The organism is Streptomyces colonosanans, from assembly GCF_001866645.1.
GTDB lineage: Bacteria > Actinomycetota > Actinomycetes > Streptomycetales > Streptomycetaceae > Streptomyces > Streptomyces colonosanans.
Window position 1 is genome coordinate 113992 of the sequence record NZ_MLYP01000042.1, and the last position, 56695, is coordinate 170686.

Annotated in this window: 53 protein-coding genes and 1 pseudogene (2 of these 54 running past the window's edge); 23 read left to right on the forward strand and 31 right to left on the reverse strand. The window is 70.4% G+C overall.

Features of this window, described 5'->3' with window-relative positions; all coding sequences use genetic code 11:
* A protein-coding gene (locus BIV24_RS16615; RefSeq protein ID WP_071367083.1) for an AEC family transporter crosses the window boundary here: on the forward strand, positions 1-362 show its end. Its footprint begins 559 nt before the window's first position; 362 of the gene's 921 nt are visible here — the last part of the coding sequence; the start codon falls outside the window, past its left edge; the stop codon is at positions 360-362.
* A 7-nt stretch (positions 363-369) separates the two neighbouring features.
* Here BIV24_RS16615 and BIV24_RS16620 read toward each other — a convergent pair whose 3' ends face one another.
* From BIV24_RS16620 to BIV24_RS16680, 13 genes are all read right to left on the reverse strand, one after another.
* Complete coding sequence (locus BIV24_RS16620; RefSeq protein WP_071367149.1) at positions 370-954, reverse strand: Uma2 family endonuclease; 585 nt, start codon at positions 952-954, stop codon at positions 370-372.
* Between the two features lie 94 nt (positions 955-1048).
* Positions 1049-2326 carry a thymidine phosphorylase gene (locus BIV24_RS16625; RefSeq protein WP_071367084.1) on the reverse strand — a complete coding sequence of 426 codons (1278 nt, stop codon included), beginning with the start codon at positions 2324-2326 and terminating at the stop codon, positions 1049-1051.
* Positions 2327-2447: 121 nt separating this feature from the next.
* Positions 2448-2855 carry a cytidine deaminase gene (locus tag BIV24_RS16630; protein ID WP_079168313.1) on the reverse strand — a complete coding sequence of 136 codons (408 nt, stop codon included), beginning with the start codon at positions 2853-2855 and terminating at the stop codon, positions 2448-2450.
* The gene (locus BIV24_RS16635; RefSeq protein ID WP_177198741.1) at positions 2852-4144 is read right to left on the reverse strand and encodes an ABC transporter permease; all 1293 of its coding nucleotides are present in this window, start codon (positions 4142-4144) and stop codon (positions 2852-2854) included. The genes BIV24_RS16630 and BIV24_RS16635 overlap by 4 nt, the downstream gene beginning before the upstream one ends.
* Entirely contained in the window at positions 4141-5271 is a 1131-nt protein-coding gene (locus BIV24_RS16640; RefSeq protein ID WP_071367085.1) for an ABC transporter permease, read from the reverse strand. The genes BIV24_RS16635 and BIV24_RS16640 overlap by 4 nt, the downstream gene beginning before the upstream one ends.
* Entirely contained in the window at positions 5268-6812 is a 1545-nt protein-coding gene (locus BIV24_RS16645; protein WP_177198745.1) for an ABC transporter ATP-binding protein, read from the reverse strand. The genes BIV24_RS16640 and BIV24_RS16645 overlap by 4 nt, the downstream gene beginning before the upstream one ends.
* 245 nt (positions 6813-7057) lie before the next feature.
* Positions 7058-8116 carry a BMP family lipoprotein gene (locus tag BIV24_RS16650; protein ID WP_071367087.1) on the reverse strand — a complete coding sequence of 353 codons (1059 nt, stop codon included), beginning with the start codon at positions 8114-8116 and terminating at the stop codon, positions 7058-7060.
* A gap of 146 nt (positions 8117-8262) precedes the next feature.
* Positions 8263-9513 carry a M20 family metallopeptidase gene (locus BIV24_RS16655; RefSeq protein ID WP_071367088.1) on the reverse strand — a complete coding sequence of 417 codons (1251 nt, stop codon included), beginning with the start codon at positions 9511-9513 and terminating at the stop codon, positions 8263-8265.
* Between the two features lie 135 nt (positions 9514-9648).
* Positions 9649-10119, reverse strand: a complete 471-nt coding sequence (locus tag BIV24_RS16660) for a Uma2 family endonuclease (protein ID WP_342745256.1) — start codon at positions 10117-10119, stop codon at positions 9649-9651.
* Between the two features lie 283 nt (positions 10120-10402).
* A complete protein-coding gene (locus BIV24_RS16665; protein ID WP_071367089.1) occupies positions 10403-11539 on the reverse strand; it encodes a hypothetical protein in 1137 nt (378 codons plus the stop codon).
* Positions 11540-11588: 49 nt separating this feature from the next.
* Complete coding sequence (locus BIV24_RS16670; protein WP_071367090.1) at positions 11589-12527, reverse strand: N-acetylneuraminate synthase family protein; 939 nt, start codon at positions 12525-12527, stop codon at positions 11589-11591.
* 14 nt (positions 12528-12541) lie between these two features.
* The gene (locus tag BIV24_RS16675) at positions 12542-13873 is read right to left on the reverse strand and encodes an N-acylneuraminate cytidylyltransferase (RefSeq protein WP_071367091.1); all 1332 of its coding nucleotides are present in this window, start codon (positions 13871-13873) and stop codon (positions 12542-12544) included.
* Positions 13874-13914: 41 nt separating this feature from the next.
* Positions 13915-15270, reverse strand: a complete 1356-nt coding sequence (locus tag BIV24_RS16680) for a DUF6716 putative glycosyltransferase (protein ID WP_071367092.1) — start codon at positions 15268-15270, stop codon at positions 13915-13917.
* 199 nt (positions 15271-15469) lie between these two features.
* Between BIV24_RS16680 and BIV24_RS16685 the strand changes: the two genes are divergently transcribed.
* The 3 genes from BIV24_RS16685 (at position 15470) to BIV24_RS16695 (ending at position 19223) form a co-directional block, all read left to right on the forward strand.
* Complete coding sequence (locus tag BIV24_RS16685) at positions 15470-16447, forward strand: glycosyltransferase family 2 protein (protein ID WP_071367093.1); 978 nt, start codon at positions 15470-15472, stop codon at positions 16445-16447.
* Positions 16444-17832: an alpha-2,8-polysialyltransferase family protein gene (locus tag BIV24_RS16690; RefSeq protein ID WP_071367094.1), complete on the forward strand. Its 1389-nt coding sequence runs from the start codon at positions 16444-16446 to the stop codon at positions 17830-17832. The genes BIV24_RS16685 and BIV24_RS16690 overlap by 4 nt, the downstream gene beginning before the upstream one ends.
* Before the next feature lie 176 nt (positions 17833-18008).
* A complete protein-coding gene (locus BIV24_RS16695; RefSeq protein WP_079168315.1) occupies positions 18009-19223 on the forward strand; it encodes an acyltransferase family protein in 1215 nt (404 codons plus the stop codon).
* Between the two features lie 27 nt (positions 19224-19250).
* Here the strand turns inward: BIV24_RS16695 and leuE are convergent, their stop codons facing one another.
* Entirely contained in the window at positions 19251-19907 is a 657-nt protein-coding gene (gene leuE / locus BIV24_RS16700; RefSeq protein WP_071367095.1) for a leucine efflux protein LeuE, read from the reverse strand.
* Positions 19908-19915: 8 nt separating this feature from the next.
* On the opposite strand from leuE, the gene BIV24_RS16705 reads away from it, so the two are divergent.
* A complete protein-coding gene (locus BIV24_RS16705; RefSeq protein ID WP_071367096.1) occupies positions 19916-20368 on the forward strand; it encodes a DUF4158 domain-containing protein in 453 nt (150 codons plus the stop codon).
* 31 nt (positions 20369-20399) lie between these two features.
* On the opposite strand, the gene BIV24_RS16710 is transcribed toward BIV24_RS16705, so the two are convergent.
* Positions 20400-21071, reverse strand: coding sequence for a response regulator (locus BIV24_RS16710; RefSeq protein WP_071367097.1), 672 nt, complete (start codon positions 21069-21071; stop codon positions 20400-20402).
* The gene (locus tag BIV24_RS16715; RefSeq protein WP_071367098.1) at positions 21068-22261 is read right to left on the reverse strand and encodes a sensor histidine kinase; all 1194 of its coding nucleotides are present in this window, start codon (positions 22259-22261) and stop codon (positions 21068-21070) included. Before BIV24_RS16715 ends, BIV24_RS16710 begins: the two co-directional genes overlap by 4 nt.
* A 132-nt stretch (positions 22262-22393) precedes the next feature.
* Here BIV24_RS16715 and BIV24_RS16720 point away from each other — a divergent pair, with 132 nt between their 5' ends.
* Both BIV24_RS16720 and BIV24_RS16725 read left to right on the forward strand, forming a co-directional pair.
* Positions 22394-23305, forward strand: coding sequence for an ABC transporter ATP-binding protein (locus BIV24_RS16720; RefSeq protein WP_245766839.1), 912 nt, complete (start codon positions 22394-22396; stop codon positions 23303-23305).
* The gene (locus tag BIV24_RS16725) at positions 23302-24183 is read left to right on the forward strand and encodes an ABC transporter permease subunit (protein WP_071367099.1); all 882 of its coding nucleotides are present in this window, start codon (positions 23302-23304) and stop codon (positions 24181-24183) included. Before BIV24_RS16720 ends, BIV24_RS16725 begins: the two co-directional genes overlap by 4 nt.
* Before the next feature lie 298 nt (positions 24184-24481).
* Here BIV24_RS16725 and BIV24_RS16730 read toward each other — a convergent pair whose 3' ends face one another.
* Positions 24482-26062, reverse strand: a complete 1581-nt coding sequence (locus BIV24_RS16730; RefSeq protein ID WP_071367100.1) for an acyl-CoA mutase large subunit family protein — start codon at positions 26060-26062, stop codon at positions 24482-24484.
* A gap of 270 nt (positions 26063-26332) precedes the next feature.
* Here BIV24_RS16730 and BIV24_RS16735 point away from each other — a divergent pair, with 270 nt between their 5' ends.
* A complete protein-coding gene (locus BIV24_RS16735; protein WP_107459517.1) occupies positions 26333-27163 on the forward strand; it encodes a L,D-transpeptidase family protein in 831 nt (276 codons plus the stop codon).
* A gap of 246 nt (positions 27164-27409) precedes the next feature.
* Here BIV24_RS16735 and BIV24_RS16740 read toward each other — a convergent pair whose 3' ends face one another.
* The 3 genes from BIV24_RS16740 to BIV24_RS16750 all read right to left on the reverse strand — a co-directional run bounded on the left by BIV24_RS16740 (position 27410) and on the right by BIV24_RS16750 (position 31255).
* Positions 27410-28627, reverse strand: coding sequence for a hypothetical protein (locus tag BIV24_RS16740; protein ID WP_071367101.1), 1218 nt, complete (start codon positions 28625-28627; stop codon positions 27410-27412).
* Entirely contained in the window at positions 28627-29301 is a 675-nt protein-coding gene (locus BIV24_RS16745; RefSeq protein WP_071367102.1) for an RNA polymerase sigma factor, read from the reverse strand. Before BIV24_RS16745 ends, BIV24_RS16740 begins: the two co-directional genes overlap by 1 nt.
* Positions 29302-29671: 370 nt before the next feature.
* On the reverse strand, positions 29672-31255 hold the full coding sequence (locus BIV24_RS16750; RefSeq protein ID WP_245766840.1) for a beta-N-acetylhexosaminidase: 1584 nt from the start codon (positions 31253-31255) through the stop codon (positions 29672-29674).
* 350 nt (positions 31256-31605) lie between these two features.
* Here BIV24_RS16750 and BIV24_RS16755 point away from each other — a divergent pair, with 350 nt between their 5' ends.
* From BIV24_RS16755 to BIV24_RS16790, 8 genes and pseudogenes are all read left to right on the forward strand, one after another.
* Positions 31606-32187: a 2-oxo-4-hydroxy-4-carboxy-5-ureidoimidazoline decarboxylase gene (locus tag BIV24_RS16755; RefSeq protein WP_079168323.1), complete on the forward strand. Its 582-nt coding sequence runs from the start codon at positions 31606-31608 to the stop codon at positions 32185-32187.
* Positions 32188-32438: 251 nt separating this feature from the next.
* Complete coding sequence (sdhC, locus tag BIV24_RS16760) at positions 32439-32819, forward strand: succinate dehydrogenase, cytochrome b556 subunit (protein WP_079168317.1); 381 nt, start codon at positions 32439-32441, stop codon at positions 32817-32819.
* 5 nt (positions 32820-32824) lie between these two features.
* Positions 32825-33307, forward strand: coding sequence for a succinate dehydrogenase hydrophobic membrane anchor subunit (locus tag BIV24_RS16765; RefSeq protein ID WP_071367104.1), 483 nt, complete (start codon positions 32825-32827; stop codon positions 33305-33307).
* Positions 33308-33326: 19 nt separating this feature from the next.
* The gene (gene sdhA, locus BIV24_RS16770) at positions 33327-35081 is read left to right on the forward strand and encodes a succinate dehydrogenase flavoprotein subunit (protein WP_071367105.1); all 1755 of its coding nucleotides are present in this window, start codon (positions 33327-33329) and stop codon (positions 35079-35081) included.
* Complete coding sequence (locus BIV24_RS16775) at positions 35081-35842, forward strand: succinate dehydrogenase iron-sulfur subunit (RefSeq protein WP_071367106.1); 762 nt, start codon at positions 35081-35083, stop codon at positions 35840-35842. The genes sdhA and BIV24_RS16775 overlap by 1 nt, the downstream gene beginning before the upstream one ends.
* 224 nt (positions 35843-36066) lie before the next feature.
* Positions 36067-36826: pseudogene (locus BIV24_RS16780) on the forward strand (TetR/AcrR family transcriptional regulator).
* 99 nt (positions 36827-36925) lie between these two features.
* Entirely contained in the window at positions 36926-37162 is a 237-nt protein-coding gene (locus BIV24_RS16785; protein WP_071367107.1) for an SCO4848 family membrane protein, read from the forward strand.
* A 200-nt stretch (positions 37163-37362) separates the two neighbouring features.
* Positions 37363-38616, forward strand: a complete 1254-nt coding sequence (locus BIV24_RS16790; protein WP_071367108.1) for a D-alanyl-D-alanine carboxypeptidase family protein — start codon at positions 37363-37365, stop codon at positions 38614-38616.
* Here BIV24_RS16790 and BIV24_RS16795 read toward each other — a convergent pair.
* Positions 38564-39472 (reverse strand): YihY/virulence factor BrkB family protein, encoded by a 909-nt coding sequence (locus tag BIV24_RS16795; protein ID WP_071367109.1) that lies wholly within the window; start codon positions 39470-39472, stop codon positions 38564-38566. The genes BIV24_RS16790 and BIV24_RS16795 overlap by 53 nt on opposite strands.
* A gap of 112 nt (positions 39473-39584) precedes the next feature.
* Between BIV24_RS16795 and dprE2 the strand changes: the two genes are divergently transcribed.
* Entirely contained in the window at positions 39585-40349 is a 765-nt protein-coding gene (dprE2, locus tag BIV24_RS16800) for a decaprenylphospho-beta-D-erythro-pentofuranosid-2-ulose 2-reductase (RefSeq protein ID WP_071367110.1), read from the forward strand.
* A 225-nt stretch (positions 40350-40574) separates the two neighbouring features.
* Here dprE2 and BIV24_RS16805 read toward each other — a convergent pair whose 3' ends face one another.
* Positions 40575-41156: a 2'-5' RNA ligase family protein gene (locus BIV24_RS16805; protein ID WP_071367111.1), complete on the reverse strand. Its 582-nt coding sequence runs from the start codon at positions 41154-41156 to the stop codon at positions 40575-40577.
* A 120-nt stretch (positions 41157-41276) separates the two neighbouring features.
* Positions 41277-42290 (reverse strand): tryptophan--tRNA ligase, encoded by a 1014-nt coding sequence (gene trpS, locus BIV24_RS16810; RefSeq protein ID WP_071367157.1) that lies wholly within the window; start codon positions 42288-42290, stop codon positions 41277-41279.
* A 91-nt stretch (positions 42291-42381) separates the two neighbouring features.
* Here trpS and BIV24_RS16815 point away from each other — a divergent pair, with 91 nt between their 5' ends.
* Entirely contained in the window at positions 42382-43056 is a 675-nt protein-coding gene (locus tag BIV24_RS16815; protein WP_245766841.1) for a hypothetical protein, read from the forward strand.
* 105 nt (positions 43057-43161) lie between these two features.
* Here BIV24_RS16815 and BIV24_RS16820 read toward each other — a convergent pair whose 3' ends face one another.
* Positions 43162-44613 carry a glycine hydroxymethyltransferase gene (locus tag BIV24_RS16820; protein WP_071367112.1) on the reverse strand — a complete coding sequence of 484 codons (1452 nt, stop codon included), beginning with the start codon at positions 44611-44613 and terminating at the stop codon, positions 43162-43164.
* 249 nt (positions 44614-44862) lie between these two features.
* On the opposite strand from BIV24_RS16820, the gene rocD reads away from it, so the two are divergent.
* A complete protein-coding gene (gene rocD / locus BIV24_RS16825; RefSeq protein ID WP_071367113.1) occupies positions 44863-46068 on the forward strand; it encodes an ornithine--oxo-acid transaminase in 1206 nt (401 codons plus the stop codon).
* A gap of 407 nt (positions 46069-46475) precedes the next feature.
* Here rocD and BIV24_RS16830 read toward each other — a convergent pair whose 3' ends face one another.
* Positions 46476-47660: a glutathionylspermidine synthase family protein gene (locus BIV24_RS16830; RefSeq protein WP_071367114.1), complete on the reverse strand. Its 1185-nt coding sequence runs from the start codon at positions 47658-47660 to the stop codon at positions 46476-46478.
* Between the two features lie 7 nt (positions 47661-47667).
* Positions 47668-48012, reverse strand: a complete 345-nt coding sequence (locus BIV24_RS16835; RefSeq protein WP_071367115.1) for a hypothetical protein — start codon at positions 48010-48012, stop codon at positions 47668-47670.
* Between the two features lie 134 nt (positions 48013-48146).
* Here BIV24_RS16835 and BIV24_RS16840 point away from each other — a divergent pair, with 134 nt between their 5' ends.
* On the forward strand, positions 48147-49013 hold the full coding sequence (locus BIV24_RS16840; protein WP_071367116.1) for a hypothetical protein: 867 nt from the start codon (positions 48147-48149) through the stop codon (positions 49011-49013).
* Between the two features lie 16 nt (positions 49014-49029).
* Here the strand turns inward: BIV24_RS16840 and pdxR are convergent, their stop codons facing one another.
* A complete protein-coding gene (gene pdxR / locus BIV24_RS16845) occupies positions 49030-50424 on the reverse strand; it encodes a MocR-like pyridoxine biosynthesis transcription factor PdxR (RefSeq protein WP_071367117.1) in 1395 nt (464 codons plus the stop codon).
* A 46-nt stretch (positions 50425-50470) separates the two neighbouring features.
* On the opposite strand from pdxR, the gene BIV24_RS16850 reads away from it, so the two are divergent.
* From BIV24_RS16850 to BIV24_RS16860, 3 genes are read left to right on the forward strand one after another with little or no spacing between them, the layout of a single operon-like run.
* Positions 50471-50968, forward strand: coding sequence for a carboxymuconolactone decarboxylase family protein (locus tag BIV24_RS16850; protein WP_071367118.1), 498 nt, complete (start codon positions 50471-50473; stop codon positions 50966-50968).
* The gene (locus BIV24_RS16855) at positions 50965-51408 is read left to right on the forward strand and encodes a carboxymuconolactone decarboxylase family protein (protein ID WP_281247751.1); all 444 of its coding nucleotides are present in this window, start codon (positions 50965-50967) and stop codon (positions 51406-51408) included. Before BIV24_RS16850 ends, BIV24_RS16855 begins: the two co-directional genes overlap by 4 nt.
* The gene (locus BIV24_RS16860; RefSeq protein ID WP_071367119.1) at positions 51405-52130 is read left to right on the forward strand and encodes an isocitrate lyase/PEP mutase family protein; all 726 of its coding nucleotides are present in this window, start codon (positions 51405-51407) and stop codon (positions 52128-52130) included. Before BIV24_RS16855 ends, BIV24_RS16860 begins: the two co-directional genes overlap by 4 nt.
* On the opposite strand, the gene BIV24_RS16865 is transcribed toward BIV24_RS16860, so the two are convergent.
* The 4 genes from BIV24_RS16865 to BIV24_RS16880 all read right to left on the reverse strand — a co-directional run.
* Entirely contained in the window at positions 52131-53036 is a 906-nt protein-coding gene (locus BIV24_RS16865) for an ABC transporter substrate-binding protein (protein ID WP_071367160.1), read from the reverse strand.
* A gap of 79 nt (positions 53037-53115) precedes the next feature.
* On the reverse strand, positions 53116-55065 hold the full coding sequence (locus tag BIV24_RS16870; RefSeq protein ID WP_071367120.1) for an ABC transporter permease: 1950 nt from the start codon (positions 55063-55065) through the stop codon (positions 53116-53118).
* Positions 55065-56144: a quaternary amine ABC transporter ATP-binding protein gene (locus BIV24_RS16875; protein ID WP_071367121.1), complete on the reverse strand. Its 1080-nt coding sequence runs from the start codon at positions 56142-56144 to the stop codon at positions 55065-55067. The genes BIV24_RS16870 and BIV24_RS16875 overlap by 1 nt, the downstream gene beginning before the upstream one ends.
* On the reverse strand, positions 56144-56695 hold the 3' end of the coding sequence (locus BIV24_RS16880; RefSeq protein ID WP_071367122.1) for a GMC family oxidoreductase. Its footprint extends 978 nt past the window's final position; only the last 552 of its 1530 coding nucleotides appear in the window; its start codon lies off the right edge, out of view; its stop codon occupies positions 56144-56146. Before BIV24_RS16880 ends, BIV24_RS16875 begins: the two co-directional genes overlap by 1 nt.

Consider the following 56695-nt stretch of genomic DNA (forward strand, 5'->3'; position numbering starts at 1 on the left):
TGGAGCCGCTGACCCTGATCGCCGACATGTCCGTCCCGGCCGTCCTGTTGGCCTTCGGCATCGCGCTGCGCGGCAGCACGGCCCCCGGCCGGGGCCGCGACCGCCACCTGGTGCTGCTCTCGGTCGCTCTGAAGTCGCTGGGCCAGCCGCTCGCCGCCTGGGCTCTGGCGACGGGCGTCTTCGGGCTGCACGGTGCCGAACTGCTCGATGTGGTGGTCACCTCGGCCCTGCCCGCGGCCCAGAACCTGTTCACCTATGCCAGTCGCTACCGGGTGGGCGAGTCCCTGGCCCAGCAGTCGATCCTGTTGTCGACGCTGCTGTCGGTGCCGGTGTTGGTGGGGGTGGCGGCGTTGCTCGGGTGACGAGCGGTCAGTCGACCGGGAACTCTCCGGTGTCGATCACGAGGTCGAAGGGGGCGGGGAGCTTGATGGTGTCGCCGAACTTGACGGCGCTGAGGACCCGGTAGACGTCACCGTTGGGCTCGCCGTACAGCGTTGCCGTGGGACCGCCTGTGGCCCAGCGGTCGACGAGGAGGTAGAAGGGAATACCGGCAGTCGCGTAGGCGGCGGTCTTGCTGACGCGATCGTGACGGACGCTGGAACGGGAGGTCACCTCGACAACGAGTTCAGCGAGGGCTGCCGGGATGTGGGTGTCCGCGTCGGCGCCGTCCGGCAATGGGGTCACCACGAGGTCCGGGATCAGCATGCCCAGACGGGAGGGCACAGCGATCGCGAGAGTTTGGTAGATCCCCCAGTCGTCGGGAATGACGGAGTAGAGCCGACGCTGGATACGTTCTGCGATCACGTTGTGTCGGCACGCGGGGGCAGGTGACACGGTGACGATCCCCTCGATGATCTCCACCTTGCTGCCCTCGGGCCATTCCATCTCCTCCCAGAACCGGACGAGGTCGTCCCAGTTCCGGTCAGGCTCCTGGCTCACGGTGAGTGCGCTCATGGCGGTCTCCAATCGGTCATCACCGATCCCAGCATGCCGAACGGGATCGGCGGCAGTCCACCGATCCCGTTCACCCGAATGGGAAAGCACCTGGTCAGGCGATACGTTCCCGCACCACGGGCGAGGCCGCGTACTCCGTGCCCGGCGCCGCGATGTCGTACGAGCCCTCCACCGCCTGGATCGCGTACTCGAAGCGCTCGGGGGTGTCCGTGTGCAGGGTGAGCAGCGGCTGCCCCTCCTGCACGGTCTCGCCCGGCTTGGCGTGCATCTCGACGCCCGCCGCCGCCTGCACCGGGTCCTCCTTGCGGGCGCGGCCGGCACCGAGGCGCCAGGCGGCGACGCCGATGTCGTAGGCGTCCAGGCGGGTCAGGACACCCGACGACGGCGCGGTGATCACGTGCTGTTCCCTCGACGTGGGCAGCGGCGCGTCCGGGTCCCCGCCCTGGGCCGTGATCATGCGGCGCCAGACGTCCATCGCCGAGCCGTCGGCCAGGGCCTTGGCCGGGTCCACATCCGTCAGCCCGGCCGCGGCCAGCATCTCCCGCGCGAGGGCCAGGGTCAGTTCGACCACGTCCGCCGGGCCGCCGCCCGCCAGGACCTCCACCGACTCGCGGACCTCCAGCGCATTGCCCGCGGTCAGGCCGAGCGGCGCCGACATGTCCGTCAGGAGCGCGACCGTCTTCACGCCGTGGTCCGTGCCCAGGCCGACCATCGTGGAGGCCAGTTCGCGCGCATCCTCGATCGTCTTCATGAAGGCGCCGGAGCCGACCTTCACGTCCAGGACCAGCGAACCCGTCCCCTCCGCGATCTTCTTGGACATGATGGACGAGGCGATCAGGGGGATGGCCTCCACCGTTCCCGTGACATCGCGCAGCGCGTAGAGCTTCTTGTCCGCGGGCGCCAGGCCATCGCCCGCGGCGCAGACCACCGCGCCGGTGGTGTCGAGGACGTGCAGCATCTCCTCGTTCGACAGCAGCGCACGCCAGCCGGGAATCGACTCCAGCTTGTCCAGCGTGCCGCCGGTGTGGCCGAGGCCGCGGCCCGACAGCTGCGGAACGGCCGCGCCGCAGGCGGCGACCAGCGGGGCGAGCGGAAGCGTGATCTTGTCGCCGACGCCACCCGTGGAGTGCTTGTCGGCCGTGGGGCGCGACAGCGACGAGAAGTCCATGCGCTCGCCCGAGGCGATCATAGCGGCGGTCCAGCGGGCGATCTCGCGCCGGTTCATGCCGTTGAGCAGGATCGCCATGGCCAGCGCGGACATCTGCTCGTCGGCGACCTCGCCCCGGGTGTAGGCGTCGATGACCCAGTCGATCTGCTCGTCGCTCAGCTCACCGCGGTCCCGCTTGGTGCGGATGACGGAGATGGCGTCCATGGCATTCCTTCCGGCAGGTTCACATCACTCATGCCCGTACAACTCTGTACGTACGGGACTCTACGCGCATAGAGACAGGCGGCGAAGTGGCCCCTCCACACCAGGTGGAGGGGCCGCGACTCTACTTCAGATGATCGGGGCCGAAGGCCTGCGGAAGCATCTCCGACAAGGGCACGATGCCCGCCGGTGTCTCCAACAGCAGCTCCGGGCCGCCGAATTCGTACAGCAACTGGCGGCAGCGGCCGCACGGCACCAGTACCGCGCCCTGGCCGTCGACGCAGACGAAGTGCGTCAGCCGGCCGCCGCCGCTGAGCTGCAGCGCCGAGACCAGGCCGCATTCGGCGCACAGCCCGAGGCCGTACGAGGCATTCTCGACGTTGCATCCGGTGACCGTGCGGCCGTCCTCGACGAGTGCCGCCGCGCCGACCGGATAGCCGGAGTACGGGACGTACGCCCGGGACATCGCGTCCCGGGCCGCCTCGCGCAGCGACTCCCAGCCCTCCCAGTCTCTGGCCTCGGGGGGCGTCACTTGCCCTGCCCCTTCCGGTAGCGCATACCGTCCGCCTTGGGCATCCGAAGGCGCTGCGCCGACAGCGACAGCACCAGCAGTGTGACCACGTAGGGGGTGGCGCCCACGAAGTCGCCGGGCACCTCCTTCGTCAACAGGTACCACGCCAGGATCAGCACGGCGATGACCGCGGTGACGGCGGCCTGCCACATCGCCTTGCGGTACAGCTTCCACAGGGCGAGAAGCGCCAGCAGCACGAAGAGCAGGAGCAGCAGCGCGTGCACGGTCTCACCGCCGTTGCGCAGCTGGAGCGCGTCGGAGAAGCCGAACAGGCCCGCACCCATGGCGACTCCGCCGGGCCGCCAGTTACCGAAGATCATCGCCGCGAGACCGATGTAGCCGCGCCCGCCCGTCTGGCCTTCCAGATAGGTGTGCGAGGTGACCAGCGCGAGGAAGGCGCCGCCGAGTCCGGCGAGGCCGCCGGAGATGGCGACGGCCGCGTACTTGTACGAGTAGACGTGGACGCCGAGCGACTCGGCGGCGATCGGGTTCTCGCCGCAGGAGCGCAGCCGCAGGCCGAAGGGCGTACGCCACAGCAGCCACCAGCTGCCGACGAACAGGACCACGGCGAGGACGGTCACCACGGAGACGTCGGTGACCAGTCCGCCGAGGATGCCGGCGAGGTCGGAGACGAGGAACCAGTGGTGCTTCTCGATCGAGGAGAGTGCGTCGGACAGCCCCGGGACGGTGATGTGGGGCAGGCTGTCGACGGGCGGGGACTGCTTGGGGTTGCCGCCCTTTTCCGCTGGCGTGCCGTCCGCGAAGAAGATCTTGGCGAGATACTGGGTCGCACCGAGCGCGAGCAGGTTGACGGCGACACCGGAGACGATGTGGTCGACACCGAAGGTGATGGTGGCGACGGCGTGCACCAGACCGCCGATGACGCCGAAGCCGATACCGCAGAGCAGACCGAGCCAGGGGTTGGTCTGCCAGCCGAGCCAGCCCGCACCGAAGGTGCCGAGGATCATCATGCCCTCGAGGCCGATGTTGACCACACCGGCCCGCTCGGACCACAGACCCGCGAGACCGGCGAGGCCGATCGGCACGGCGAGGCCGAGTGCGGCGCTGATCTGGCCCTCGGAGGTGAGCTGGTCGGCGCCGGTGATGACGCGCACGGCGGCGACCAGGATCAGCGCGCCCATGATGATCAGCAGGATCTGCGCGAGCGAGAAGCGGGAGCCCTTGGGCTGCTGGGACCCGCTCGCCTTGGCCGCCGCGGGGGGCGGCGTGTCGGTCATCGTGGCAGTCACTTCGCCACCTCCAGGTTCTCGGTCGGGGCGGCGGCCTGGGCGGCGAGTTCCGCGCCGACGCGCTGCTGCTGGCGCTTGAGGCCGTAGCGGCGCACGACCTCGTAGGCGACGACGACGCACAGGACGATGACGCCCTGGATGACGCCCAGGATCTCCTTGTCGTAGCCCTGGAACTCCAGGTGGTTCGTGGTGCGCTCCAGGAAGCCCCAGAGCAGGGCGCCCAGCGCGATGCCGACCGGGTGGTTGCGGCCGAGCAGCGCGATCGCGATGCCGGTGAAGCCGATGCCGACCGGGAAGTCGTTGCTGAACTGGTGGCTGTCGTTCAGCAGGGTCGGCATGCCGATCAGACCGGCCACCGCACCAGAGATGATCATGCTGGTGGCGACCATCCGCTTGACGCTGACGCCGCTGGCCGCGGCCGCGCTCTCGGACTGGCCGACGGTCCGCAGGTCGAAGCCGAAGCGGGTGCGGCCGAGCACGAACCAGTACGCGATGCCGACGATCACGGCGACCACGATGAAGCCCCACACCGTGCCCGCCGGGCCTCCGTCGATGGAGAAGAACCAGGAGTCCTTGGGCAGCGGCTTCGTCGAGACGAGGGTGCCGCCCTGCTGCAACTCTCCGAGCCGGCCGGGCTGGAGGAAGTAGGCGATGATCGCCGTGGCGATGGAGTTCAGCATGATGGTCGCGATGACCTCGCTGACGCCGCGGGTCACCTTGAGGACGCCCGCGATGGCCGCCCACAGGGCGCCGACGCCCATCGCGCACAGGATGATCAGCGGGATGGCGATGAACCCGGGCAGGTTCAGCGCTCCGCCGAGGACGGCCGCGATGAACGCGGCGAGCCGGTACTGGCCGTCGACACCGATGTTGAACAGGTTCATGCGGAAGCCGATGGCCACCGCGACGCCGGCGAGATAGTACGTGGTCGCCTTGTTCAGGATGTAGACCTGGCTGTCACTGGCGGAGCCGTACGTGATCATGTCGCTGAAGGCGGCGAACGGGTCCTTGCCCGTGCCGAGTATCACCAGGGTGGTGACGACCAGGGCGGCGACGACCGCGAGCAGCGGCGCCGCGACACCCAGGAGCAGCCGCTCCTTGTCGATCCGTGAGGTCAGCTTGTTCATTCGGCGGCGTCCTCTGCGTGCTCCGTGTCCTCCGGGCCCTCCAGGTGGCCGGTGGCCGCACCCGTCATGGCGGAGCCCAGCTCCTCGGGAGTGATGGTGGCGGGGTCGGCGTCGGCGACCAGGCGGCCGCGGTACATCACCCGCAGGGTGTCGGAGAGCCCGATCAGCTCGTCCAGGTCGGCGGATATCAGCAGCACCGCCAGGCCCTCGCGGCGGGCCTCACGGATCTGGTCCCAGATCTGCGCCTGCGCACCGACGTCCACACCGCGCGTGGGGTGGGCGGCGATGAGCAGCTTGGGGTGGTGGCTCATCTCGCGGCCGACGATCAGCTTCTGCTGGTTGCCGCCGGACAGGGACGCGGAGGTCACGTCGATGCCGGGCGTGCGGACGTCGTACTCGCGCACGATGCGCTCGGTGTCGGCGCGCGCGGCCTTGATATCGATCAGGCCGCCCTTGGAGTTGGGCCGCTCGGTGACATGGCCGAGGATGCGGTTCTCCCACAGCGGCGCCTCGAGCAGCAGCCCGTGCCGGTGGCGGTCCTCGGGGATGTACCCGATGCCGCCCTCGCGGCGCTTGCGGGTCGGCGTGTTCGAGATGGCGTCGCCGTCGAGGCTGATGACGCCACTGTCGGGGGCGCGCATGCCCATGATCGCCTCGACCAGCTCGGACTGGCCGTTGCCCTCCACACCGGCGATGCCGAGGACCTCGCCCTTGTGGATGGTAAAGCCGATGTCGTCGAGGATGATCCGCTCGATGCCGTCGAGGTCGGTCTGCGTCAGGCGCAGCGCGTCCACGGTGAGCATCGGGACGTCCGTGACGGTGGAATCCTCGGTCTCCGGCGAGGGCAGTTCGCTGCCGACCATCAGTTCGGCGAGCTGCTTGGAGGTGGTGGTCTTCGGGTCGGCGGTGCCGACGGTGGTGCCGCGCCGGATGACGGTGATCTCGTCAGCGACGTTCAGCACCTCGCCCAGCTTGTGCGAGATGAAGATGACCGTGAGGCCCTCGGACTTGAGCTCGCGCAGGTTGTCGAAGAGCGCGTCGACCTCCTGCGGCACGAGGACCGCGGTGGGCTCGTCGAGGATGAGGGTGCGGGCGCCGCGGTAGAGGACCTTGAGGATCTCCACACGCTGGCGGTCGGCGACGCCGAGCTGTTCGAGGAGCACGTCGGGCCGCACGTTCAGCCCGTACGCGTCCGAGATCTCGTTGATCTTCTTGCGGGCCTTGGCCCCGATGCCGTACAGCTTCTCCGCGCCGAGGACGACGTTCTCGAGGACGGTGAGGTTGTCGGCGAGCATGAAGTGCTGGTGCACCATGCCGATGCCGCGCGCGATGGCGTCGGCGGGGTTGTGGAACGAGACCTGTTCGCCGTCGACGGTGATGGTGCCCTCGTCCGGCTTCTGCATGCCGTAAAGGATCTTCATCAGCGTGGACTTGCCGGCACCGTTCTCACCGCAGAGGGCGTGGACGGTGCCCTTGCGGACGGTGATGTCGATGTCGCGGTTGGCGACAACGCCGGGGAAGCGCTTGGTGATGCCGCGCAGTTCGACGGCAGCGGGAGGGCTGGACGCGTTGATGGCGCACTCTCCTCAAGGGAAAGGGACTTCGGGGGAGGGCGGGCGTCGGCGACGCTAGCGCGGCAACTCATAGCTACACGCGTAGAGTTGACACATTGTTATGGCCCGGCGCGGGGGGCGGTGTGCACCCCCGCACCGAGCCGTGGTCCGCCGGGACCGTCAGGTCACGGGAAGGTCCGCACGATCCCGTGCACCGTCCCGCGACCGCCGGGTCACGGGGTCGTCTTGACCTTGATCTTGCCGTCGATGATGCCCTGCTGGGCGGCGTCGAGCTTGGCCTTGATGTCGTCGATGAAGCCACCGCTGGTGGAGAGCGAGACACCCTTCTCGGCCAGGGAGTAGCTGTGGGTGCCGGTCAGCGGCTTGCCGTCCTTGACGGACTTGATCAGCTCGTAGACGCCGACGTCGACGTTCTTGACGACCGAGGTCAGGATCGACTTCTTGTACTTGGCCAGACCCGGGATGTTGTACTGGTCCGAGTCGACACCGATGCCCCAGGCGCCCTTCTTGCCGCTGACGGCCTCGATCGAGCCGTTGCCGGAGGAGCCGGCCGCGCTGTAGATGACGTCGGCGCCCTTGTCGAGCATGCCCTGCGCGGCTTCCTTGCCCTTGTCGGGGGAGCTGAAGCCGGAGGTGTCCGAGCCGTGGCTCAGGTACTGGGTATCGATCTTGATCTTCTTGTTGGTGTCCTGGACACCCTGGACGAAGCCCGCCTCGAACTTCTTGATGAGCGGGACGTCCACGCCTCCGATGTAGCCGACGTGGTTGCTCTTCGTCTTCAGGGCGGCCGCGACGCCGGCCAGGTAGGAGCCCTGCTCCTCGGTGAAGACGATGCTGTCGGTGTTCTTCGTGTTCACCACGGAGTCGACGATGCCGAAGGTGGTCTTCGGGAACTTCGCCGCAACCTTGGTCATGGAGTTGGAGTAGGCGTAGCCGACACCGATGATCGGGTTGTAGCCCGCGGAGGCGAGGTCCGAGAGGCGCTGCTCGCGGTCGGCCTCGGTGTCCGTGGTCTTCGCGGTCAGCTCCTTGAGCGAACCGCCGAACTCGGACTTGGCCTTGTCGGCGCCGCGCGCGGCGGAGTCGTTGAAGGAGTGGTCGCCACGGCCGCCGACGTCAAACGCGAGACCGATCTTGACACCGTTCTTGCCCGAATCGGACGAGCCCGACCCGGAATCCTTCTCGTTGGACGTGCTGCCACACGCGGTGGCGGAAAGCGCGAGGGCCGCGGTCGCGAGACACGCGGCAGAGATCTTGGCTACCCGGCGCAAGGGGGGCTCCTTCAACCTGACCGAAGCGCCACTTCCGGCGCTGGTTTTCGCCGCATCGTAACGCGCGTAGATGCCAGATAAAGCCCTCTTCGGAAGCCGTTATCGGATTGACGCGAACAGGTCTTGAACGTATAGGTCGCCCCGGGTTACGAGCGGGCTGCGTCCAGTAGCGCCGCGGCCGTGAACAGTTCGACACCCACCGTGATCGCGGACTCGTCCGCGTCGAAATCCCCCTGGTGCAGATCGCGCACGGTGCGCTCGCCGGGCCTGCGGACACCGAGCCTGGCCATGGCCCCGGGGACGTGCTCCAGGTACCAGGAGAAGTCCTCGCCGCCGAGGCTCTGCTGGGTGTCCTCGACGGAGTGCATGCCGCGCCGCGCCATCATGGCGTCCCGCAGCAGCTCGGTGACCGCGGGGTCGTTGACGACGGGCGGCACTCCTCGCACGTAGGTGATCTCGGACTTGGTCCGGTACATGCCCGCGATCTCGTCGATGGCGGCGTGGACCAGGTCCGGCGCCCGCCGCCAGGCCTCCAGGTCCAGGCAGCGAACGGTCCCGGACAGCTCGGCGTGCTGCGGAATGACGTTGCAGGCGTGTCCCGATTCGATACGTCCCCAGGTCACCGCGAGCCCCGAGCGGGCATCGATGCGGCGGGCGACGAGCGTGGGAACCTCGGTGACGACCTTGGCGGCCGCGCTCACCAGGTCGGTGGTCAGGTGCGGGCGTGCGGTGTGCCCGCCGGGACCGTCCAGTGCGACCTCCAGCCGGTCGCAGGCGGAGGTGATGGGGCCGATGCGCAGTCCGATCCGCCCGGCGTCGACCCTCGGGTCGCAGTGCACGCCGATGATCTTCCCCACACCGTCGAGCACCCCGGACTCGATGGCGTCCGTCGCACCGCCCGGCAGCACCTCTTCGGCGGGCTGGAAGATCAGCCGCACGGGCCGGGGCAGGAGGCCCTGCCGTGCCATTTCGGCGAGGACGAGTCCGGCGCCGAGGACGACGGTGGTGTGGATGTCATGTCCGCAGGCATGGGCGCGGCCCGGGACGGTGGACCGGTAGGCGCACCCGGTCTTGGTGTCCGGGATGGGCAGTGCGTCGATGTCGGCGCGCAGCGCGAGCATGGGCCGTACGCGGCCCTCGACCGGGCCCTGCGCTTCCCCGCCGATGTCGCACACGAGCCCGGTGCCGATGTCGAGCACGCGCGGCGTGAGTCCGGCCCGCTCCAGCCGTGCCTTGAGCGCAGCGGTGGTGCGGAACTCCTGGTTGCCGAGCTCGGGGTGCATGTGCAGGTCACGCCGGAAGGCGACGAGCTCGGTCCGGAGCTCCTCGGGCAGCACGCCGGGCAGCGGGGCGTCTCCGGATTCCTCGGGAAGGTCGGTTTCGGACTCGCGGGACATCAGTTGGTTCACCCTTTGAAGGGTAGGCGCGACGGGGGTCAACTGACGGGCGATCAAGAAAAGTTCAGCCGGATTGACGTAAGAAATCCGGCACGCGCCCGCATGGTGAGACCCGCCAGTGGGTAGGTCCTTTTTTTACCCCCGTTCGACCACCTTGCCGGGCCTCCCCTCGTCGTCCGCTTCCTCGGCGGGCATGGCGAACTCCGACGTGTCCAGATCGAAGTCGAAGGGCGCGGGGACGTGAAGGGGTCGCCCGAAGGGCACGTTGGTCCGGGAGCGGTAGCCCTTCGGGGACGGGTCCCAGAACGCGCTGATCTCCTGGGCCTGCATGTCGAGCACGAGGTACACCGGCACCACGCGCCCATAGGTGTCCAGCTTGTCGAGCCAGTCGACGTCCTTGGTCGGCTCGGAGGTCAGCTCGGCGACGAGGGAGAGTGCGGAGCCGTCGGCGTGACGGCCGGCGGCTTCGAAGGCGGCTTCGTCGGCGACGTGCAGGTCAGGTCCGAAGGCGCGGTCAGAGCCCGGAAAGCTGAAGAGGAAGGGCGCCGTGTCCACGTCGTGCCCTTCTGGGGCATGGGGCTCGAGCTGCCGCCTCAACGACTTCATCGGCCTCTTGCAGCGCAGCTTCGACCACGGCGACACGACGATCTTCCCCCGGATGCCTTGTAGCCGTCAGGTGTGTCCAGCTCCTCGACGGTCCGGAGCATGTCCTCGAAGTCTCCGGACGACGGGCTCTCCATGGGCTTCGGCCGCTCGATCATGGTGGTCACCGCGGTCCTCCACTGACGACAAGGCATGGCGTTGGCTCCACGGTAGCGTCGGGAGGGGATCACTGCCCGTAGTAGGCGCCCGTACACCCGATCGGGTAACCCGCGGCGGCGCCCCTCCCCTACGCCGTCCCGGGCGTCACCGCCAGCAGCCGGTGTGCGTCCCGCGCAGTCCCCGTCACCCCCGCCAGGAATCCCTGGGCCCGCGGGGACGCCGTCTGCGTGAGCCAGGCCGGGTCGATGTCGCAGACCGCAACCCGCACCTCGGTGCCGGCCAGGGCGAGGGGCAGAGTGTGGACGACCGTCGACGGGAAGCTCAGGATCGTACGGCCGATGGGGCCCCGGCGGGCGATCAGTTCCAGGGGCAGGTCGGGGCGGACCACCTCCAGACCGGTCTCGACGGCCAGGCGGTGCAACTTCTCGGAGCTCTCGCGGCGGTGCGCGAAGTAACGGGTGGCGCCGTGGGAGCGGGCCAGGGAGCGGACCGCGTCGAGATAGCGGTCCGGGTCGACGACGCCGGTCTCCACGAGTGAGGTGCCCACCAGGTCGGCGCCCCTCGTGAGGCGGGGCGGACCGAAGCGGGCCCGGGTCCAGGAGAAGTCGTTGGCGGTGAGACGGACGCCTTCGGGGGCCGCCTCGATCGGCATGGCGGAGAAGACCTCGACGCGGCGCCCGCCGGACGGCGTCAGGCGGCGCCGGGCCGCGGCGGAGACCGGGGAGAAGACCAGGTCGCGGGGCCCGGGGCGGCCGCCGCGCCGGTGCCAGCGCACCAGCCTCTCGCCCTGCGCGAGCTGGGCGACGAATTCCATGGTCGCGGTGCCGTCGTCGACGACGACGACGTCGCGAACCCGGGTGATGGTCAGCAGGAGCTGTACGTAGCGGGAGAACGGGTCGCCGATGACGATCCGCGAGGCCTCGCGCAGCAGGGGGGCCAGGCCGCCGATGGTCCGGAACGGGGCCGTGAAGCCGCCGCGCGCCTCCTCCCAGCGCACCTCGTGGCCCTCGCCGCGGGCGAGTTCGGCCATGCGGCGCAGCTGGCCCCGGGTCATGGGGTCGGTGGGCGACAGCACCACAAGGGTCAGGGAGTCCCCGGCCGGGCCAGTGGCCGGCACGCGCCGTGTCCGGGGAGGCACCGGCTGCCTGCGCGAGGGCTGGGGCGCCTGGGTGTGCGCCCACTCCAGCACATTGAGGAGCTGGACGGGGCTCTCGACGAAGGCGAGCGTGGAGGTGGGGCCCGTCGGCCCGACTCGGGGACTCATGGTCGTACGACCGTTGCCTTTCGGGCGGTTTCGGGGGTCGGGTGGACCGTCAGACCGCCACCGGCTCACCGGCGGCCGCGGCGATCTCCGCCTCGGCGACCACACCGGTGACGCGGCGGAGCTTCTTCATCGGGCCCAGCTCGGAGTCGTAGACCTTCTTCACGCCGTCGCCCAGCGACGCCTCGATGGTGCGGATGTCGCGGACCAGGCGCTGCAGGCCCTGCGGCTCCACCGATGCGGCCTGGTCGGAGCCCCACATCGCACGGTCGAGGGTGATGTGGCGCTCGACGAAGCAGGCGCCGAGGGCGACCGCGGCCAGCGTGGTCTGCAGGCCGGTCTCGTGGCCGGAGTAGCCGATCGGGACGTTGGGGTACTCCTTCTCCAGCGTGTTGATCACGCGCAGGTTCAGCTCCCCGGCCTTCGCCGGGTAGGTCGAGGTGGCGTGGCACAGGAGGATGTTGTCCGAGCCGAGGACCTCGACCGCGTGGCGGATCTGCTTCGGGGTCGACATGCCGGTGGACAGGATGATCGTGCGACCGGTGGCGCGCAGGGCGCGCAGCAGCTCGTCGTCCGTCAGGGAGGCGGAGGCCACCTTGTGCGCGGGGACGTCGAACTTCTCCAGGAAGGCGACCGCCTCGGTGTCCCACGGGGACGCGAACCAGGCGATGCCCTTCTCCTTGCAGTACGCGTCGATCTGGAGGTACTCGTCCTCACCGAACTCCACGCGGTGGCGGTAGTCGATGTAGGTCATCCGGCCCCAGGGGGTGTCGCGCTCGATGTCCCACTGGTCGCGCGGGGTGCAGATCTCGGGGGTGCGCTTCTGGAACTTGACGGCGTCGCAGCCTGCCTCGACAGCCACGTCGATCAGCTTGAAGGCGTTCTCCAGCTCACCGTTGTGGTTGATGCCGATCTCGCCGCAGACGTACACCGGCGTGCCGGGACCGGCCGCGCGCGAACCGAACTGGCGGAGACGGGAGTTGGTGCTCATGACGGGGAGGTTCCTTACTTGTCCGGTGAGTCGAGAGAGGGGCCGAGGATCCAGCTGGCGATCTCTCGGATCGCGCCGTCGCCACCCGGGACGGTGGTGACAGCGCGTGCGGCGCCGCGTACGACGTCGTGGGCGCTCGCGACCGCCACGGGCCAGCCGACGAGGCCGAAGCACGGGAGGTCGTTGACGTCGTTGCCGACGTAGAGCACGCGCTCGGGCGCGATGCCCTGCTCCTCGCACCACTGCTTCAGTGCGAGGTCCTTCCGGTCGATGCCGTGCAGGACCGGGATCTGCAGCTTCCGGGCCCGTGCGGCGACGACCGGGTTCTGCTCCGTGGACAGGATCAGCATCGCCAGGTCGCTTCTGCGCAGCGCGGCGATGCCGAGGCCGTCCCCGCGGTGCACGGAGACGAACTCGCGTCCGTCGGAGTCGATCAGCACCCTGTCGTCGGTCTGGGTGCCGTCGAAGTCGAGTACGACCGCGTCGATGTCGACGCGGGTCGGAAGGGCGCCGGGCCTGGACGCGTCGAAGAGGGGTGCGAGGGCACGGGCGCGGGCCAGGTCGTGCGGGTCGTCGATCTCCAGCACCCGGGCCGGGTCGGTGCGCACGAGTTCCGTACGGCCGAAGAAGCGGTGCCGGTGTCTGCGCAGCCCGGCCGCGTCCATGGCGTACGCGGCGCCGGTCTCCAGCAGGTCCTGGGGGCGGTCCTGGCGGCGCGGCCGGAAGGACTTGTCGTGGTTGACGCCGTACCCGCCGTCCGTGGCCGGGGCGTCGGCAAGCGCGGTGCCGCCTTCGCCGGCCTCCGGCCGGGCGGACCTCCCGTTCGCCTCGCCGGTGCGGGGCGGCACGGTGACCGGCGCGGGCTCGTCCGCCGTGTCGCGCCAGACGAAGCCGTGGAAGGGGGCCACGGTCAGCGCGGTGTCCGCGCCGTTCTCGACGACGGCCGCGGCCACCCCGTCGACGTCGTCGCGGACGAGGAACGGGCTGGTGCACTGGACGAGCAGCACCACGTCGACCGGCGAGCCGTGCAGTGCCTCGTGGGCGTCCATGGCGTGCAGGACGGCGTCCTCGGAGGTGGCGGTGTCGCCGGCGATCGCGGCGGGGCGGAGCACGGTCTCGGCGCCTGCCTCGCGGGCGGCGGCGGCGATCGCCGGGTCGTCGGTGGAGACCACGACATCGGTGATCAGCCGGGCGGCCCGGCACTCGCGCACCGCACGGGCGACCAGCGGCACACCGCCGACCGGGGCGAGGTTCTTCGCGGGCACGCCCTTGGAGCCGCCGCGCGCGGGAATCACCGCGAGCACGCGACGCAACGGCGACGCCTGTCCCGTTTCCGGGTTGGACATGGGCTCCACTCCTTGGGGTCCTGGGCGGGGTGTCCGCTCGCTCACAGCTCCCCCATCCGCCGGATCACGGGCGCGACGCGCTGCACTCCGTGGCGGTAGGCGCCACGGGCGGCGCGGCGGACGATCTGGCGTACCGGGCTGGGCGCCTTGTCGGCGGCGGGAGCGCCCGGCAGCGGGCTGCCGTCCGGGGCGAGGTGGTGGCGGGCGAGGACGCCGGGCAGATAGCCGGGCGCGGTGACGGGGGTGTAGTAGGGCTTCAGCGGCGGGAGTTCACCGGCGGCGAGCAGTTCGGCGATGCGCCGGCGCGCCGTGTCGAAGGCGGCGGCGTACCGGCTGCCCACCGCCACGCCCTGGCGGGCCACCCACCACGGGTCCGGTACGGGCTCGTGCCCGGCGTCGAGCTGGTCCCAGGAGGCCAGGCAGCCGGAGCCCACGAAGTGGTGGTTGCCGAGCGCCTCCCGCACCCCGAGGTCGGTCAGGACGACGGTGGGGACACGCCGGTGCAGGGACTCCAGCGCGGCCGTCGAACTGACCGTGACCAGCAGGTCGGTGCCGTCCAGGACCTCGCCCATGTTCCCGTACACCAGACGGAAGTTGGCCGGCAGGTCCTGCCTCTGGGCGAGCTTCTGGTACGGGAGTTCCTCGATGTGCGTGGTGTGTTCGCCCGGCTTGGAGCGGAGCTTGAGCAGCACCTCGCGCTCGGGGTGCCGGCGTGCGTGCCGGATCAGCCGGTCCAGCAGGTACGTACGGTCCGCGCGGGTCTGCGGGACGGAGGGCTGTGCGGCGAAGACGACCGTGTAGGGGGCCTTCTTCTCGTAGGGCGCACCGCCGAGGAAGGGCAGCGCCACCTCGGTCACCGACGAGGCGTCGGCGCCCACTCCCTCGTACACCGCCCGGAAACGGTCGGCGTCCTGACCGGAGTTGGCAAGGACCAGGTCCGCGCCGTGCCGCAGCAGCAGGCCGTCGGCGAGCTTCTCGTAGACGACGCCGACGTAGCCGGTGACGACGACGGGCCGCTCGGTGCGCCCCTGCCAGGCGTGGGCCAGTCCGTGCAGCATCGCCTGGACTCCGCCACCGACGAGGGCGAGCACGAGCAGGTCGTACGGCTCCTTCGTCATCTCGCGCAGGAACTCGGCGGCGGTCACCTCGCGGAGAGAGTCCGCGCGGACGCCGACCTCGTCGAGCTGGCGGGCGGTGGGGGTGGCACGGCCCCGCAGGAGGAAGCCGTCGAGCCGGATGTCCGGATCGGTGGCCCCATCGGGTGTTCCTGTCGATTCCGCGGGCTGCGTGAATTCCGTCGGTGAAATACGGTTCGCGGTGAGCGCGCCCCATTTCCACCGGGTATCGGAATCCGCTAGGACGGCTACCCGCAAGGGTTTGGCAGTACTTGCTGGCACGCCGAAGACGCTAGGAAGCGATTCCAATGTCCAGCCCAACCGGAACTCAACAAATGGTTAACAACACATCGATGGACGGGGAATCAGCCCCGGATCGACCCGCGAAAGAAGCGGGTTCACGGCTTCGCCACGCGGCGTTCACCTATCATCAAGTCGATGGTAAAGACGCGGCCCGGACCAGCCCATTAACGTCACCTTCGTGGTCAAGCTCTCCGTCATCGTGCCGTTCTACAACGTGCAGCAATACGCCCCGGATGCCCTGAGATCCCTGCGCGCGAATGCGCGCGAGGACTTCGAGTTCGTCCTCGTCGACGACTGCTCGACGGACGGGACGAAAGAAATCCTCGAGCGCGCGGAACGCGAACTGCCTGGTGCAGTGCTCATCAGGCGGGCCGAGAAAGGGGTGTCCGCCGCGCGGAATACCGGTATCGACGCGGCACGCGGCGAGTACCTGACCTTCATGGACGGCGACGACTGGGCGGCCCCCGGGTACTTCGCGCAACTGCTTGCCGCCGTCGAGTCCCTGGGCTGCGATTTCATCCGCACCGACCACGTGCGGTTCACGGGTCCGCAGCGTACGGTGCACCGCGTCCCGTTCGGGCCGCGGAACGTCGTCGTCCCGCCGCGCAGCGTGATCCTCCCGGCGGACCGCTCCACCCCGGTCGACTACCCGTACTCCTGGGCCGGCGCCTACCACCGCAGGCTGGCCGACGAGGGCCTGCTGCACTTCCCCGAGGACCTGCGCACCGCCGAGGACCGCCCGTGGATCTGGCGGCTGCACCGGAAGGCCACGTCGTTCGCCGTGCCCGACCTGCTCGGCATCTTCTACCGCAGGGGAGTCACGTCCTCGCTCACGCAGATCGGCGACATGCGGCAACTGGACTTCATCCGCGCCTTCGACCGCGTCCTGGCGGAGCTCGGCGAGGACCCCGAAGGCGAGCGGTTTCTGCCGAAGGCGGTGCGCACCTACTGCGCGATCATCACGCACCATCTGGCGACCATCGACAAGTTCGAACCGCATGTGGCGCGCAAACTGCGCTCGTCGAGCGCCGCCGCGCTGCGGCGGATGCCCCAGGACCTGCTCGCCGAGACCCTGGACTCCATGGACGTGGCACGCGCCGCCCGGCTGCGCCGACTGCGCAGGAGGCCCTCTACGGCCGGGGAGGCCGCCGCATGACCACACCGTCCACGTCCCTGCGCGCCGCGACCGGCGCGGACGGCACCCGCCGCACCACGCAGATCTTCTGCGCCTCCACCCTGTACGGCGCCGCCACGCTGGCCGCCGCGATCGACTCGGACCTGTTCGGTCCCGCGGACCGGCGGCTTCTGCTCGTCAGCAACAACAGCGCGGCACCGGAGCTGTCCCCGGCCTTCGACACCTCCCCGGGATTCACGCAGCTGCGCGACCGGTTCGACGACGTGCTGTCGTGGAACGAGGCCATCTCTCCCTTCCATCCGAGCGGTTGGGGGCCGCGCCCCGACGACCAGCCACTGTGGGAACGCCATCTGCGGCTGCTGTGGGACCTGGGCGACGACCGTGTGGAGCTGGCGGTCGAGTCCATCCAGGTGAACCCCGCGCTCGCCCTCTGCCAGATCTTCGACGGCGCCCCCGTGGACGTCTACGCGGACGGACTGATGAGCTACGGCCCGACCCGCTTCAAGATCGATCCGCTGGTCGGCACCCGGATACGGCGCGCCCTCCACCTCGACCTCGTTCCGGGCCTGAAGCCGCTGCTCCTCACGGAGTTCGCCGTCGAGCCCAAGGTCGTTCCGACGGAAGCCTTCCTGAAGGTACTCGCCCAACTCACCGCGATCTGCGACGAGTTGCCCGTGATCCACGAGCCGGCCCTGCTGCTCGGCCAATATCTCTCCGCCCTCGGCATTCTGACGCCCGAGGAAGAGGAGGACCTTCATGTGCGGATGCTGAAGGGTGCCGTCTCGCTCGGCCACCGGCGCGTGGTGTTCAAGCCGCACCCCTCGGCCCCGGCCCGCTGGTCCCAGGCCCTGGAGAAGGAGGCCGAGAATCTGGGTGCCGACCTCATGGTGCTGGACACGCCGGTCCTCGCCGAGGCGGTCTACCAGCGGATGCAGCCCGCGCTGGTCGTCGGCTGCTTCTCCACCGCCCTGCTCACCGCCTCGGCGCTGTACGGTCTGCCCGTCGCCCGCACCGGCACCGGCATCCTGCTGGAGCGGCTGACGCCGTACGAGAACAGCAACCGCGTGCCGGTGACCATCGTCGACGCGCTGCTGCCCGATCTGGCCGACCACGCCGCCGTCGCCGAGCAGCGCCGGGGCATGGACGCCGAGGGCCTGACCGAACTGATCCGGGCCGTCGGCTACGCCATGCAGTCGAAGATCTACCCGAACCTGCGCCCGGCCGCCGAGCAGTACCTGGGCACGCGCCTGGACCAGTACACCTGGCGCTACTTCAAGCGCCGCCGCCTGACCTCGCTGGCGCTGCCCGGCGGGGTCCCGTCCCAGCTGGCCTTCATCCCGCGCAATGCGACGGTGCGGCGGATGGCTCGACACGCCCGCTCGCTGAGGCGAGCGGTGGGCCGCTGAGACGCGATCCCGACAGGAGCATCGCGACGAGCATGCGCCGGGCGCGAGGACCGGGTCCGATGTCCCGGTCCTCGCCCCTCCCGTAGGTCCACCGCGCCGAGCCTGCCCGCCGCGCCCATCCGCCGGACCAGCGTCCTGAGGGCTGTCCGAGTGCCACCGCCACCGAAGGAGCGCCTGTGATCGACCCGCCCGTGGACACCCGAACAACCTCCCCGGGCATCGTGGCCGGCCCCGCCCGCCCGCCGGCCGACACACTCGGCTCCCCGAAGCCGGACAGGCCCCGGGAGTCCCGGCTGCGCGCCCTGGACGGGCTGCGCCTGGTGGCCGCCCTGATGGTGGCGGCGTACCACTACGGCGGCCGGGACGGGGAGGTGGCCCGCGCCTGGGGTGCCTCGCCACGACACGAATTCCCCACGCTGTCCCCGTACTTCGCCTACGGCTGCCTCGGCGTGCAGATCTTCTTCGTGATCAGCGGCTTCGTCATCTGCATGAGCGGCTGGAGGCGCCCGCCCGTCTCCCACCACCGCCCTTCCGAGGAAGGCGCTCCGCGCCCCTCTGCGCTGCGTTCCTTCTTCGCCTCCCGCGCTTCTCGGCTGCTGCCCGCCTACTGGGCGGCGATCATCCTCGTGACCGCTGTCTTCGCATTGCCGATGGTCGCCTTCAAGGCGGTCGCGCCGAGCGACGTACTCGTGAACCTGACGATGCTCCAGCAGCCACTGGGCGTCGACCGGGTGCTGGGCGTGTGCTGGACCCTGTGGGCGGAGATACGGTTCTACGCCCTGTTCGCGCTGTGCATCGTGCTGCCGGGCGCGAACCGGCGGCGGGTGATCCTGTTCTGCGCCTGCTGGACGCTGGCGGCGGCGATCGCGCAGGGCGCCGAGCAACCGCTGCTCGACATCGTCCTGATGCCTCAGTACGCGCCGTTCTTCATCGGCGGCGTCGGCCTGTACCTGGTGCACCGGGACCGGCGTGACGCGTACGCCTGGGGCATCGTCGGGGTCAGCTGGCTGATCGGCCAGCACTGGGCGGTCAAGGGGCTGTGGCACGCCCCGGCCGTGCACGCCTTCTCCTACCGCACCACCTTCGGCATCGTCCTCGTCGTCACCCTCGGCTTCCTCGCCGTCGCGGCGATCGCCCTCGGTTGGCTGCACTGGGCGAACTGGCGCTGGCTGACGGTCGCGGGCGCGCTGACGTACCCCTTCTACCTCGTCCACGAGCACCTGGGCTGGGTGGTCATCAAGGCCCTGCACCAGAGTCTGGGCATCCCGTCGTACGGCACCTTCCTGCTGACGGTCGCCGCGATGCTGCTGCTGGCCCGGCTGCTGAACCGGTACGTGGAGGAGCGGCTGACGCCGAGGCTGCGTACGGTGCTGTCGCGGCCACGGCCGTAGGCGACCGCCCCGGCCGCCGCCCGGCGCCTACGCGCTCGCCAGCGACAGCTTCACCGCGAAGCCCAGGAAGAGGACACCCGCGGCCGAAGTGGCCCCCGCCGAAAGCCGCTTGCGCCGGCGGAAGGCCGCCGCCAGACGCGTACCGCTGAATATGAGGGCGCTGAGGTAGAGGCAGCTGGCGAGCTGGGCGAAGGCGCCCAGGACGACGAACGAGAGCGCAGGATAGGCGTAGCCCGGGTCGACGAACTGCACGAAGAAGGCGACGAAGAAGAGGATCGCCTTGGGGTTGAACAGGCTGACGACGAAGGCGCGACGGAAGGGCCGCTCCTCGGTGCCGGTGGTGGCGGCGGCCAAGGTCTCTTCCACGGCCTTCTCCCGCCGCGCCCGCCACATCCCCCACGCGGCCCGCAGCATGCCGACCGCCAGCCACGTCAGATATCCGGCACCGGCGTACTTCACGATCCCGAACAGCAGGGCGTTCGCCTGGAGCAGCGAGGCGACGCCTGCCGCCGACAGAGTCATCAGTACGGTGTCCCCGCACCAGACCCCGGCCGCGGCCGTGTACCCGGCACGCACACCGCGCCGGGCGGCGACGGACAGCACGTACAGGGAGTTGGGCCCCGGCAGCAGGACGATGAGGACGAGGCCCGCCAAGTAGGTAGGAAGATGGATGACACCGAACATGGAGAGGAGTGTCGCACGAGGGTACGACACTCCGATTCCGTGTTTCGCGGGGCGAGACGGTCAGTCGTCACGGGTTCCGGGCGAACACCGAGGAGGACCAGGAGCGGCTGGCGGTGTGGCTGGCGACCGAGCTGTGTCCGGTGGAGCTGTCGCGGGACCAGCTGGCGGCCGCGGTGGTGGCCCGGTGCCGCAACGACCACGTCGAGCCCCCGGCGCCGGGGCAAGTGAAGCGGCTGGTGGGCAAGGCGGTCAAGGAGTTCGAGGCGCGGTTCTGCCGCAGCACCTTGGACCGGCTCAGCCACGCGACCCGCTCGCGGCTGGAGGACCTGATCGCGGGCGACACGGACGGGGAATTCACTGCCTACCCCCGTACTCACACCTATGGCTGTGTCAGTTTCCGCAAAAGCCATTTGGCGATGACTTCGGGAGTCGCTGGGCGCGGTGGCACGGATCCCGCTTGAAGTGAACGAAGCCAACAGCACGTGCGCTCGCTCAGCGCGATGGCGATACCAAGCCCAGTTCATAGGCGATGATGACCAACTGGACCCGGTCACGGGCCGCCAGCTTGGAGAACAGCCGCCCCACGTGGGCCTTGGCCGTGGCCGGGCTGATGAAGAGTCGGCCGGCGATCTCGTCGTTGGACAGGCCGCGTCCGATGAGGGTGAGTACCTCGCGTTCCCGGTCGGTGATCCCTTCGATCGCCCCGTGCCGGGGCGCGGCCGTGGGTTCGGGGCGTGCGGCGAACTCCTCGATGAGGCGGCGGGTCACGCGCGGCGCGATCAGGGCTTCGCCGGCGGCGACCACACGGATCGCGGTGAGGATGTCGTCCAAGTCCATGTCCTTGACGAGGAATCCGCTCGCGCCCGCGCGCAGCGCGCCGTAGACGTACTCGTCGTCGTCGAAGGTGGTGAGGACGAGGACCCGTGCCGTGATCGGGCCGGCGGTGATCAGCCGGGTCGCCTCGATGCCGTCCATGCCGGGCATGCGGATGTCCATCACGACCACATCGGGCCGGACGTCCTGGACCAGCTGGACCGCTTCGGCGCCCGTGCCGACTTCTCCCAGGATCTCGAGATCCGGGCTGTCCGCGATGAGCACGCGCAGCCCGGCGCGCACCAGCGGCTGGTCATCGACGAGCACGACACGGACGCGGTGAGGAGTCATCGCATCCCCGCCGGCACCGGCAGCCGCGCCGCCACGCGGAAGCCGCCTTCGGGACGGGGTCCGGCGGTGAACTGGCCGTGCAGCAGGAAGGCCCGCTCGCGCATGCCGGTGATGCCGTAGCCGATACCCGCAGGTGTGGGCCCCTGACCGTCGTCGGTGATCTCGATGGACAGTTCGTCCTCCTGATAGTCGATGACCACCCGGCACTCGTGCGTGTCCGCGTGGCGAACCACGTTGGTAAGGCCCTCCTGGATGATGCGGAAGGCGGACAGTTCGATGTCCATGGGGAGCGGGCGCCGTTCTCCTTGCCACTCCACGTCGACCCTCACGCCGCCATTCCGTGTGGTCGCGACCAGCCGGTCGACGTCGCTCATGCCCGACGCGGGGGCCAACGGCGACTCTTCCGGCTCGGCCTTGCGGAGGGATCCCAGCATGCGCCGCAGCCCGGCCAGGGTGTCCCTGCTGGTGGTCTCGATGGTGGCCAGCGCGTTGCGGGCCTCGACCGGCTGGGTCTCGATGACCCGGCGGCCCGTGCCGGCCTGGATGGCGATGATGCCAATGCTGTGCGCGACCATGTCGTGCAACTCGCGGGCAATCCGCAGCCGCTCGGCGGTGACTGCTTGCTCCGCGGCCTGGACCCGCACCGTTTCGGCGTGCTCGCGGCGCTCTTGGACGAGATAGCCGGTCAACCAGGCAAGGGCGAGCATCAGAACGAGGAACACGATGGTTGAGACGAAGACGTCCCGCCCGGTCCGGCAGTAGCCGGCGGCGGCGATCTGCTCGGTGAGCGTCAGCGCTGCAGCGGCGAGCGCGGTCCGGCGCGTCCGGGTGGCAGCGATCCAGGCGATGGCGAGATCGGTCAGCAGAGCCTGCAGACAGCCGATCTGCCATGCCTGCCCTGGCGCCATCAAGGGGAACGCCGAGGCCAATTTCGACGCCGCTGTCAAAGTCGCGGCGAACGAACCGACGAGCATCAGCATCAGGGCCGGCAACGGTCGACGCCGCAGCAGGGGAATGGTCAGAACCGAGAGTACGGCCGGCAGGAGGAGCCGCACACCGGTGGGTTCGCGTTCGTTGAGCACCGCGACGTACAGCAGGATCGGGTAGGCGAGGGCCCCGCACCAGGCCAGGGCCTGCGCCGTGGCCGGCCTCAAGCGCCAGGAGAGGGCGGCGCGGGGTGAGACGCTCATGCCGCGATCATAGGTAGGGGCCGGTGCCGGGGCATCGGCCTTGGGGCGTACGCCCCGAGGCTACAAGCGGATCCTGAGAGTGTGGCCCGCGGGCCGATGCCGTGCGGGCCGGCCCACGGCACCGTGGGCCGGGTGATCGAAGCCAACGAACTGACGAAGCGATACGGCGCCACCACCGCCGTCGACCGCCTGACCTTCACCGTCCGCCCCGGCCACGTCACCGGGTTCCTCGGCCCCAACGGCGCCGGCAAGTCCACCACGCTGCGGGTGATCCTCGGCCTGAACGACCCCAGCAGCGGCACCGTCACCGTCGACGGGCAGCCGTTCCGGGGACGCCCACGAGGGCTGCGGCACGTCGGGGCCCTGCTTGACGCCCATGACGTGCACGGCGGACGCAGCGCACGGTCGCATCTGTCGGCACTGGCGCACAGCAACGGGCTGCCGCGGCGCCGGGTGGACGAAGTCCTGGAGGAGGTGGGACTGACCACCGCTGCCCGGCGCCGCATCGGAGGGTTCTCGCTGGGGATGAAGCAACGGCTCGGCATCGCCGCCGCGCTGCTCGGTGACCCGCCCGTCCTGCTGTTCGACGAGCCGCTCAACGGGCTGGACCCGGAGGGCGTGCTGTGGGTGCGCGGCCTGTTCCATCGGCTGGCCGCCGAGGGCCGTACGGTGCTGGTCTCCAGCCATCTGATGCGCGAGGTGGAGCACACCGCCCAGCAGCTGATCGTCATCGGCCGGGGCGAGCTGATTGCCGCGGAGAGCCTGGCGGAGTTCGCAGCCCACGGCACCCGGCTCACCGTGACCGTCCGAACGCCCGAGGTCGCCCGGCTGACGTCCGTCCTCACCAAGGAGGGGGCGGCCGTCCGCGGCGAGGCCGACGGCTCGTGCACGGTGACCGGCATGGGCGCGGATCGCATCGGCGAGCTCGCCTTCCACAGCCGCGTCCTGCTGCACGAACTCGCCCCCCGCTCCGCCTCCCTGGAAGAGGCGTTCATGGGACTCACCGCCGACAGTGTCGAATACAGCGCAGGAGATGCACGATGACCGCACAGACAGTCGCCGAGCCCAAAACGTACGCGACCGCCCTCGACTCACCCACCCGCTTCCACCACCTCCTCTCCGCCGAGTGGATCAAACTGTGGTCGCTGCGTTCCACCTACTGGGTCCTCGGAATCGGCCCCCTGGCCGTCATCGGGATCAACGTGAACTCCGCTCTGTCGAATGCCGACCGGCTGGCGCATCAGCCCGAACTGCCGCCTGCCCCACCGCCAGGGCGTCCCGAGCTGCCGCAGATGCTGTTCGATCCCCTGGCGTCCGCCTTCGTCGACCCAGCCTGGCAGCTCCTCATGATCATCGCCGGCAGTGTCGGCGCCCTCGCTGTCTTCGGCGAGTACACCAGCGGACTGATCCGCACCACCTTCGCGGCCGTTCCCGCACGCCGTGCGGTGATGACAGCCAAGGTGGCCGTCATGGCGACTGTCATGCTCGTCCTCGGCACGGTCACCGCCGGCGCCTCGTTCGGCGTCACCCAGGCGATCCTGCAAGATCACCACGGCATGTCCATCGGCGACCCCGGCGCACTGCGGGCCGTCGCCGCATCCGCGCTGCTCGCGCCACTGTGCGCCCTCGTTGGCATGGCCCTCGGGGCGCTCATCCGTCACGCCGCGGGCACCGTCGTCGCTGTCGTCGGCGTGCTTCTGCTGCTGCCCACGCTGTTCATGGGCGAGACCTATCGGTGGGTCAAAGAGATCGGCAACGCGATGCCGCTCACCGCATGGCGAGCTCTGGTCCAGAACCCTGGACGGGACTACAGCGTGGACAAGTACCCGGTATCGGTCACCGAGGGGTGGATCGTGTTCGGGGCATGGTCGCTCGTCGCGGCGGCCGTCGCCGTGGCCGTCGTGCACCATCGCGATGTGTGAGCGGACCAGGTTGTTCTGTGAGAGACCCGGAGTCGATCACGTTTCCGCAGGTCGCGAGACAGTTCCGACACACTGCCGAGGCGGATCTGACGTCCGATCAAGCCGCAATCGCGTTGACGTCCTCTCCTGCCCGAGGGCAGGAGATTGCGGTCCGCACCGCTACGCGGTGCCACCTCGGGTTCCTGCTTCACCGGCCCTTGCCGCTCTCCGGGGAGATCGGTCTTACAGGGGCCTCCACAGGCGTCACTTTCCGCCCGTCCGGCGCACTGGGCAAGTGTTCGGTAGCGCACCGCCCAGCTCAGAAGGTGTCCGACGGCACGTACGTCCCCCACACCTCGCGCAGCGCGTTGCACACCTCACCCACGGTCGCGCGGGCCTTCAGGGCTTCCTTCATGGGGTAGAGGACGTTGTCCGTGCCCTCCGCGGCCTTCTTCAGGTCGGCCAGCGCCGTGTCCACCGCCGTCTGGTCCCGCTCCGCGCGCAGCTTCGCGAGGCGTTCCGCCTGCCGGGCCTCGATCGCCGGGTCGACGCGCAGTGGCTCGTAGGGCTCCTCCTCGTCGAGCTGGAAGCGGTTGACCCCGACGACCACCCGCTCGCCCGCGTCCGTCTCCTGCGCGATCCGGTACGCGTTGCGCTCGATCTCGCTCTTCTGGAAGCCGCGCTCGATCGCCGCCTCCGCGCCGCCCAGCCCTTGGACCTTCTCCATCAGCTCCAGCGTGGCGGCCTCCACCTCGTCCGTCATCTTCTCGATGACGTAACTGCCCGCGAAGGGGTCCACCGTCGCCGTCACATCGGTCTCGTACGCCAGCACCTGCTGCGTACGCAGCGCCAGCCGCGCGGACTTGTCGGTGGGGAGCGCGATCGCCTCGTCGAAGGAGTTCGTGTGCAGCGACTGCGTGCCGCCCAGCACCGCCGCCAGGCCCTGCACCGCCACCCGGACCAGGTTCACCTCCGGCTGCTGCGCGGTCAGCTGCACCCCCGCCGTCTGAGTGTGGAAGCGCAGCATCATCGACTTCGGGTTCTTCGCCCCGAACTCCTCCTTCATCACCCGCGCCCAGATCCGCCGCGCCGCGCGGAACTTGGCTACCTCCTCCAGGATCGTCGTCCGGGCCACGAAGAAGAACGACAGACGCGGGGCGAAGTCGTCCACGTCCATGCCGGCCGCGACCGCCGTCCGCACGTACTCGATGCCGTCCGCCAGCGTGAACGCGATCTCCTGGGCGGGCGAGGCTCCCGCCTCCGCCATGTGGTAGCCGGAGATCGAGATCGTGTTCCACTTCGGGATCTCGGCCTTGCAGTACTTGAAGATGTCCGCGATCAGACGCAACGACGGCTTGGGCGGGAAGATGTAGGTGCCGCGGGCGATGTACTCCTTCAGCACGTCGTTCTGAATCGTGCCTGTCAGCCGGTCCGCCGGGATGCCCTGCTCCTCGGCCACCAGTTGGTACAGGAGCAGCAGCAGCGCGGCCGGGGCGTTGATGGTCATCGACGTGGAGACCTTGTCCAGCGGGATGCCGTCGAACAGCACCCGCATGTCGTCGACCGAGTCGATGGCCACGCCCACCTTGCCGACCTCACCGTGCGCGATCGGCGCATCCGAGTCATGGCCCATCTGGGTGGGCAGGTCGAACGCCACCGACAGCCCCATCGTGCCGTTCGCGATCAGCTGCCGGTACCGCGCGTTCGACTCCGTCGCCGTACCGAACCCCGCGTACTGACGCATCGTCCAGGGACGCCCCGTGTACATCGACGGGTAGACCCCCCGGGTGAACGGGTACGCGCCCGGCTCACCCAGCTTCCCGGCCGGATCCCAGCCTTCCAGGGTCTCCGGCCCGTACACCGGCTCGATGGGCAGTCCGGACTCCGACTCGCGCGCCATGGTGTGTGCCTCCGCGTTGCTTCGATACTCGGCTTGGTGACCTGGCTTCGCTACCCGCCAGTACAGACGACCCTCGCGACGGACTGTAGCGGTGGCCGTGCGCCCGGTGGAGAGCCGCAGGCTGGGACCTTGCTCACAACCATGCCCCCTAGTTCGCCGGCGGTCACGCGCGGGAAACCTCACAGGGGAACTTCTCGGGCACCATGTCACCCACAACATGTCCGCGACAACGACGGGACATCCGGGGACCGGTCGAAGACGGGGGACGGTATGCGTACCAAGAGCATGGGGAGATCACTTGTCGCACTCGGCGCGGGCGCCGTGCTCACCGCGACGGCAGGCTGCACGGCCCAGCCCGTGGACGCCGGCGGCGGGGACGGGAAGCACCGTTCGCCGGTGCGCATCGAGGTCCCGCACTCGCCGTCCGGCGCCGGCACGCCGAGCGCCGCGCCCGCCCCGAAGGCCCCGGCCTCCGTGCTGTGGGCGCGCGGGGACACGGGTCCGGGCGTCCGTGAGCTTCAGGCCCGGCTACGGCAGGTCGCCTGGCTGTTCGACGGTCCGACGGGGACGTACGACGACCTGACCGAGAACGCCGTCAAGGGCTTCCAGGGCAAGCGCGGGCTGCCGCGCACGGGCGAGGTCGACTCCGCCACCTGGCAGCGGCTGCGGAAGATGACGCACGAACCCGGCAGGTGGGAGCTGTATCTGATGGGCGGGCAGCCGGCCGCCGCGCCGGACCCGCGCTGTATGACGGGCCGGGTGCTGTGCATCAGCAAGACGAGCCGGACGCTGCGCTGGATGATCGACGGCCGGACGGTCTCGACGATGGCAGTCCGCTTCGGCTCGCAGTACACGCCCACGCGTGAGGGTGTGTTCAGCATCTACTGGAAGTCGCGCCACCACGTGTCCACGCTCTATGACGCACCCATGCCGTACGCGATGTTCTTCAGCGGCGGTCAGGCGGTGCACTTCTCGTACGATTTCGCGGCGCGCGGATACGCCGGAGGCTCGCACGGATGCGTGAACGTACGGGACGAGACCGCGATCGCGGCGCTGTTCTCCCAGGTGCGGACCGGCGACAAGGTCGTCGTCTACTGGTGAGACCTGACGGGTCCCAGGAGAGGTGTGGGGCGCGGACGGGACCGGGGGAACGTGTCCCGCCCGCGCCGAGGTGCACCGAGCCGTGGGTACGGGGGGAACCCCGGCTCTGTGCGAGCGCCGATGACCAGTCGGCTCACTCAGTACTGCGCCTCGGCGGCCGAAAGTGTCACACCCGGGCCGAAGAAAACGGAGAGAGGTAAGAATTCGCAGGTCAGAGGGTTGAGATGAGCCGCCCCGCTCAAGAGGTCACTGCCCGCTGGGCATACTCGACGCGCTGTCGCCGTACGTCGGGCTCGGGGACTCCTCCGTCGCCGACGGGAGGGAGGCCAGAGCCTGGGGTGAGTCGGACGGGGTGGCGGTCGCATCGTCACGGCCCGGCCGTTGGTGGCTTTCGCCATCACCGCCGTCACCACCCGGGTCGTCCTCGCCGTTGCCCCGGCTGTCGTGGCCCTGGGGGTTCCTGCCCTCGCCGTTGCCGTCCTGCCCGTTGCCGTCCTGCCCGTTCCCGTTCTGGCCGTTCCCGTTCTGGCCGTTCCCGTTCTGGCCGTTCCCGTTCTGGCCGTTCCCGTTCTGGCCGTTCCCGTTCTGGCCCTTGTCGCCGCCGGTTCCCGCGCGGTCCTCGCCACCGCCGAGGACGTCCTTGCAGAACGCCTTGACCCGGCCGCTGCCGCCGGCGGCGCCCTCCAGGCTGCGCATCCGCTCCGCGCCGAGTTGCCTGCCGCTCGCCATGTCACGGCAGGACGAACGCACCTCGGTCCACCACGCGCGGGTCCGGCCGTCGGCCCGGTCGCCGCCGGAGCCCGGCCGCCCGGTCGTGTCGGAGCCACCGCCCGCCTCGTCCTCGAAGGAGCCGCTTCCCGCCGGCGCGCCGGTCGTGGCACCGGACGTCGGCGACGGGGAGCCACCGGTCTCCGGTCCACCGGGTGTCGCAGTGACCAGCGGCGGCGGTGTCGCGGCGGCCGACACGGACGCGGCGGGTCCCGGCTCGTCGCCGAACGGCGTCGGCAGAACTCCGGTTCCGGCCGCCACCGCGACCCCGCCGATCATTCCGACGGCCGCCGCGGCGGCCAGCCCGAGACGCACCGGGCGCCCCCAGCGGACCCGGCGCCCGCCCGGGACGGGACGCCCGAGGCGGACGAGCCCGGCGTCGACGAGCGGGGTCCCCCCTGCTCGAGCGAAGTCGAGAGCTTGGGGGAGGGCAGCAGGCTCCGGGCCGGTGGGCCGGCCGAGCGCCGCCCCTTCCGCATTCCCGCTCGTGCGCACGGCCCTGAACGCGGCCAGCGCGGCAGTCTCGCCCGGCAGTTCGACGCCGGTCGGCGTGGGCGGGCCGGCGAGTGCGGCAAGGGCTTCGGTGACCCTCGCCGCATGCGCGCGCGTGTCGGGGTCGATGGCGTCCAGCGGCTCTCCGCGCAGCAGACGCTCCGCCGCGTCCTCATCCAGCCACCCGTACTGCTCGTCGGCCATCACATGCCCTTCTGCGTCCGTGAACGCAAATGCGTCACACCGGCGGACGACACCGTGCGCCGATGCGTCTCCCGCTGGGGAGGCATCGCGCCGAGCACGCCGGCCGATTCCGGATCCGTCTCGGGGCCCGCGCCGAGCAGCTCCGCGAGCCGCTTCAGACCGCGGTGCGCGGCCGTACGGACGGCGCCAGGCCGCTTGCCGAGCGTCTCGGCGGCGGTCTTGGCGTCCAGCCCCACGACCACGCGGAGCACCACGGCCTCGGCCTGGTCCTGCGGGAGTTGAGCGATGAGGGAGAGCGTGCGACCGGTGGCGAGGGCCTCCATGGCCTCGCCCGCCGTGTCCGACTCGGCGGGCTTCCCGGTCAGTTCCGTCTCGTCGCCGCCTATCGCGGGACGGCGCCCCCGCATCCGTATGTGGTCGAGCGCGCGGTTGCGGGCGATCCGGGCGGCCCAGCCGCGGAACCGGTCGGCATCGCCACTGAACCGCTCCAGGTCACGGGCGATCTGCAGCCAGGCCTCGGAGGTGACGTCCTCCGCGTCCGGTTCACCGACCAGCGTCCGTGCGTATCCGAGCAGCCGCGGGTGCACCGCGCGGTACACGGTCCGGAACGCGGTCTCGTCCCCGCCCTGCGCCGCAAGCACCGCGGCCGTCAGCTCCGCGTCGTCCCCCGCCACCCCGACTGCCCCTCTGTGCGCCCGAGCCGGCACCGCTGCCGCGGTCCGGGTAATCGCTGTTGTGATCCCTCGTCGTCGGTCTCGCTCTGAGGCCGCTCGTGGTGTGCGGCGGTGCTATCACCCATTTGCTGGTCGTCCGAGGTCGGCGCGAACGGCACGTTACGGGTTGAAACCGCTGTACGTCCATGTCCATACCCCGTGCAACCGACCCGTGACGTGGCGGGGTTGGCCGCGCTCCCCGGGGAGCGCGGGTGTGACACAAAACGCATCCGCGGCGCTGTAGAGAGTACGGGCCGTCACACGGCCCGTACCGCGCGACGGCCGGGGCCTCTCCTGTGGGGGGTGGCGGCCCCGGCCGTTGCCCGGCGCCTCAGCCCAACCGGGCCGCCAGCTCCTTGAATTGCGTCCAGGACAGTGACGGGGTCCTCGCGTCCCACAGCTTCTGGGCCGTCGCCCGCAGCGGCATCCGGATCCCGGCCGCCACCTGGTCCTGGGTCTGCGCGCCCGCACGGTCGGACCAGACCGCGAACACGCCGCCGAGGATCTGCCCGTCGTACTGTGCCGGCACCGCCTTCGTGCCCCGCAGCACGCGCGGGGTCCACTGCTCGTAGATCCGCTGCCCGGTGGGGTAGACGAAGGTCTGCGGCTGGCCGAGCACGTAATACAGGTACTCGTCGTTGTAGTTGATCAGCTTGCGGCCGGAGCCCAGATACTCCGCCGGCTGCCGGGCGCCGATCTCCTTGCCGGTCCAGTAGGCGACTTCGAGGTCCTTGGCCGGCTGGACCGTGCTCGACCGGTAGAAGCCGTCGTTCCAGGCACGCATCGTCCGGGCGTGCCCGCGCATCACGCTCGCACGGTCGTTCATCCAGCCGGTCGCGAGGTCCGCGACGCCGGCCTGCGCCCCGAACCTGGCCCTCGCCGCGGCGGCGAGCTGCGGGAAGGAGGCGGCCGGGTCCGACACCGTCAGCGCCTGGTACTCGTCGCCGCCGAGGTGCCAGTAGGAGCCGGGGAACAGACCCGCGTACTCGTTCAGCAGGTCGTCCACGATTTTCCCGGCCGCGGGCTTGGAGATGTCGACCGCCCCGCGCACGGCGGTGCCCGAGGCCTTGCGCAGCTGCAGGTCGGGGTGCGCGGCGATCACCGCACCGAGGTGGCCGGGTGAGTCGATCTCGGGCACCACGGTGATGTGCCGGCTCGCGGCGAGGTCGACGATCTTCTTGACCTCCGCCTTGCTGAGGTGCTGCGGGGAGACGATCTCCGGGTGGGAGGAGGACTCGATGCGGAAGGCCTGGTCGTCGGAGAAGTGCAGACCGAGTTCGTTGTACTTCAGGTCGCCCAGTTCCCGTACGCGGTCCTCGATCCAGCCGGCCGTGTAGTGCTTGCGCGCGATGTCGACCATGAATCCGCGCCGGGGCTTGGCCGGCGCGTCGCGGACGACACCCTCGGGGGCCGTGCCGCCACCGTGCACCTCCTGCTTGAGGGTGCGGGTGCCGTAGAAGACGCCCGCCTCACCCGGCCCGGTGATCTTCACCCGGCCGCCCTGGACGGTCATCGTGTACGACTCGCGGTCGCCGCCCCCGGCCACGCCCAGCTCGACATCGCCGTCACGGGCGCCGGTGCGCCCCGCGTACGCCATCCCCAGCTCGCCGGCCAGCAGCTTCCCCGTGCCGGCGAGGGAATCGCCGTCGACGACCACACGGGCGCCGGAGCCGGGCCGCCAGCCCGGACCGTGCGCGGGGACGTGCTCACGGACGGCGGGAATGGTGCGGGGGGCCTGCGAGAGGGGGTACGAGGCGGTCGGTGACGGGGCGGAGGCGGTGCCCACCGAGGCCCCGGTCCCGTTCGGCGAGCCACCGCCGGACGGCCAGAGCGCCACGGTCGCCGCGATGGCGCCCGCGACGACGGCTGCGCCGCCCAGCAGCAACCCGTTGCGCTTCCACAACGTCTTCCTCACCGGAACCCGTCGCCTGCGGCCGGTCACCGCTTTCCACCTCGCATCACACCCGGGTACGGCCACGCCACGCCCGTCCGTCTCTGTCGCGCCTCACACACCACACTCGTACGTATCCGCATTCGTCCGACTGTGTCCCACATGTCGCTCACCTCCGTACATGACCCCCTACCTCGAAGCTACGGCCCCCACCCGGCCGACCCGTCCACCAGACGTTCCGAAACTCTCCCGTCCGGGTGAAATCCTTTCAGTCGACGGACAACTGACCGACCGCCGTCGATAACGTGACGCCACATCCCCCGCGCCCTCCCCTGCCGACCCGCACGTGCCGTCCGCAGGACGAACACGCCGCCATTCGCCGAGGATCCACGCTGCCTTCGCACCGCCTTCCGCCGCCGCTGCACGGCCACACCGCCCCGCCGACGCGACAGCACACACAGCCCCCTACAGGTCTGGAGCGATTCAACTCCGCGGCCGCCGGCGAGGCCCGGCGCACCCTGCTGACCTGCTGCGGCAGTCCGCGCTGGGCCCACCGCATCGCCGAGCACCGCCCCTACCCGGACGTCGGCTCTCTACTCGCCGCGGCCGACGAGGCGGCGTACGACCTCACCCCCGCCGACCTCGCCGAGGCCCTGGCCGCCGAGCCGCTCACCCTGCTGCCCGACGGCACGCACTCCGCCGCGCATACGGCCCTGAGCGCCGCGCACGCGGCCTACGAGAGTCGGTTCGGACACATGTTCGTCATCTGTCTGGACGACATCGCGCCCGAGGAGACCGCCGACCAGGTCCTTGCCGCCATCCGGTCACGCTTGGCGAACGACACGGAGGAGGAGCGCCTGCTGGCGGCGGAGGAGCTCCGCCGCCTGGCGCGGGGGCGACTGAGGCGCCTGGTACGGGGATCCTGCGAACGACCTGTGGCGCGACGCGCCCGGTAAGAGGTGAGGGGAACGGCACGAGCGGCCGCATCCACCCCGCACTCGACACGAGTGCGAATCCCTCGCCCGGAAGCCCGTGAATAGCCCGTCCGTGCCCCTTTGCGTGCCAGATTGATCACGCAGGCAGACCCGCTGCAAGCACCATGGTCAGCCGTCGCTAGGATGCTGGGGGCCGGTGGACCGTACCCGGCCGGGCCCGACCGACACAGAAGCCGGCGCGGCCCTAGTCCCCGCTCCCGGAGGGTTCTTCCGTGCCGGCTGGAACGCTGTACCGCGGCCGGGAAGGAATGTGGTCCTGGGTGGCTCACCGAGTCACCGGCGTCCTCATCTTCTTCTTCCTGTTCGTACACGTGCTGGACACCGCTCTCGTGCGTGTCTCCCCCGAGGCCTACGACAAGGTCGTGGCCACGTACAAGACGCCGATCGTCGCCGTGCTCGAGTACGGGCTGGTCGCCGCCATCCTCTTCCACGCCCTCAACGGTCTGCGTGTCATCGCCGTCGACTTCTGGTCGAAGGGCCCGCGCTATCAGAAGCAGATGCTCTGGACCGTCGTCGGCGTCTGGGTCGTGCTGATGCTCGGGGCCATCTACCCCGTCCTCGGCCACGCCGCTCGTGAACTGTTCGGGAGCTGACGCACATGTCCACGACTGAGACCACCGCCTCCGGCATCGGCCCCGTGGAGGGCGCCGCGCTGTACGACGTCGACAACCCGGCGCCGGTCATCGAGGCGCCGCGCCAGCGGACCAAGAAGACCCCGAAGCCCACCCGCGGGAACTTCGAGATGTACGGCTGGCTGTTCATGCGCCTGTCCGGCATCGTGCTGGTCGTCCTGGTCATCGGCCACCTGCTCATCCAGCTCGTCCTCGACGGCGGCGTCTCCAAGATCGGCTTCGCCTTCGTGGCCGGCCGCTGGGCGTCCCCGTGGTGGCAGGTCTGGGACCTCGCCATGCTGTGGCTCGCGATGCTGCACGGCGCCAACGGCCTGCGTACCGTCATCAACGACTACGCGGAGCGGGCCAACACCCGCCTGTGGCTGAAGGGCCTGCTGTACACCGCCACGGTGTTCACCATCCTGCTGGGCACGCTGGTGATCTTCACCTTCGACCCGAACATCCGCTAGGCACGGGGCTGCGAGAATCATGAAGATCCACAAGTACGACACCGTCATCGTCGGCGCTGGTGGCGCGGGCATGCGCGCCGCCATCGAGTCGACGAAGCGCAGCCGCACCGCCGTGCTGACGAAGCTCTACCCGACCCGCTCCCACACGGGCGCCGCGCAGGGCGGCATGGCCGCCGCGCTGGCCAACGTGGAGGAGGACAACTGGGAGTGGCACACCTTCGACACGATCAAGGGCGGTGACTACCTGGTCGACCAGGACGCCGCCGAGATCCTGGCGAAGGAGGCCATCGACTCCGTCCTCGACCTGGAGAAGATGGGCCTGCCGTTCAACCGGACGCCCAACGGGACGATCGACCAGCGCCGTTTCGGCGGTCACTCCCGCAACCACGGCGAGGCCCCGGTCCGCCGCTCCTGCTACGCGGCCGACCGCACCGGCCACATGATCCTCCAGACGCTGTACCAGAACTGCGTCAAGGAGGGCGTGGAGTTCTTCAACGAGTTCTACGTCCTCGACCAGCTGATCACCGAGGTGAACGGCGTCAAGCGGTCCGCCGGTGTGGTCGCGTACGAGCTGGCCACCGGCGAGATCCACATCTTCCAGGCGAAGGCCGTGATCTACGCGTCCGGCGGCTGCGGCAAGTTCTTCAAGGTGACGTCCAACGCGCACACGCTGACCGGTGACGGCCAGGCCGCGGTCTACCGCCGTGGTCTGCCGCTGGAGGACATGGAGTTCTTCCAGTTCCACCCGACCGGCATCTGGCGCATGGGCATCCTCCTGACCGAGGGTGCGCGCGGTGAGGGCGGCATCCTCCGCAACAAGGACGGCGAGCGCTTCATGGAGAAGTACGCGCCGGTCATGAAGGACCTCGCCTCGCGTGACGTCGTCTCCCGGTCCATCTACACCGAGATCCGGGAAGGCCGCGGCTGCGGCCCCGAGGGCGACCACGTCTACCTGGACCTGACCCACCTCCCGCCGGAGCAGCTGGACGCCAAGCTGCCCGACATCACCGAGTTCGCCCGCACCTACCTGGGCATCGAGCCGTACACGGACCCGATCCCGATCCAGCCGACCGCGCACTACGCGATGGGCGGCATCCCGACGAACGTCGAGGGCGAGGTCCTCACGGACAACACCACCGTCGTCCCGGGCCTGTACGCGGCCGGCGAGGTCGCGTGTGTGTCCGTCCACGGCGCGAACCGTCTCGGCACGAACTCGCTGCTCGACATCAACGTCTTCGGCCGTCGTGCGGGCATCGCGGCCGCCGAGTACTCGCAGAAGGCGGACTACGTCGACCTGCCGGAGAACCCGGCGCAGCTCGTGGTCGACCAGATCGAGCAGCTGCGGTCGTCGACGGGCACCGAGCGCGTGGCGGAGCTGCGCCGCGAGCTGCAGGAGACCATGGACGCGAACGTCATGGTGTTCCGCACCGAGCAGACGATCAAGACGGCGGTCGAGAAGATCGCCGAGCTGAGGGAGCGCTACAAGAACGTGGCGATCCAGGACAAGGGCAAGCGGTTCAACACCGACCTGCTGGAGGCCGTCGAGCTGGGCAACCTGCTCGACCTGGCCGAGGTCATGGCGGTGTCGGCCCTGGCCCGCAAGGAGTCCCGCGGCGGTCACTACCGCGAGGACTACCCGAGCCGCGACGACGTCAACTTCATGCGCCACACCATGGCGTACCGCGAGGTGGGTGACGACGGCACCGAGTCCATCCGTCTCGACTACAAGCCGGTCGTCCAGACCCGCTACCAGCCGATGGAGCGTAAGTACTGATGGCAACCCCTGTTCTGGACAAGGTGGAGGCGGAGGCCAAGGCAGCCGCCTACATCACGGTCACCTTCCGCGTCCGCCGCTTCAACCCGGAGGTCTCGGCGGAGTCGACCTGGGAAGACTTCCAGCTGGAGATCGACCCGAAGGAGCGCGTCCTCGACGGCCTGCACAAGATCAAGTGGGACCTGGACGGCACGCTGACGTTCCGCCGCTCCTGCGCCCACGGCATCTGCGGCTCGGACGCCATGCGGATCAACGGCAAGAACCGTCTGGCCTGCAAGACGCTGATCAAGGACATCAACCCCGAGAAGCCGATCACGATCGAGCCCATCAAGGGCCTCACGGTCCTCAAGGACCTGGTCGTGGACATGGAGCCGTTCTTCCAGGCGTACCGGGACGTGATGCCCTTCCTGATCACGAAGGACACGAACGAGCCGACGCGTGAGCGTCTGCAGTCGGCGGAGGACCGGGAGCGCTTCGACGACACGACGAAGTGCATCCTGTGCGCCGCCTGCACCTCGTCGTGCCCGGTGTTCTGGAACGACGGCCAGTACTTCGGCCCGGCGGCCATCGTCAACGCGCACCGCTTCATCTTCGACTCGCGTGACCAGGCCGGCGAGCAGCGGCTGGAGATCCTGAACGACAAGGACGGTGTGTGGCGCTGCCGCACGACGTTCAACTGCACCGACGCCTGCCCGCGTGGCATCGAGGTGACGAAGGCGATCCAGGAGGTGAAGCGAGCGCTGATCACGCGCCGCTTCTGACCCTCACGGTCCCCGTGTGACACGGGCCCCGCTCCGGTTTCGAACCGGAGCGGGGCCCGTTCGCGTTGTGTGCCGGTCGACCGCATCAGGTCGGGCGGAGCGCAGTGGGGCGGAGAGGTCTACCGATCCAGTGAGGGCTGGACCTACGACCCGGCCCGAGGGTGGACATACACCGAGCCAAGGTGTGACGGCGGCGCCTGCGTCACTCGTTGGGCCCTCTGTTCGTGCCTGCGAAGAACGACCGAGCCGACGAGGGCGGTACGCCCACCAAGTCCGAGCAGACCCGTGCTCTCATCCTGGAGACCGCGATGCGGTTGTTCCAGGAGCGCGGCTACGACAAGACGACGATGCGGGCGATCGCCAAGGAGGCCGGGGTCTCCATAGGGAACGCCTACTACTACTTCGACGGCAAGGAGCACCTGATCCAGGGCTTCTACGACCGGATCGCCGCCGAGCACCGGGTGGCGGTCCGGGAGGTCCTGGCGCGGGAGACCGACCTGGAGGCACGGCTCGCGGGCGTACTGAAGGCGTGGCTGGACATCGCCACGCCGTACCACGAGTTCGCGGTGCAGTTCTTCAAGAACGCCGCCGATCCGGACAGTCCGCTCAGCCCCTTCTCCCCCGAGTCGGAGCACGCGCGTGTGGAGGCCATCGGCGTCCACAAAGAGGTGCTGACAGGGGCGAAGACCAAGGTGCCGGAGGAACTGCGGGACGTGTGCTGCCCGAGTTGATGTGGCTCGCCCGATGGGGCTCGTGCTGTACTGGATCTTCGACCGGACCGAGGGGCGCGAGCGCAGCTACCGGCTGGCCGGGCGCGGCGCCCGCCTCACTGCGCGGGGCGCCGCCCTGGCCCGCTTCCGGGTGCTCAGGCCCCTCGTCCACGAGGTGCACGAGCTGTTCACGGACTTCCTGCCGGGGATGACGAAGGCGCTTCCGGACCCGTCCGCACGACGGGGGGCGCCCGCCCCGGACAAGCACCCCTGATCGGCTGCGTTCGGTTCACCACCCCCGCGAACCTCGCGATCGAGCACAGGTCGGATACTGGCAAGAGCACGGCAGCCCCACCACGAAGGACAGCACCCGATGAAGCTCAGCCGCCCCGTCTCCTGGTTCCTGACCCTCTTCGGCGTCTGGTCCTGGGTGATCTGGGTCACCTTCGCGAAGAACCTGTACAAGGACGCCAGCGGACTCGCCTTCAAGGACGGCAGCCCGACGGCGTACTTCTGGGTGCACCTGACCCTTGCCATCGTGTCGTTCCTGCTGGGCACCGCCATCGGCGTGATCGGGCTCCGCGGACTGCGTGCGCTCCGGCGCGGGTGACTCCCTGCCGTGCCCGCTCTGACGGCGGCGGGGGCCCGCGTCGCCGACTTGTGACGCTTCCGGCCGCCCCTGCGACAGGGTGGTCACCGCCCCTACGACAGGTCGGTCACGGGTCGCATCCCGCCACTCTGCAGAGCGACCGGGATGCGGCGGGACTTCGCACCTGGCGCCCTGTTACTTTCGCCACCGTGTCTGCCTTGATGAAGATCGCCGGGCGCCGCCTGCCGGTCACCTCCGCTGCTGTGTTGTCCCTCTCTCTCACCGTGCCCGCGACCGCGTTCGCGGACGCCGGGAGCTCGTCCGCGTCGCCGTCGGCCACGCCCCCGGCCGTGATGTCGACCGTCGGCGGCGAACAGCTCGGCAGGCCGGGCACCCAGGTGAACCTCGGCAGCGGCGCCCCCGTGCTGCCCAAGGACCTCACGGCGCGCTCCTGGATCGTCGCCGACGCCGAGTCCGGTGACGTTCTGGCCGCCCACAATGCGCACTGGCGGCTCCCCCCGGCGAGCACCCTGAAGATGCTGTTCGCCGACACCGTGCTGCCCAAATTCCCGAAGAGCACGGACTACAAGGTGACCCCCTCCGATCTGGCCGGCATAGGCTCCGGCTCCAGCATGGTCGGGGTCAAGGAGGGCGAGACCTACACGGTCCACGACCTGTGGCTCGGGGTCTTCCTGCGTTCCGGCAACGACGCCGTGCACGTGCTGTCCGCGATGAACCACGGCGTCGAGGAGACCGTCAAGGACATGCAGGCCCACGCCGAGGAGCTCCAGGCCCTCGACACGCACGTCGTCAGCCCCGACGGCTACGACGCCAAGGGCCAGGTCTCGTCGGCCTACGACCTCACCCTGATCGCCCGCTCCGGGATGCAGAAGAAGGACTTCCGGGAGTACTGCTCGACGGTACGGGCGCAGTTCCCGGGCGAGACCACGGAGAAGAAGGGCAAGAAGACCCGCGGGTCCTTCGAGATCCAGAACACCAACCGGCTGCTCGCCGGGGACGGCGACATCACGCCGTACCGGGGCATAGCGGGTGTGAAGAACGGCAACACCACCAACGCGGGCGCCACCTTCACGGGCATCGCCGAGCGGAACGGCAGGAAACTGCTCGTCACGGTCATGAACCCGGAGAAGAAGGAGCACAACGAGGTCTACAAGGAGACCGCCCGGCTGTTCGACTGGGGGTTCGGCGCGGCCGGCAAGGTGACGCCGGTCGGCGAGCTCGTCGCCCCGAAGAGCGCGGTCACGGGCGCCGCGCCCGGCGCGAAACCGTCCGCCACGGGTGCGGGCAAGGAGTCCGCGGAGCCGGTGGCCTCCGCGAAGAGCGGCGGCTCCAGCGGTATGGGGGTGGCCCTCGGTATCGCCGGCGGGGTCCTCGTTCTGCTCGCCGCGGGCGTGTTCCTGGTCAACCGCCGCTGGCCGCTGCCTGACCTGGTGCGCCGCCGGACCCGCCCCTGACCGTGTCCGGGCTCTTCTGCGTCGCCGTCCAGGCGGCGCAGAACAGCACGAGCTTGGCGGTGAGGTTGATCCACAGCAGCAGTGCGACCGGCACCCCGAAGGCGCCGTACATGCTCTTCGCGGCCACGCCCTGGAGGTAGCCGCTGAGCGACACCTTGAGCAGTTCGAAACCGACCGCGCCGCCCAGGGCGGCGGTCACCAGTCGGCGCCGTGGCGGGTCCACGCCGGGCAGCAGCGTGAGCACGTACAGCAGGACCAGGAAGTCGGTGAGGACGGAGACGGCGAACGCGGCCACGCGCAGCAGGACGCTGCCCCAGTCGCCCTTGGCGAGGCCGAGCGGCCCGGCCATCCATCCGACCAGCGCGGAGGCGACGGTGGACGTGGCGAGGGTGACGAGGACCGCGCCGCCCAGGCCGATGAGCACCACACCGTCCTTGGCCTTGCGCAGCACGGGGTTCTCGTCGCTGTCCGGCAGCTCCCACACCGCGCGCAGGCAGTCCCGGATCTGTCCGACCCAGTTGATGCCGGCGAACAGCAGCACGGCACCGGCGATGATGCCGATGGTCCCGGCGTTCTGGACCAGGTTGTGGATATCGAGCTGGCCGGAGAGGCCGGGGAACTGATCCCCGATCCTCGCCTGCAGGTTGTTCTGCTGGGCCGTGCTGAGCGTCGCGGCGCCGATCGCGGCGGCGAACGTGAGCAGCGGGAAGAGCGCCACGAAGCTGATGAACGTCATCGCGGCGGCGAGCCGGGCCCACTTCACCCGGTCGAGGCGTTCGTAGGCGCGCCAGCCGTGCGTGACCATGAGGCGTGCGACCAACGGCCCGATGACGGGGAGCTTCTTCAGCCAGTCCATGATCCGATCCCTCGCAGCACTCCGTGTGATGCATCGCCCATTCCGGTGAGGAGCCGCGCAGAGTGTCGAGATTGCTACGTTACGCCCGTTTTCCAGCGCTACGGTCACGGTCATGCCTGCCCACAAGGACACCTTCGGCACCCCACGGTCCCTGCTGATCCTCGGCGGGACCTCCGAGATCGCGCTGGCCACCGCGCGCCGCCTCGTCGCCCGCGGCGCCCGTACGGTGTGGCTGGCCGGGCGGCCCTCCCCCTCGCTGGAGAGTGCCGCCGCGCACCTGCGCCGGCTCGGCGCCGACACCCGTACGGTCGCCTTCGACGCGCTCGATCCCGTGGCCCATGAGGGCGCGCTCGGCGAGGTGTTCGCGGAAGGCGCCGTCGATCTGGTGCTGCTCGCGTTCGGTGTGCTCGGCGAGCAGGCGACCGACGAGCGCGACCCGGTGGCCGCGGCCCGCGTCGCGCAGACCAACTACACGGGCGCCGTCTCGGCGGGTCTGGTGTGCGCCGGTGCGCTCCAGACGCAGGGCCACGGCTCGCTGGTGGTGCTGTCGTCGGCCGCCGGGGAACGCGCCCGCCGCTCCGACTTCATCTACGGCTCCAGCAAGGCGGGCCTGGACGTGTTCGCGCAAGGGCTGGGCGACGCGCTGCACGGCACCGGGGTGCACGTCATGGTGGTACGGCCGGGTTTCGTCCGTACGCGCGGGACGTCCGGGCGGGAGGAGGGGCCGCTGCCCACCACACCGGAGGAGGTCGCCACCGCCATCGAGCTGGGGCTGCGCAGACGGTCGGAGGTGGTGTGGGTGCCGGGGGCCCTGCGGCTGGTGATGGCCGCGCTGCGGCACCTGCCGCGGCAGGTCTTCCGGCGGCTGGCGGTCTAGTGCTGCGACCGGAAAGGTCTGCCGGAAAGCTCGCGGCGTCCGGTGCTGGGGGCACCTCCCACGCCCTTCAGGCAGTGGGGGAACATCGCAAGGCGGAGCATCACCCGCGTACTGGACGTACTCGGGTAATGCGACAACGCGGCGTGGGGGTCCCCCTGCTCGAAGAGCTTGGGGGAGTGCCGTGCCGCGGGCGTCGCGAGCCGGTGAACCCTTCCGGTCACAGCACTAGGTGGCGGGAAGGCTGGTGGCGTCCTCGGGCGCGCCGGCCTGAGGGGGCACCACCGTGCTTCCGAAGGCGAACTCCTGCAGCTTGCGCCAGACGCCGTCGGCGCCCTGCTCGTAGAGCGCGAAGCCCGTGCAGGGCCACGCGGCCTCGTAGCCGGCGAGTTCCTCGTACGCCCGGTCCATCGCCGCCTCGTCGATGCCGTGCGCCACCGTGACGTGCGGGTGGTACGGGAAGACCAGCTCGCACGCCACCGGACCGGAGGCGTCGCGGACCTGCTTCTGCAGCCACGCGCACGCCTCGGCGCCGTCGACGACCTTGACGAACACCACGGGTGACACGGGCCGGAACGTGTCCGTGCCGGACAGGCGCATCGGGAAGGGGCGCCCGGCCGCCGCGACCTCGGCGAGGTGCGCCTCGATCACAGGCAGCTGGGAGGCGTCCACCTCCGTCGGCGGGAGCAGGGTGACATGCGTGGGGATGCCGTGAGCGGCGGCGTCGCCGAAGCCCGCGCGCCGCTCCTGGAGCAGGCTGCCATGAGGCTCCGGGACCGCGATCGACACACCGATCGTTACGGTCCCCACGTCGTCTCCTGTCGTCGTGCTGGTGTTCTTCGGTGCTCCGTGCAAGCAGGGGTGGCTGCCGGCTCGGATATCGACTGTACGGCGATACCTCCCGAATATCGGGAGGTCGCTGCGGCGGGCTCAGTGCTTGGCGGGCAGGAAACCGATCCTGTCGTACGTCTGGGAGAGGGTCTCCGCGGCGACGGCGCGCGCCTTCTCCGCGCCCTTGGCCAGGATCGAGTCGAGCGTCTCGGGGTCGTCCAGGTACTGCTGGGTGCGCTCCCTGAACGGCGTCACGAACTCGACCATGACCTCGGCGAGGTCCGTCTTGAGCGCACCATAGCCCTTGCCGTCGTACTTCTGCTCCAGTTCCTCGATACGGGTCCCGGTGAGGGTGGAGTAGATGGTCAGCAGGTTGCTGACGCCCGGCTTGTGCTCGGCGTCGTACCGGATGACGGTGTCCGTGTCCGTGACGGCGCTCTTGACCTTCTTGGCGGTGGTCTTCGGATCGTCGAGCAGGTTGATGAGGCCCTTCGGCGTGGACGCCGACTTGCTCATCTTGATCGACGGGTCCTGGAGGTCGTAGATCTTCGCCGTCTCCTTGAGGATGTACGGCTGCGGGACCGTGAAGGTCTCGCCGAAGCGGCCGTTGAAGCGCTCGGCGAGATCGCGGGTCAGCTCGATGTGCTGGCGCTGGTCCTCGCCGACCGGAACCTCGTGGGCCTGGTACAGCAGGATGTCGGCGACCTGGAGGATCGGGTACGTGAACAGGCCGACGCTCGCGCGGTCGGCGCCGTGCCTGGCGGACTTGTCCTTGAACTGGGTCATGCGGCTCGCCTCGCCGAAGCCGGTGAGGCAGTTCATGACCCAGGCGAGCTGGGCGTGCTCGGGGACATGGCTCTGGACGAAGAGGGTGCACCGCTCCGGGTCGAGACCGGCCGCGAGCAGCTGGGCGGCGGCCAGGCGGGTGTTGGCCCGCAGCTCCTTCGGGTCCTGCGGGACGGTGATCGCGTGCAGGTCGACGACCATGTAGAACGCGTCGTGGGTCTCCTGCAGGGACACCCACTGGCGGACGGCGCCGAGGTAGTTGCCGAGATGGAACGAGCCGGCCGTGGGCTGGATTCCGGAGAGCACGCGAGGGCGGTCTGAAGCCATGTCCACCATTCTCTCAGGTCCGACAGGCATCTCCGGAATTGGTCTGCAACAGGACCGGCCCGAAGTGTCCCCGACGGTGTAACAAGGGGACATGACAAGCGGAGGGGGCGGTGTGCGCGGACTCGGCGGGCTGATGGCGGCGCTGGTGGTGACGGTGGTGGCGCTGGCGGGGGCCGCCGCTCCGGCACGCGCCGCGGGCGAGAAGGCACCGGATCTCGCGCTCGTCGTGGCGAACGGCACAGGCCGTACGACGACACTGCACTCCGGGGACCGGGACTTCACGCTGCTGTCGCAGCTGCTGGGTCCGACGAAGACAGGGTCCGAGCGGGTGCCGGACGCATGGCATCAGGGGCGGTACCCGCACGTGCGGGCCACGGTGGTGTGGGCGCTGACCGGGATCGGGGGGTATCCCCAGACGCAGCGCGCGCCCGGCGGTGATGTGGCCATCGAGCGGGAGGACCAGGTGTTCCTGGCGGAGGACGGCACGGCGTGGGTCCGCTCGGATCTGGCGCCGGACGTCGACGACGACGACATCCGGTGGCGCCGGGTGCCGCGGGCTGTTTACGACCGGCTGGAGAAGAGCGGACTGTTCGGGCAGCCCGCCGCCGGCGACAAGGGTGCCCCCTCGGACCACCTGCGCTGGGGGGCCATGGGCCTCGGGGCGGGGCTGGTCCTGGGGGCCGGCGGCGCCTACGCCGTACGGCGCGCGGCGGCCCTGCGCGGTGGGGCGCCGTCTGAGCCGCGCCAGGAGCTCCTCGAGCTCTGACGGCTCGGGGGTCGCACGGGTGGTCGGTGCGGCTCGCGCCCACGCGGCGGGGCCGCGGAATGCCGCGACCCCGTCTCTGATGAGGCGCCCCTCACCCGGCGGTGATCAGCCCAGGTCGATCTCCGGGTACAGCGGGAAACCGGTCAGCAGGTCGGACGCGCGGTGGGCGATCTCGTCCGCGATCTTCGGGTCCAGGACGTGCTGGGCCTTGGACGGGGCGCCCTTGCTCGTCGTGCCGGGGGCGGCGGTCGTCAGGACGCGGTCGATCAGGGCCGCGATCTCGTCCATCTCCGCCGTACCGAGGCCGCGCGTGGTGAGCGCGGGCGTGCCGATGCGGATGCCGGAGGTGTACCAGGCGCCGTTCGGGTCGGCCGGGATGGCGTTGCGGTTGGTGACGATGCCCGAGTCCAGCAGGGCCGCTTCCGCCTGGCGGCCGGTGAGGCCGTAGGAGGAGGCCACGTCGATCAGGTTCAGGTGGTTGTCGGTGCCGCCGGTCACGAGCGTGGCGCCGCGGCGCAGCAGGCCCTCGGCCAGCGCGCGGGAGTTGTCCACGATCCGCTGGGCGTAGTCGCGGAAGGAGTCCTGCCGGGCCTCCGCCAGCGCCACCGCCTTCGCCGCCATCACATGCGGGAGCGGGCCGCCCAGCACCATCGGGCAGCCGCGGTCGACCTGGTCCTTCAGGGAGTCGTCGCACAGGACCATGCCGCCGCGCGGGCCGCGCAGCGACTTGTGGGTGGTGGTCGTCACGATCTGGGCGTGCGGGACGGGGTCGAGGTCGCCGGTCAGCACCTTGCCCGCGACCAGGCCCGCGAAGTGCGCCATGTCGACCATGAGCGTGGCGCCGACCTCGTCGGCGATCTCGCGCATGATCCGGAAGTTCACCAGCCGGGGGTAGGCCGAATAGCCCGCGACGATGATCAGCGGCTTGAACTCGCGGGCCGACGCGCGCAGCGCCTCGTAGTCGATCAGCCCGGTGGCCGGATCGGTGCCGTAGGGGCGCTGGTCGAACATCTTGCCGGAGATGTTCGGGCGGAAGCCGTGGGTGAGGTGGCCGCCCGCGTCCAGGGACATGCCGAGCATGCGCTGGTTGCCGAAGGCGCGGCGCAGTTCGGCCCAGTCCTCCTCGGAGAGGTCGTTGACCTGGCGGACGCCCGCCTTCTCCAGGGCGGGGGCCTCGACGCGCTGGGCGAGGACGGCCCAGAAGGCGACGAGGTTGGCGTCGATGCCGGAGTGCGGCTGGACGTAGGCGTGGCGGGCGCCGAACAGTTCCTTGGCGTGCTCGGCGGCGAGGGATTCGACGGTGTCGACGTTGCGGCAGCCGGCGTAGAAGCGGCGGCCGATGGTGCCCTCGGCGTACTTGTCGCTGAACCAGTTGCCCATCGCCAGCAGCGTCGCCGGGGAGGCGTAGTTCTCAGAGGCGATCAGCTTGAGCATCTCGCGCTGATCGGCGACTTCCTGGCCGATGGCGTCGGCGACGCGCGGCTCGACGGCGCGGATCACGTCGAGGGCGGCGCGGAAGGCGGTGGACTCGGTGGAGAGGGACTGCTGCTCAGGCATATCGGCCTCCGGGGCGTGGCAAGCGATCACGGTTCACGGTTGGCTCAGGCGCACGGCACTCGCTCGTAAGGCCCACAGGGCCTGGGCCGCTCCCCGATGGTCGGTCCCATCCCAGCGCGCCAGTCACGGCCCGCCGCCAGCCTACCGGGCACATCGGAGGGCTCTGTTCGCTCGTCCGCCATGCGAGCGACGGCAGGGAAGCGACGATAGGAGGGGGGCCTGTTTTCGTAGGCCGGAAAGGGAGCCTCCGTGAATACCACCGACACGCTCATCGCCGAGATCGAGGCCCACAGCGCGCACAACTACCACCCGCTCCCGGTCGTCGTGGCGACGGCGGAGGGCGCCTGGATGACGGACGTCGAAGGGCGCCGCTACCTCGACCTGCTGGCCGGGTACTCGGCGCTGAACTTCGGCCACGGCAACCGGCGGCTGATCGACGCGGCGAAGGCGCAGCTGGAACGGGTGACGCTGACGTCCCGGGCCTTCCACCACGACCGGTACCTCGCCTTCTGCACACAGCTGGCCGAGCTGTGCGGCATGGAGATGGTGCTGCCGATGAACACGGGCGCGGAGGCGGTGGAGACCGCGGTGAAGACGGCCCGCAAGTGGGGCTACCGGATCAAGGGCGTGCCCGCCGAGATGGCGAAGATCGTGGTCGCGGGGGGCAACTTCCACGGCCGTACGACGACCATCATCAGCTTCTCCACCGACCCGGAGGCGCGCGCGGACTTCGGCCCGTACACGCCGGGCTTCGAGATCGTGCCGTACGGGGACCTGACCGCGATGCGCGCCGCGCTGACGGAGAACACGGTGGCGGTCCTGCTGGAGCCGATCCAGGGCGAGGCGGGGGTGCTGGTGCCGCCGGCCGGTTATCTGCCGGGGGTGCGGGAGCTGACCCGCGAGCGGAACGTGCTCTTCGTCGCCGACGAGATCCAGTCGGGGCTCGGGCGGACGGGACGCACCTTCGCGTGCGAGCACGAGGGGGTCGTACCGGACGTGTACGTGCTCGGGAAGGCGCTCGGCGGCGGGATCATGCCGGTGTCGGCCGTGGTGTCGAGCGCCGACGTGCTCGGGGTGTTCCGGCCGGGTGAGCACGGGTCGACGTTCGGCGGGAACCCGCTGGCCTGCGCGGTGGCGCTGGAGGTGATCGCGATGCTGCGGTCCGGTGAGTACCAGGCGCGGGCGGCGGAGCTGGGCGAGCATCTGCACCGCGAACTGGCCCCGCTGAAGGACACGGGCCGGGTGACCCAAGTGCGCGGGCGCGGGCTGTGGGCGGGCGTCGACATCCACCCGCGGTACGGGACGGGGCGGGAGGTCAGCGAGAAGCTGATGGACCGGCGCGTCCTGGTGAAGGACACCCACGGCGCCACGATCCGGATCGCCCCGCCCCTGGTGATCAGCAAGGAGGATCTGGACTGGGGGCTGGCCCAGCTGCGCGCGGTCCTTGGTGCCTAGTGCCGCAACAGGCAACGTTTGCCCCGTCGCGACGCCCGGCACGCCTCCCCCAAGCTCTTCGAGCAGGGGGTACCCCCACTCGCCGCACCGACCGAAAGCCCAAGTACGTCCAGTACGAGGGCTTCCGGCCGGCACGCCGAGAGCACGCACCGAACGCCGCTCCTTAACGGGCAAACGTTGCCTGCCGCGGCACTAGTGCCCGGGAGAAGCCGCTAGTGCTGTGACCGGAAAGGTTCACCGGCTCGCGACGCCCGGGACGGCACTCCCCCAAGCTCTTCGAGCAGGGGGGACCCCCACGCCGCGTTGTCGCATCACCCGAGTACATCCAGTACGCGGGTGATGCTCCGCCTTGCGATGTACCGCACCGGACGCCGCGAGCTTTCCGGCAAACCTTTCCGGCCACAGCACTAGAGGATCACATGCGGCAGGAAGCGTGCGAACTCGTCGGTGATGAGGCCGGAGGACTCGCGGATGCCGAGCCCCGCCGACTCGTCGTCGACGACCCAGGCACCGAGGACGACGCGGTTGCCGTCGAAGGACGGCAGGGGTGCCAACTCCTGGTAGCAGCACGCCTCTTCCTGCAGGACCGGCTCGGCGCCCGGCTCATGCACCGTCACACCCTCGCCCTCGCGGCCGAGGAGCGGCTTGGCGACGTAGCCCGTGGTGCGCGCCAGCTCCCCGGGCCCGTCGAGGTGGGCGGCGAGCAGGTTCGGGTGGCCCGGGTGGAGCTCCCAGAGGATGGCGAGGAGCGCCTTGTTGCTGAGCAGCATCTTCCAGGCCGGCTCGATCCACAGGGTGCTGCCCGTGCCGCCGCCGTTGTCGAGGGTGTCGAGGACATGGCCGGCGAACCGGTCCGTCGTGAGCCACTCCCAGGGATAGAGCTTGAAGCAACTGCGGATGAAGCGGAGCCGGCTGTCGACGAAGCGTTCGGAGAGCGGGTCCCAGCCGATCGCCTCCATGGAGATCCAGTCGGTGTCGATCCCGGCCTGTTCCGCGGTCTCCTTCAGATAGGCGACCGTCATCAGGTCCTCGCCGATTTCGTCCGCCGAGGAGTGCGCGAAGTGGAGCGGGCTGCCGGGCGGCAGCAGGGCGGCCTGCCTCTTCCAGGCGGCGACGAGGCGCTCGTGGAGGGAGTTCCACTGGTCGGCGCCCGGAAAGCGCTCCTCCATCCAGAACCACTGGGGCGAGGCGGCCTCGACCAGGGACGTGGGCGTGTCGGCGTTGTACTCCAGGAGCTTGGCCGGGCCCGTGCCGTCGTAGCGCAGGTCGAAGCGGCCGTAGACGGACGGGAGTTCCCCACGCCGGTGCCAGGACTCGGCGACCGCACGCACCACGCGCGGGTCGGTGATGCCGAGGTCGGCGAATCGGTCCTCGGCGACGATGTGCCCGGCCGCGGCCAGGCACATCCCGTGCAGTTCCTCGACGACCTCCTCCAGCGCCTCCACCTCGGGGAGCGTGAACACGTAGTACGCGCTCTCGTCCCAGTAGGGGCGGAGGGAGTCGTCGGAGTAGCGGGTGAGCGGGTAGATGAGGCCCTGGGCCTCGACCGTCTGCTGCCAGCCGGGGCGGGGGTCGATCCTGCGGCGTTCCACGGGCCGCTCAGCCGCCGGAGGAGTCGTGGCCGCCGCCGAAGCCGCCGCGGTGGACTCCGGTGTGGCCGCCGCTGCCCGAGCCGCCGGATCCCTTGCCGGGTTTGGTGAAGGAGCCGCCGTAGACGAAGCCCTTCTTCTTCTTGCCGCCGTAGTACCAGGCCCCGTTGACGGACGTACCGGTGGAGCAGTTCTTGCCCGCGACGACCCGGTAGCCCTTGCCGACGAGATAACTGTCGCGGTCGACGCAGCGCTTGTCCGGATCCGAGGAGCAGGCGGTGAGGGTGGCGGCGAGCAGTCCCATGCCGCCGAGAACGACCGTGCCCGAGCGCAGTTGCCGGCGTGTGTCCGCCATGTTCGTGTTCCCCCCGTGCGATGAGCCTGGTGAGACGTCAGTACGACGTGTGCCGCGCATCAGACTAGAGACAGTCGCTCCGCCGGGCGAGCCCGGCCCTCCCCGTCGCCTACAGTCGCACTGTGCTCTTTGGAATGGTGTGCGCGCTGGGTGCAGCGGTCTGTTTCGGTACGGCGACGGTGCTGCAGGCGATCGCTGCGCGCGCGGCGGGCGGAGGCGAGGGCGGGGACACGGCGCTGCTGCTGCGGGCGCTGCGGCAGTGGCGGTATCTGGCGGGGCTCGGGCTGGACGGGCTCGGGTTCCTGCTGCAGATCGCGGCGCTGCGCTCGCTCCCCATCTACGCGGTGGGCGCGGCGCTCGCGTCCAGCCTCGCGGTGACGGCGGTGGTCGCGGCCCGGCTGCTGCGGGTGCGGCTGACCGGGAGCGAATGGGCCGCGGTGACGGTGGTGTGTGCGGGGCTGGCGCTGCTGGGGCTGGCGTCCGGTGCGGAGGGCGACCGGGAGGGGTCGACGGCACTGAAGTACGCGATGCTGGCGACGGCGGTGGTCGTGCTGCTGCTCGGGCTGGCCGGGGGACGGCTGCCGGAGCGGGGCCGGTCCCTGACGCTGGGGCTGGGCGCCGGATTCGGGTTCGGGGTGGTCGAGGTGGCGGTACGGCTGATCGACGGGATCGCGCCGTCCGTCCTGCTCACCAACCCGGCGACCTATGCGCTGCTGCTCGGCGGCTCGGCGGCCTTCCTGCTGCTGACCACGGCCCTGGAGCGGGGGTCGGTGACGGTGGCCACCGCGGGCATCGTCGTGGGCGAGACGGTGGGGCCCGCGACGGTGGGGGTGGTGTGGCTGGGCGACCGCACCCGGGAAGGGATGGCCTGGGTGGCAGTGCTGGGGTTCATGGTGGCGGTGGCGGGCGCGCTGCTCCTGGCACGGTTCGGGGAGGCGCCCGTCGAGGAGGCGCCGGTCGGGGAGGCGCCGGTCGGGGAGGCGTCGGTCGAGGAGGCGTGACGTCCGGCTCCCGTCGTCACGGCAACGCCCTGCACAGCGCCTCCAGCGCCCCCTCCCACGCGTGGTCCGGCGGCGTGGCGTACCCCACGACCAGGGCGTCCATCGGTTCGGCAACGGCGTGCGCATGGCGGTAGCGCCCCAGGCCGTGCACCGCCAGACCCTGCCAGGCCGCCGCCTGGACCACCGCCCCCTCGGTGCCGGGCGGGAGGTGCAGCACCGCGTGCAGGCCTGCCGCTATGCCCCCGATACGGACGTCGGGGGCGCGGACGGCGAGCGCCTCGACCAGGGCGTCGCGGCGCCGCCGGTAACGCAGCCGGGCGGCGCGCACATGGCGGTCGTACGCGCCCGAGGTGATGAACTCCGCCAGCGTCAGCTGGTCCATCACCCCGCACGTGTCCGTCACGCCCTTCCCCGCCGCCGCCTCCCGGGCCAGCGCCTGCGGCAGCACCATCCAGCCCAGGCGCAGCCCGGGCGCCAGGGACTTGCTGACGGTGCCCAGGTAGACCACATGCTCCGGGTCCAGGCCCTGCAACGCCCCGACCGGCTGACGGTCGTAGCGGAACTCGCCGTCGTAGTCGTCCTCCAGCACCAGTCCGCGGGTGCGCCGCGCCCAGTCGACGACGGCCGCCCGCCGGTCCGGGTGCAGGGGTACGCCCAGGGGGAACTGGTGGGCGGGAGTGAGCAGGACGGCGCCCGCGTCGGGGGTCAGCTCTTCGGTGCTGCTTCCCCGTTCGTCGAACGGGAGCGGCTCGGTGCGCAGACCGGCCTCCGTCAGCAGGTTCCAGTGGAAATCGAGTCCGAACGACTCGGCGGCGACCCTTCGCAGGCCGCGTGCCCGCAGCACCGCGCCGAGGATCTTCAGCCCGTGCGAGAAGCCCGCGCAGACGAGGATCCGTTCCGGGTCGGCGCGCACCCCGCGCGCCCGGGACAGGTACTGCGCGAGCGCGGTGCGCAGTTCGACACGGCCGCGCGGATCGCCGTAGCCGAAGACGTCGTTCGGCGCCGCCGCGAGGGCACGGCGGGCGGCCCCTAGCCACTCCGTGCGCGGGAAGAAGGACAGGTCGGGGGTGCCGGGCACCAGGTCGTAGACCGGGCGTCCGCGCTCGCGGGGCCGGGGCGCGGGCGGCTCGGCCGGAGCTCCCGGCCAGGCGCTCTCGGCCACCCGGGTTCCCGAACCCTGGCGTGCCGTGAGCCAGCCCTCGGCGACCAGGTCCCCGTAGGCGTCGGCGACCGTGTTGCGCGCGATGCCCAGGTCGGCGGCGAGCGAGCGAGAGGAGGGCAGACGTGTCCCCGGGGCCAGACGGCCGCTGCGGACCGCCTCCCGCAGGGCGTTCGTCAGGCCCTTGCGCACGCCCGGTCCGGACGGTTCGAGATGAAGGTCGACCCCGAAAGCGGCCCAAGATTTCGCCATGGAAATGGACCATACCGATGGGCTGCCTGGTCCGTAGGGTCGGGACATGACCGCAGACGAAAATGTTCGGTACGCCCCCGAAGAGCCCGCCCGGCTGCAGTGGGCCAAGCACGCCCCCGAGGTCTACAAGGCCATGATCCGGCTGGACGCGGCCGCCCGTCAGGGTCTCGACCCGAAGCTGTACGAGCTGGTCAAGATCCGCTCCTCGCAGATCAACCACTGCGCCTTCTGCCTCGACATGCACACCAAGGACGCGCTCGCGGCCGGTGAGACCGTCGAGCGGATCGTGCAGCTCAGCGCGTGGCAGGAGTCGAAGCACTTCTACACCGAGAAGGAGCTCGCGGCGATCGAGCTGACCGAGGCCATCACCGTCCTCACCGACGGGTTCGTGCCGGACGAGGTGTACGCGAAGGCCACCAAGCACTTCGACGAGGCCGAACTCGCGCAGCTGATCGCCGCGATCACGGTGATCAACGCATGGAACCGGTTCGGCGTGACCACCCGCATGACGCCGGGCCACTACGAGGCGGGGCAGCACAAGTGACCCGTACGACGCTGCTGGACCGCGAGGTCGGCCGGGCGATGTCCGCACTGAGCGCGGCCGCGAAGAAGGGAATCGGCGACCCTGGCCTCGCCGGGCTGGTCATGATCCGGGCCTCGCAGATCAACCACTGCGCCTTCTGTCTGGACATGCACCTCCGACTGGCACGCGAGGGCGGCGAGTCGGAGGACCGCATCCAACTCCTGAACGCCTGGGAAGAGGCGGAAGACCTCTACGACGAGCGGGAGCGGGCCGCGCTTGCGCTGACGGAGGCCGTGACCTTGCTGACCGACGGTTTCGTGCCGGACGAGGTGTACGAGATGGCCGCCAAGCACTTCGACGAGGCCGAACTCGCGCATCTCATCGGGCTGATCACCGTCATCAACGGATGGAACCGGCTGATGGTCAGCCGCCGTATCCCGCCCGGAGGCTACACGCCGTGAACAAGACCGACACCTTCCGGGCGCTGCACCACGGCCGCATGCCGGGCGATCCCCTGATCCTGCCCGGACCGTGGGACGCCGCCGCCGCGCGAGTGTGCGCGGACGCCGGGTTCTCGGCGCTCGCGACGCCCAGCGCCGGGATCGCCGCCGCGCTCGGGTACGAGGACGGGGCCACGCCCGCCGACGAGATGTTCGCGGCGATCGCGCGGATCGCCCGCGCCGTCGACGTGCCCGTGTCGGCGGATGTGGAGGACGGGTACCGACTCGCGCCGAAGGAACTGGTGGAACGCCTCCTGGAGACGGGGGCCGTGGGCTGCAACCTGGAGGACTCGCACGGGGGCGTCCTCAAGGACCCGCGCAAGCACGCCGACTGGCTCGCCGAGGTGCGGGCCACGGCGGGCGACCGGCTCTTCGTCAACGCGCGTGTCGACACGTTCCTGCACGGCGACGGCAATCCCGAAGGGGCCATCGAACGGGCCGGGTTGTACGTCGCGGCCGGCTCCGACTGCGTCTACCCGATCGTCGCCCCGGCCAAGGTGCTCCCCCTGCTGCGGGCCGGGATCCAGGGGCCGCTCAACGCGGTCGCCCGGCTGGACGGCGTAGGCCCCTCGCCCACCGAACTCGGTGGGCTCGGGGCCACGCGGATCACCTTCGGTCCCGGGCTGCAGCGCCGGGCGACGGCGGCACTGGCCGAGATCGCCGCGCAGCTGCGGCGGGGCTGATCAGGACAGCCACGCCCGCCACGTCGAGGCGTGACCGTCCACCCACTTCTTCGCGGCCTGCTCCGGGGTCAGCTTCTGGTCGGCGATCATCACGGCGACCTCGTTCTGGTCCTGAGTGGTCCAGGTGAACTTCTTCAGGAAGGCTGCCGCCTTGCCGCCGTTCTTCGCGAAGTGCGCGTTCAGGTACTTCTGCAGTGGGGTGTGCGGGTAGGCGCAGGCGACCTTCGCCGCGTCCGCGTCGCAGCCCTCCTTGTAAGGCGGCAGCTTCACCTCGGTCATCGGGACCTTCTTGAACAGCCACTGCGGTGCGTACCAGTAGGTGAGGAAGGGCTTGTGCTCCTTCGCGAACTGCTTGATCTGGGTGATCTGCGCCGCCTCCGAACCCGCGAACACCACTTGGTAGTTCAGGTCCAGGTTCTTCACCAGCGCCTTGTCGTTGGTGACATAGGAGGGCGAGCCGTCCAGCAGTTGGCCCTTGCCTCCGCTCTCCGCGGTGCGCAGCTGCGACGCGTAGGCGTTGAGGTTCTTCCAGTCGGTGACCTCGGGGTGCTGCCGGGCGAAGTACGTCGGGACGTACCAGCCGATGTGACCGGTGACCCCGAGGTCGCCGCCGCGCGCGATCGTCTTCTTGTCCTCGACGTACCGCTTCTCCTGGTCGGGGTGGCCCCAGTCCTCCAGGATCGCGTCGACCCGGCCCTGACTGAGCGCGTCCCACGCCGGCACCTCGTCGACCTGGACGGTGTCGACGCGGTAACCGAGCTTGTGCTCCAGGATGTACTGGGCCACGGCCACGTTGGCCTGCGCGCCCACCCATGACTGCACGGACAGGGTCACGGTCTTCGCGCCCCGCGCGCCCGCGAAGGGCGAGGCCTGCTTGGTCATGTCCGCGGCGCCGCAGCCGGTCATCAGCGCCAGGACGGCCACGGCCGCCGTGATCGCCGTACGACGAGGGACGCCGGAGATACGAGAGGTACGGGGTGCCATGTCACGCTCCCTTCTTCGCGCGCCGCCCGGTGGGCTGGGTCACCCGGTCGAGCATGAGTCCGAGGCAGACGATCGCCGCGCCGGCCACCAGACCGGTGGCCAGATCGCCCTGGGCGAGGCCGAAGACGACGTCGTAGCCGAGCGCGCCGCCGCCGACCAGGCCGCCGATGATGACGACGGCGAGGACCAGCACCACGCCCTGGTTGACGGCGAGCAGCAGGGCCGGGCGAGCCAGCGGAAGCTGGACCTGGCGCAACTGCTGGAAGCTGGTCGCGCCGAGCGAGCGGGCCGACTCGAGGGCTGCCGGGTCGACCTGGCGCAGGCCCTGGGTCGTGATGCGGACGACGGCCGGCAGCGCGTACACGATCGCCGCCGCGACGGCGGGTGCGCGGCCGACGCCGAAGAGCGCGACGACCGGGATCAGGTACACGAACTGCGGCAGTGTCTGGAAGACGTCCAGGACCGGGCGCAGCAGCCGCTCGAAACGGTCGCTGCGGGCGGCTGCGATCCCGGTCGCGAAACCGAGGACGAGGGTGACGGCGACGGCCGCCAGCACCTGGGACAGCGTGTCCAACGACGGCTTCCACACACCGAGTACACCGGTCGCGGCCATCGCGAGGACGGCGGTGAGCGCGGTGCGCCAGGTGCCGATCAGCCAGGCGAGCGCGGCGACGACGAGCAGGACCGACCACCAGGGCAGCCACTGCAGGCCTGCCCGGACGGGGTCCAGGATCCAGGTCGTGAAGCGGCCGGCCCAGTCGGCGGTGCCGCCCACGTACGGGACGCCCGAGTAGAGGTGGGCGGTCATCCAGTCGACGGCGCGGTTCACCGGCCCGGCGATGCGCACGGTCCAGGACTCGGACCAGTCCAGGCGGCCGGCGATTCGCGCGGCCAGGGCGACGGCGACGGTGGCCCCGGCGGCGTACGCCCACCCGGCCCACCCGGCCCGGCCGCCGGGCCCGGGGCCTTTACCGGCCGCGCCCGTGACCCGGTCCAGGACCACCGCGAGCAGCACGATCGGGATGCCGGCGGCGAGTGCGGCCCCCACGTCCACGGAGGCGAGCGCCTGGTAGACGCGGTCGCCGAGGCCGCCCGCGCCGATCACGGAGGCGATGACCGCCATGGACAGCGCCATCATGATCGTCTGGTTGAGGCCGAGGAGAAGTTCCCCGCGGGCCAGCGGGAGGCGGGCGCTCAGCAGGCGCTGGCGCGCGGTGGTGCCGAGCGACTCGACCGCTTCGAGGACCTCCTTGTCGGCGTCGCGCAGCCCGAGCGCGGTGAGCCGGGCCATCGGCGGGGCCGCGTAGACGACCGTGGCGAAGACGGCCGCGGGGACGCCGATGCCGAAGACCAGGACGACGGGCAGGAGGTACGCGAACGCCGGGAACACCTGCATGGTGTCGAGGACGGGACGCAGGGCCCGGTACGTGCGGTCCGACAGGCCGGCGGCGAGTCCGAGCAGTGCGCCGAGCACGACCGAGGCGAGCACCGCGACCACCATGAGCGCCAGCGTCTGCATGGTGGGCACCCACATGCCGAGCAGCCCGCAGGCGAGGAACGCGGCCGTCGTGCCGAGGGCCAGGCGCACACCCGCGGTACGCCACGCCAGCAGCCCGGCGGCGGCCGTCACGCCCGCCCAGCCGGCCGCGAGCAGCACGAGGTAGACGGCGCGTACGCAGACGACGACGGCGTTGCTGAGGTAGCCGAAGAAGTAGAGGAAAAGGGGGTGGCTGTCCCGGTTGTCGATGATCCAGTCACTGGCCCGGGCGAGCGGCGCGGAGAGGTCCACGGTCAGTTCGTGTGGCCAACTGCCGCTTGCCCATCGGGCGTTCATCAGGGGTACGAGGATCGCCGCGACGACCGCGAGCAGCAGCAGCTTGCCGACGGCCGGGTGCCTGAGGGGGCCGGGCAGGGCGGTACGCGGGGCGGTGGTGGCGGTGACGGTGGCCATCAGGCCGCCTTCTCGCCGGGTTCGGGGCGGTGCCCGGTTCCCGCCACGACGCGGAGCAGCCGGTCGTGGTCGACGACGCCCAGGCAGCGTCCCCCGTCCATGACCCGGGCCGGCGATCCGGTGCGGGCGACCGCCTCGATGGCCTCCGACACGGTCGCGTCCGGGGGCAGCGCCGGGCCGTCCGCAGCCTCCTCGGCGGTCGCGGCGCGCATGGCGGTACGGACGGTCATCACCTGCTCGCGCGGCACGTCCCGGACGAACTCGCGGACGTAGTCGTCGGCCGGGGAGCCCACGATCCCCTCGGGGGTGCCCAGTTGCACGACGCGACCGTCGCGCATCAGGGCGATGCGGTCGCCGAGCTTGAGGGCCTCGCTCAGGTCGTGCGTGACAAAGACCATCGTGCGGCCCTCCTCGCGGTGCAGCCGGACCACCTCCTCCTGCATGTCGCGCCGGATCAGCGGGTCGAGAGCGCTGAACGGCTCGTCGAACAGAAGCACTTCGGGGTCGACGGCGAGCGCACGGGCCAGCCCGACACGCTGCCGCTGGCCTCCCGACAGCTGGGCGGGGCGTCGCTGTTCCATGCCCTCGAGGCCGACCTTGGCGACGAACGCGGCGGCTCGTTCCCGGCGTTCGGCCCTGCCCACGCCCTGGATCTCCAGGCCGTAGGCCACGTTGTCGAGGACCGTGCGGTGCGGCAGCAGGCCGAAGTGCTGGAAGACCATCGCGGCCCGGTGGCGGCGCAGCTCGCGCAGCCGGGCCTTGTCCATGGCGCGGACGTCCTCGCCGTCGATGGCGATGGTGCCCGCGGTCGGCTCGATCAGCCGGGTCAGGCAGCGCACGAGCGTGGACTTGCCGGAGCCGGACAGGCCCATGACGACGAAGACCTCGCCCTTGCGGACATCGAATCCCACGTCGCGGACGGCGGCCGTGCAGCCGGTGCGTTCGCGGAGTTCGGCGGGGCTCAGCGAGGCGAACTCCGGGTCCGTGGGCACGCGCTCCGCCTTGGGGCCGAAGACCTTCCACAGGCCCTCCACCGAGAACACGGGTGCGTCCGCGGGGGTTCGGGTGTCCTTGCTCATCACGCATCACCGCCGATCAGATCGGCGCACTTCTCCCCCACCATCAGTACGCCGATCATCGGGTTCACCGCGGTCATGGTCGGGAAGACGGACGCGTCGGCGATGCGAATCCCGTCGAGGCCGCGGATCTTCAACTCGGGGTCGACAACGGCGAGTTCGTCAGTAGAGGCGCCCATGCGGCAGGTGCCCGCCGGGTGGTAGACGGTGTGGGCGACCTTGCGGGCGTAGGCGCTCAGCTCCTCGTCGCCGGTGACGTCCGGGCCCGGGCACACCTCCCGCTTGAGCCAGCCGGCCAGCGGCTCGGTCTTCGCGATCTCACGGGCGATCCTGATGCCGTCCACGAGGGTGCGGCCGTCGTAGTCGTTCTCGTCGGTGAAGTAGCGGAAGTCGAGCGCGGGCTTCTCCTGCGGGTCGGCACTCTTCAGGTAGAGGCGGCCGCGACTCTTCGGCTTGGGGATGTTAGGGGTCATGGAGACGCCGAACTCCGGCCGCTCGTAGCCGAGGCGCTCCGGGTTGTCGGTGAACGGGATCTGGTAGAAGTGGAACATCAG

Coding starts and splice junctions, on each gene's coding strand:
- BIV24_RS16850 (WP_071367118.1), top strand. CDS start 50,471: ATGACCGCAGACGAAAATGTTCGGTACGCCCCCGAAGAGCCCGCCCGG.
- BIV24_RS16820 (WP_071367112.1), bottom strand. CDS start 44,613: ATGCCTGAGCAGCAGTCCCTCTCCACCGAGTCCACCGCCTTCCGCGCC.
- BIV24_RS16665 (WP_071367089.1), bottom strand. CDS start 11,539: ATGAGTCCCCGAGTCGGGCCGACGGGCCCCACCTCCACGCTCGCCTTC.
- BIV24_RS16840 (WP_071367116.1), top strand. CDS start 48,147: ATGGTGTGCGCGCTGGGTGCAGCGGTCTGTTTCGGTACGGCGACGGTG.
- BIV24_RS16740 (WP_071367101.1), bottom strand. CDS start 28,627: ATGGCCGACGAGCAGTACGGGTGGCTGGATGAGGACGCGGCGGAGCGT.
- dprE2 (WP_071367110.1), top strand. CDS start 39,585: ATGCCTGCCCACAAGGACACCTTCGGCACCCCACGGTCCCTGCTGATC.
- BIV24_RS16625 (WP_071367084.1), bottom strand. CDS start 2,326: ATGGACGCCATCTCCGTCATCCGCACCAAGCGGGACCGCGGTGAGCTG.
- BIV24_RS16735 (WP_107459517.1), top strand. CDS start 26,333: ATGCGTACCAAGAGCATGGGGAGATCACTTGTCGCACTCGGCGCGGGC.
- trpS (WP_071367157.1), bottom strand. CDS start 42,290: ATGGCTTCAGACCGCCCTCGCGTGCTCTCCGGAATCCAGCCCACGGCC.
- BIV24_RS16875 (WP_071367121.1), bottom strand. CDS start 56,144: ATGAGCAAGGACACCCGAACCCCCGCGGACGCACCCGTGTTCTCGGTG.
- BIV24_RS16620 (WP_071367149.1), bottom strand. CDS start 954: ATGAGCGCACTCACCGTGAGCCAGGAGCCTGACCGGAACTGGGACGAC.
- BIV24_RS16715 (WP_071367098.1), bottom strand. CDS start 22,261: ATGAGCGTCTCACCCCGCGCCGCCCTCTCCTGGCGCTTGAGGCCGGCC.
- BIV24_RS16660 (WP_342745256.1), bottom strand. CDS start 10,119: ATGAAGTCGTTGAGGCGGCAGCTCGAGCCCCATGCCCCAGAAGGGCAC.
- BIV24_RS16835 (WP_071367115.1), bottom strand. CDS start 48,012: ATGGCGGACACACGCCGGCAACTGCGCTCGGGCACGGTCGTTCTCGGC.
- BIV24_RS16675 (WP_071367091.1), bottom strand. CDS start 13,873: ATGTCCAACCCGGAAACGGGACAGGCGTCGCCGTTGCGTCGCGTGCTC.
- BIV24_RS16795 (WP_071367109.1), bottom strand. CDS start 39,472: ATGGACTGGCTGAAGAAGCTCCCCGTCATCGGGCCGTTGGTCGCACGC.
- BIV24_RS16870 (WP_071367120.1), bottom strand. CDS start 55,065: ATGGCCACCGTCACCGCCACCACCGCCCCGCGTACCGCCCTGCCCGGC.
- BIV24_RS16725 (WP_071367099.1), top strand. CDS start 23,302: ATGACCGCACAGACAGTCGCCGAGCCCAAAACGTACGCGACCGCCCTC.
- BIV24_RS16785 (WP_071367107.1), top strand. CDS start 36,926: ATGAAGCTCAGCCGCCCCGTCTCCTGGTTCCTGACCCTCTTCGGCGTC.
- pdxR (WP_071367117.1), bottom strand. CDS start 50,424: ATGGCGAAATCTTGGGCCGCTTTCGGGGTCGACCTTCATCTCGAACCG.
- BIV24_RS16640 (WP_071367085.1), bottom strand. CDS start 5,271: ATGAACAAGCTGACCTCACGGATCGACAAGGAGCGGCTGCTCCTGGGT.
- BIV24_RS16790 (WP_071367108.1), top strand. CDS start 37,363: ATGAAGATCGCCGGGCGCCGCCTGCCGGTCACCTCCGCTGCTGTGTTG.
- BIV24_RS16690 (WP_071367094.1), top strand. CDS start 16,444: ATGACCACACCGTCCACGTCCCTGCGCGCCGCGACCGGCGCGGACGGC.
- BIV24_RS16765 (WP_071367104.1), top strand. CDS start 32,825: ATGTCCACGACTGAGACCACCGCCTCCGGCATCGGCCCCGTGGAGGGC.
- BIV24_RS16775 (WP_071367106.1), top strand. CDS start 35,081: ATGGCAACCCCTGTTCTGGACAAGGTGGAGGCGGAGGCCAAGGCAGCC.
- BIV24_RS16710 (WP_071367097.1), bottom strand. CDS start 21,071: ATGACTCCTCACCGCGTCCGTGTCGTGCTCGTCGATGACCAGCCGCTG.
- BIV24_RS16865 (WP_071367160.1), bottom strand. CDS start 53,036: ATGACCGGCTGCGGCGCCGCGGACATGACCAAGCAGGCCTCGCCCTTC.
- BIV24_RS16670 (WP_071367090.1), bottom strand. CDS start 12,527: ATGAGCACCAACTCCCGTCTCCGCCAGTTCGGTTCGCGCGCGGCCGGT.
- BIV24_RS16815 (WP_245766841.1), top strand. CDS start 42,382: ATGACAAGCGGAGGGGGCGGTGTGCGCGGACTCGGCGGGCTGATGGCG.
- sdhA (WP_071367105.1), top strand. CDS start 33,327: ATGAAGATCCACAAGTACGACACCGTCATCGTCGGCGCTGGTGGCGCG.
- BIV24_RS16730 (WP_071367100.1), bottom strand. CDS start 26,062: ATGGCGCGCGAGTCGGAGTCCGGACTGCCCATCGAGCCGGTGTACGGG.
- BIV24_RS16655 (WP_071367088.1), bottom strand. CDS start 9,513: ATGTCCCGCGAGTCCGAAACCGACCTTCCCGAGGAATCCGGAGACGCC.
- leuE (WP_071367095.1), bottom strand. CDS start 19,907: ATGTTCGGTGTCATCCATCTTCCTACCTACTTGGCGGGCCTCGTCCTC.